The sequence below is a fragment of the Rothia aerolata genome (assembly GCF_014635585.1).
In the GTDB taxonomy this organism is placed as follows: Bacteria; Actinomycetota; Actinomycetes; order Actinomycetales; family Micrococcaceae; genus Rothia; species Rothia aerolata.
Genome location: NZ_BMDC01000002.1, coordinates 1 through 56,605 on the forward strand (window position 1 = coordinate 1; position 56,605 = coordinate 56,605).

The 56,605-nt window shown below is 59.5% G+C and carries 53 protein-coding genes, 1 tRNA gene, 1 rRNA gene and 1 riboswitch (1 of these 56 cut by a window edge); of the genes, 39 read left to right on the top strand and 16 right to left on the bottom strand.

Annotated elements, in window-relative coordinates:
- The 24 genes from rrf to IEV00_RS06315 form a co-directional block, all read left to right on the top strand.
- Window positions 1-82 (top strand): 5S ribosomal RNA (gene rrf / locus IEV00_RS06200); the annotation flags it as partial.
- Window positions 83-191: 109 nt separating this feature from the next.
- A complete protein-coding gene (locus IEV00_RS06205) occupies window positions 192-695 on the top strand; it encodes a mycothiol transferase (protein ID WP_188359495.1) in 504 nt (167 codons plus the stop codon).
- Window positions 696-857: 162 nt separating this feature from the next.
- Complete coding sequence (locus IEV00_RS06210) at window positions 858-1,736, top strand: DsbA family protein (protein WP_229723113.1); 879 nt, start codon at window positions 858-860, stop codon at window positions 1,734-1,736.
- 81 nt (window positions 1,737-1,817) lie between these two features.
- Entirely contained in the window at window positions 1,818-2,903 is a 1,086-nt protein-coding gene (locus IEV00_RS06215; protein ID WP_188359497.1) for a nucleoside hydrolase, read from the top strand.
- Between the two features lie 11 nt (window positions 2,904-2,914).
- Window positions 2,915-3,727, top strand: a complete 813-nt coding sequence (locus IEV00_RS06220; protein WP_188359498.1) for an ECF transporter S component — start codon at window positions 2,915-2,917, stop codon at window positions 3,725-3,727.
- Window positions 3,728-4,507: a CbiQ family ECF transporter T component gene (locus IEV00_RS06225; RefSeq protein WP_188359499.1), complete on the top strand. Its 780-nt coding sequence runs from the start codon at window positions 3,728-3,730 to the stop codon at window positions 4,505-4,507. It begins immediately after the preceding gene.
- Window positions 4,494-5,714, top strand: a complete 1,221-nt coding sequence (locus IEV00_RS06230) for an ATP-binding cassette domain-containing protein (protein WP_188359500.1) — start codon at window positions 4,494-4,496, stop codon at window positions 5,712-5,714. The genes IEV00_RS06225 and IEV00_RS06230 overlap by 14 nt, the downstream gene beginning before the upstream one ends.
- A gap of 72 nt (window positions 5,715-5,786) precedes the next feature.
- Window positions 5,787-5,860, top strand: a tRNA-Thr gene (locus tag IEV00_RS06235).
- 396 nt (window positions 5,861-6,256) lie between these two features.
- Window positions 6,257-7,303, top strand: a complete 1,047-nt coding sequence (locus IEV00_RS06240; RefSeq protein ID WP_188359501.1) for an ABC transporter substrate-binding protein — start codon at window positions 6,257-6,259, stop codon at window positions 7,301-7,303.
- A gap of 3 nt (window positions 7,304-7,306) precedes the next feature.
- Window positions 7,307-8,317, top strand: a complete 1,011-nt coding sequence (locus IEV00_RS06245; protein ID WP_188359502.1) for a FecCD family ABC transporter permease — start codon at window positions 7,307-7,309, stop codon at window positions 8,315-8,317.
- Entirely contained in the window at window positions 8,317-9,387 is a 1,071-nt protein-coding gene (locus tag IEV00_RS06250; RefSeq protein ID WP_188359503.1) for a FecCD family ABC transporter permease, read from the top strand. Before IEV00_RS06245 ends, IEV00_RS06250 begins: the two co-directional genes overlap by 1 nt.
- Entirely contained in the window at window positions 9,388-10,242 is an 855-nt protein-coding gene (locus IEV00_RS06255; RefSeq protein WP_188359504.1) for an ABC transporter ATP-binding protein, read from the top strand.
- Window positions 10,239-11,300 carry a siderophore-interacting protein gene (locus IEV00_RS06260; RefSeq protein WP_188359505.1) on the top strand — a complete coding sequence of 354 codons (1,062 nt, stop codon included), beginning with the start codon at window positions 10,239-10,241 and terminating at the stop codon, window positions 11,298-11,300. The genes IEV00_RS06255 and IEV00_RS06260 overlap by 4 nt, the downstream gene beginning before the upstream one ends.
- Before the next feature lie 232 nt (window positions 11,301-11,532).
- Window positions 11,533-12,348, top strand: a complete 816-nt coding sequence (locus IEV00_RS06265; protein WP_188359506.1) for an SGNH/GDSL hydrolase family protein — start codon at window positions 11,533-11,535, stop codon at window positions 12,346-12,348.
- Between the two features lie 523 nt (window positions 12,349-12,871).
- Window positions 12,872-13,108, top strand: coding sequence for a 50S ribosomal protein L28 (gene rpmB / locus IEV00_RS06270; RefSeq protein WP_188359507.1), 237 nt, complete (start codon window positions 12,872-12,874; stop codon window positions 13,106-13,108).
- Between the two features lie 2 nt (window positions 13,109-13,110).
- Entirely contained in the window at window positions 13,111-13,281 is a 171-nt protein-coding gene (gene rpmG / locus IEV00_RS06275; protein ID WP_188359508.1) for a 50S ribosomal protein L33, read from the top strand.
- Between the two features lie 4 nt (window positions 13,282-13,285).
- Window positions 13,286-13,591 (top strand): 30S ribosomal protein S14, encoded by a 306-nt coding sequence (gene rpsN, locus IEV00_RS06280; RefSeq protein WP_188359509.1) that lies wholly within the window; start codon window positions 13,286-13,288, stop codon window positions 13,589-13,591.
- 69 nt (window positions 13,592-13,660) lie between these two features.
- Window positions 13,661-13,945, top strand: coding sequence for an HU family DNA-binding protein (locus tag IEV00_RS06285; protein ID WP_188359510.1), 285 nt, complete (start codon window positions 13,661-13,663; stop codon window positions 13,943-13,945).
- Window positions 13,946-14,083: 138 nt separating this feature from the next.
- Window positions 14,084-14,752, top strand: a complete 669-nt coding sequence (locus IEV00_RS06290; protein ID WP_188359511.1) for a hypothetical protein — start codon at window positions 14,084-14,086, stop codon at window positions 14,750-14,752.
- Window positions 14,753-14,786: 34 nt separating this feature from the next.
- Window positions 14,787-15,362, top strand: a complete 576-nt coding sequence (locus IEV00_RS06295; RefSeq protein ID WP_229723114.1) for a copper resistance CopC family protein — start codon at window positions 14,787-14,789, stop codon at window positions 15,360-15,362.
- A 13-nt stretch (window positions 15,363-15,375) separates the two neighbouring features.
- Window positions 15,376-16,011 carry a copper chaperone PCu(A)C gene (locus tag IEV00_RS06300; protein ID WP_188359512.1) on the top strand — a complete coding sequence of 212 codons (636 nt, stop codon included), beginning with the start codon at window positions 15,376-15,378 and terminating at the stop codon, window positions 16,009-16,011.
- A gap of 9 nt (window positions 16,012-16,020) precedes the next feature.
- Window positions 16,021-17,304, top strand: a complete 1,284-nt coding sequence (locus IEV00_RS06305) for a Dyp-type peroxidase (RefSeq protein WP_188359513.1) — start codon at window positions 16,021-16,023, stop codon at window positions 17,302-17,304.
- A 48-nt stretch (window positions 17,305-17,352) separates the two neighbouring features.
- Window positions 17,353-19,545 carry a bifunctional copper resistance protein CopD/cytochrome c oxidase assembly protein gene (locus IEV00_RS06310; RefSeq protein ID WP_188359514.1) on the top strand — a complete coding sequence of 731 codons (2,193 nt, stop codon included), beginning with the start codon at window positions 17,353-17,355 and terminating at the stop codon, window positions 19,543-19,545.
- Between the two features lie 112 nt (window positions 19,546-19,657).
- A complete protein-coding gene (locus IEV00_RS06315; protein ID WP_188359515.1) occupies window positions 19,658-21,574 on the top strand; it encodes an NHL domain-containing thioredoxin family protein in 1,917 nt (638 codons plus the stop codon).
- A 149-nt stretch (window positions 21,575-21,723) separates the two neighbouring features.
- Here the strand turns inward: IEV00_RS06315 and IEV00_RS06320 are convergent, their stop codons facing one another.
- Window positions 21,724-22,695, bottom strand: coding sequence for a zinc ribbon domain-containing protein (locus tag IEV00_RS06320; RefSeq protein ID WP_188359516.1), 972 nt, complete (start codon window positions 22,693-22,695; stop codon window positions 21,724-21,726).
- A gap of 75 nt (window positions 22,696-22,770) precedes the next feature.
- On the opposite strand from IEV00_RS06320, the gene IEV00_RS06325 reads away from it, so the two are divergent.
- Window positions 22,771-23,469 (top strand): hypothetical protein, encoded by a 699-nt coding sequence (locus tag IEV00_RS06325; RefSeq protein ID WP_188359517.1) that lies wholly within the window; start codon window positions 22,771-22,773, stop codon window positions 23,467-23,469.
- Window positions 23,470-23,499: 30 nt separating this feature from the next.
- Here IEV00_RS06325 and IEV00_RS06330 read toward each other — a convergent pair whose 3' ends face one another.
- Complete coding sequence (locus tag IEV00_RS06330; protein ID WP_188359518.1) at window positions 23,500-24,120, bottom strand: class I SAM-dependent methyltransferase; 621 nt, start codon at window positions 24,118-24,120, stop codon at window positions 23,500-23,502.
- Window positions 24,121-24,195: 75 nt separating this feature from the next.
- The gene (locus tag IEV00_RS06335) at window positions 24,196-25,239 is read right to left on the bottom strand and encodes a MauE/DoxX family redox-associated membrane protein (RefSeq protein WP_188359519.1); all 1,044 of its coding nucleotides are present in this window, start codon (window positions 25,237-25,239) and stop codon (window positions 24,196-24,198) included.
- A gap of 160 nt (window positions 25,240-25,399) precedes the next feature.
- Here IEV00_RS06335 and dcd point away from each other — a divergent pair, with 160 nt between their 5' ends.
- Together dcd and IEV00_RS06345 are read left to right on the top strand one after the other, a co-directional pair.
- The gene (gene dcd, locus IEV00_RS06340) at window positions 25,400-25,984 is read left to right on the top strand and encodes a dCTP deaminase (protein WP_188359520.1); all 585 of its coding nucleotides are present in this window, start codon (window positions 25,400-25,402) and stop codon (window positions 25,982-25,984) included.
- Window positions 25,985-26,002: 18 nt separating this feature from the next.
- Entirely contained in the window at window positions 26,003-27,148 is a 1,146-nt protein-coding gene (locus IEV00_RS06345; RefSeq protein ID WP_188359521.1) for a hypothetical protein, read from the top strand.
- On the opposite strand, the gene IEV00_RS06350 is transcribed toward IEV00_RS06345, so the two are convergent.
- Window positions 27,145-28,482, bottom strand: a complete 1,338-nt coding sequence (locus IEV00_RS06350) for an MFS transporter (RefSeq protein ID WP_188359522.1) — start codon at window positions 28,480-28,482, stop codon at window positions 27,145-27,147. The two genes, IEV00_RS06345 and IEV00_RS06350, sit on opposite strands and share 4 nt — an antisense overlap.
- An 87-nt stretch (window positions 28,483-28,569) precedes the next feature.
- Window positions 28,570-28,836 carry a DUF4235 domain-containing protein gene (locus IEV00_RS06355; RefSeq protein WP_188359523.1) on the bottom strand — a complete coding sequence of 89 codons (267 nt, stop codon included), beginning with the start codon at window positions 28,834-28,836 and terminating at the stop codon, window positions 28,570-28,572.
- Between the two features lie 161 nt (window positions 28,837-28,997).
- Window positions 28,998-29,097: riboswitch (TPP riboswitch) on the top strand.
- A gap of 61 nt (window positions 29,098-29,158) precedes the next feature.
- Between IEV00_RS06355 and IEV00_RS06360 the strand changes: the two genes are divergently transcribed.
- From IEV00_RS06360 to IEV00_RS06370, 3 genes are read left to right on the top strand one after another with little or no spacing between them, the layout of a single operon-like run.
- Entirely contained in the window at window positions 29,159-29,752 is a 594-nt protein-coding gene (locus IEV00_RS06360) for an ECF transporter S component (RefSeq protein ID WP_188359524.1), read from the top strand.
- Complete coding sequence (locus IEV00_RS06365) at window positions 29,753-31,360, top strand: ABC transporter ATP-binding protein (RefSeq protein ID WP_188359525.1); 1,608 nt, start codon at window positions 29,753-29,755, stop codon at window positions 31,358-31,360.
- A complete protein-coding gene (locus tag IEV00_RS06370) occupies window positions 31,357-32,160 on the top strand; it encodes an energy-coupling factor transporter transmembrane component T family protein (protein WP_229723115.1) in 804 nt (267 codons plus the stop codon). Before IEV00_RS06365 ends, IEV00_RS06370 begins: the two co-directional genes overlap by 4 nt.
- Window positions 32,161-32,175: 15 nt before the next feature.
- On the opposite strand, the gene IEV00_RS06375 is transcribed toward IEV00_RS06370, so the two are convergent.
- From IEV00_RS06375 to IEV00_RS06390, 4 genes are all read right to left on the bottom strand, one after another.
- Window positions 32,176-33,054 carry an aminodeoxychorismate lyase gene (locus tag IEV00_RS06375; RefSeq protein ID WP_188359526.1) on the bottom strand — a complete coding sequence of 293 codons (879 nt, stop codon included), beginning with the start codon at window positions 33,052-33,054 and terminating at the stop codon, window positions 32,176-32,178.
- A gap of 41 nt (window positions 33,055-33,095) precedes the next feature.
- On the bottom strand, window positions 33,096-34,364 hold the full coding sequence (locus IEV00_RS06380; protein ID WP_188359527.1) for a multidrug effflux MFS transporter: 1,269 nt from the start codon (window positions 34,362-34,364) through the stop codon (window positions 33,096-33,098).
- Window positions 34,365-34,447: 83 nt separating this feature from the next.
- The gene (locus IEV00_RS06385; protein ID WP_188359528.1) at window positions 34,448-35,032 is read right to left on the bottom strand and encodes a nucleoside/nucleotide kinase family protein; all 585 of its coding nucleotides are present in this window, start codon (window positions 35,030-35,032) and stop codon (window positions 34,448-34,450) included.
- Window positions 35,032-35,514: a low molecular weight protein-tyrosine-phosphatase gene (locus IEV00_RS06390; protein ID WP_188359529.1), complete on the bottom strand. Its 483-nt coding sequence runs from the start codon at window positions 35,512-35,514 to the stop codon at window positions 35,032-35,034. Before IEV00_RS06390 ends, IEV00_RS06385 begins: the two co-directional genes overlap by 1 nt.
- 1,304 nt (window positions 35,515-36,818) lie before the next feature.
- On the opposite strand from IEV00_RS06390, the gene dnaK reads away from it, so the two are divergent.
- The 4 genes from dnaK to IEV00_RS06410 all read left to right on the top strand — a co-directional run bounded on the left by dnaK (window position 36,819) and on the right by IEV00_RS06410 (window position 40,973).
- Complete coding sequence (gene dnaK / locus IEV00_RS06395; RefSeq protein WP_188359530.1) at window positions 36,819-38,675, top strand: molecular chaperone DnaK; 1,857 nt, start codon at window positions 36,819-36,821, stop codon at window positions 38,673-38,675.
- Window positions 38,676-38,677: 2 nt separating this feature from the next.
- Window positions 38,678-39,265, top strand: a complete 588-nt coding sequence (locus IEV00_RS06400) for a nucleotide exchange factor GrpE (RefSeq protein WP_188359531.1) — start codon at window positions 38,678-38,680, stop codon at window positions 39,263-39,265.
- 250 nt (window positions 39,266-39,515) lie between these two features.
- Window positions 39,516-40,535 carry a DnaJ C-terminal domain-containing protein gene (locus IEV00_RS06405; protein ID WP_188359532.1) on the top strand — a complete coding sequence of 340 codons (1,020 nt, stop codon included), beginning with the start codon at window positions 39,516-39,518 and terminating at the stop codon, window positions 40,533-40,535.
- 3 nt (window positions 40,536-40,538) lie between these two features.
- The gene (locus IEV00_RS06410; protein WP_188359533.1) at window positions 40,539-40,973 is read left to right on the top strand and encodes a heat shock protein transcriptional repressor HspR; all 435 of its coding nucleotides are present in this window, start codon (window positions 40,539-40,541) and stop codon (window positions 40,971-40,973) included.
- 12 nt (window positions 40,974-40,985) lie between these two features.
- On the opposite strand, the gene IEV00_RS06415 is transcribed toward IEV00_RS06410, so the two are convergent.
- Window positions 40,986-42,254 (bottom strand): ATP-binding protein, encoded by a 1,269-nt coding sequence (locus tag IEV00_RS06415; RefSeq protein ID WP_188359534.1) that lies wholly within the window; start codon window positions 42,252-42,254, stop codon window positions 40,986-40,988.
- A gap of 229 nt (window positions 42,255-42,483) precedes the next feature.
- Here IEV00_RS06415 and IEV00_RS06420 point away from each other — a divergent pair, with 229 nt between their 5' ends.
- Together IEV00_RS06420 and IEV00_RS06425 are read left to right on the top strand one after the other, a co-directional pair.
- Window positions 42,484-43,932 carry an alanine/glycine:cation symporter family protein gene (locus IEV00_RS06420; RefSeq protein ID WP_188359535.1) on the top strand — a complete coding sequence of 483 codons (1,449 nt, stop codon included), beginning with the start codon at window positions 42,484-42,486 and terminating at the stop codon, window positions 43,930-43,932.
- Between the two features lie 148 nt (window positions 43,933-44,080).
- Window positions 44,081-45,139 (top strand): LLM class flavin-dependent oxidoreductase, encoded by a 1,059-nt coding sequence (locus tag IEV00_RS06425; RefSeq protein WP_188359536.1) that lies wholly within the window; start codon window positions 44,081-44,083, stop codon window positions 45,137-45,139.
- 63 nt (window positions 45,140-45,202) lie between these two features.
- On the opposite strand, the gene trmB is transcribed toward IEV00_RS06425, so the two are convergent.
- Window positions 45,203-46,024 carry a tRNA (guanosine(46)-N7)-methyltransferase TrmB gene (trmB, locus tag IEV00_RS06430; protein WP_188359537.1) on the bottom strand — a complete coding sequence of 274 codons (822 nt, stop codon included), beginning with the start codon at window positions 46,022-46,024 and terminating at the stop codon, window positions 45,203-45,205.
- Window positions 46,025-46,161: 137 nt separating this feature from the next.
- Between trmB and IEV00_RS06435 the strand changes: the two genes are divergently transcribed.
- Window positions 46,162-47,922 (top strand): alanine/glycine:cation symporter family protein, encoded by a 1,761-nt coding sequence (locus IEV00_RS06435; protein ID WP_229723116.1) that lies wholly within the window; start codon window positions 46,162-46,164, stop codon window positions 47,920-47,922.
- 79 nt (window positions 47,923-48,001) lie between these two features.
- On the opposite strand, the gene IEV00_RS06440 is transcribed toward IEV00_RS06435, so the two are convergent.
- Window positions 48,002-48,412, bottom strand: a complete 411-nt coding sequence (locus IEV00_RS06440; RefSeq protein WP_188359539.1) for a hypothetical protein — start codon at window positions 48,410-48,412, stop codon at window positions 48,002-48,004.
- Between the two features lie 247 nt (window positions 48,413-48,659).
- Between IEV00_RS06440 and IEV00_RS06445 the strand changes: the two genes are divergently transcribed.
- The gene (locus IEV00_RS06445) at window positions 48,660-50,105 is read left to right on the top strand and encodes an amino acid permease (RefSeq protein WP_229723117.1); all 1,446 of its coding nucleotides are present in this window, start codon (window positions 48,660-48,662) and stop codon (window positions 50,103-50,105) included.
- Window positions 50,106-50,144: 39 nt separating this feature from the next.
- Here IEV00_RS06445 and IEV00_RS06450 read toward each other — a convergent pair whose 3' ends face one another.
- Both IEV00_RS06450 and IEV00_RS06455 read right to left on the bottom strand, forming a co-directional pair.
- Window positions 50,145-50,921 (bottom strand): HNH endonuclease family protein, encoded by a 777-nt coding sequence (locus IEV00_RS06450; RefSeq protein WP_229723118.1) that lies wholly within the window; start codon window positions 50,919-50,921, stop codon window positions 50,145-50,147.
- A complete protein-coding gene (locus tag IEV00_RS06455; protein WP_188359540.1) occupies window positions 50,918-52,369 on the bottom strand; it encodes a hypothetical protein in 1,452 nt (483 codons plus the stop codon). Before IEV00_RS06455 ends, IEV00_RS06450 begins: the two co-directional genes overlap by 4 nt.
- A 316-nt stretch (window positions 52,370-52,685) precedes the next feature.
- Here IEV00_RS06455 and IEV00_RS06460 point away from each other — a divergent pair, with 316 nt between their 5' ends.
- A complete protein-coding gene (locus IEV00_RS06460) occupies window positions 52,686-55,022 on the top strand; it encodes a Tex family protein (protein WP_188359541.1) in 2,337 nt (778 codons plus the stop codon).
- A 14-nt stretch (window positions 55,023-55,036) separates the two neighbouring features.
- Here the strand turns inward: IEV00_RS06460 and IEV00_RS06465 are convergent, their stop codons facing one another.
- Window positions 55,037-55,576, bottom strand: a complete 540-nt coding sequence (locus IEV00_RS06465) for a GtrA family protein (protein WP_188359542.1) — start codon at window positions 55,574-55,576, stop codon at window positions 55,037-55,039.
- A gap of 241 nt (window positions 55,577-55,817) precedes the next feature.
- On the bottom strand, window positions 55,818-56,605 hold the 3' portion of the coding sequence (locus tag IEV00_RS06470) for an aldo/keto reductase (RefSeq protein WP_188359543.1). The gene runs 43 nt beyond the window's last position; 788 of the gene's 831 nt are visible here — the last part of the coding sequence; the start codon falls outside the window, past its right edge; it ends in the stop codon at window positions 55,818-55,820.

Consider the following 56,605-nt stretch of genomic DNA (forward strand, 5'->3'; position numbering starts at 1 on the left):
CATCCCGAACCCGGTAGCTAAGACCTGTTGAGCTGATGGTACTGCACTGGGGACGGTGTGGGAGAGTAGGTTGCCGCCGGTTTTTTGTTTGGGATGTTGGAAGGGGTCTGGGGTGTGGTGCTCCGGGCCCTTTTCTGTTTAAGGCTTTTCTGTTTTAACATGGAAATCCAGTGTGGGGTAGAGTGAGCTCTATGAACGCACTAGATATTTTGAATGATTCCATAACCCGCATTGGCGAATATGCAGACTCTCTCCGTGGGAAAATTACTGCTGACCAGCTGAACTGGCACCCTTGTGACCATGATAATTCTATTGCCTGGCTCCTCTGGCATACAGGCCGAGAGATCGACCTGCAGGTAGCTCATCTCTGGAACGCAACTCAGGTCTGGGAGTCAGGTAGCTATGGTGAAAAGACAGGGCTGGGCAAAGCAGGTGCGCATATCGGCTACGGACACACCCCTGAAGAAGCCCGAGCAATCGTTGCAGACGACGCCTCGGTTCTTCTGGACTACATCGTTGACTCGGTAGATTTTTTCAAAGCCTATCTGGTTACTCTCTCCGATGAGGACTTAGACGAAATCATCGACCGCAATTGGGACCCCGCCGTTAGCCGAGGAGCTCGTTTGGTTTCTATCGTCGACGATGCTGCCCAGCACATAGGCCAAGTACAGTATGTGCTCGGAATGAAGAAATAATTTGCGGGTCCTCAACTTCTCCCCGTAGAGAGATCGCCCTTCCTCAAGGTTTATACCCAAGATAGTATTAGTTTCCTGGGAAAGTGATGTTTGCGCTGGCTGTTGTTAACCTAGTTCGGCTAATCTTGAATGGTTAGAACACACAAGAAAGTGAGGCCATTCGTGGCAAACAACAAGGCCGTAGATGCCCGCGAACGCGCACGCCAAGTAGCGTCCCAACAGGCAAAAGCGTCTAAGAAATCAGGTGGCGGCTGGATCAAGGCAACCGTGCTGCTCGTAGCGGTTGCGATCGTCGTCATTATCGCGATGGTGATTGTACAGGCCAACCGCAACAAGATTGAAGATGCAGGCCCTGTTCCCGCCAGCTCCAACGGGTTCGGTGGTATCGTGTTGACTGCAAACGGCATTGAACGAAATACCTCAGATGAGCCCAGCCGAGATATTAACTCTCTGAACTCGGCTACCGCTTCTCATACCGTGACTGAGGGAGCAGAAGAAACCGAGTTCCCCGTTGGTCTTGAGACCGCAGATCAGGCCAAGGACAACGGTGAACCCGTTCACCTGACCATCTTCCAGGATTACAACTGCGTACACTGTGCAGAGTTTGAGTCTAACTACGGCGATACCATCCAGCAGCTGGTTGAGGACGGCAAGATTACCCTTGAGGTTCGCAACCTGACCTTCCTCGATGCATCGAGCGCCACCGAGTACTCGGCACGCGCTGCTAACGCTGCCTACTCGGTAGCTAACCAGGTATCTACCGACCAGTTCCTCGAATACCAGAAGGAAATCTTCTCCCACCAGGGTGAGGGCGGCCTGACCAACGATGAGCTGATCGACATTGCTTCTAAGTACGGGGCAGACATCAAGGAAGACATGGACACCAACAAGTGGCGTCCGCTGGTGAACGTGGTAACTCCCGAGTCCCAGAACGGCGGTATCATCGGCACCCCGACCGTCTTCGCAGATGGTCAGCAGTTCACCACCGCTGACTTTGAAGGCTGGATCAACAACCTGATTGATGAGAAGGCAAATGCATAAATAGTCAAAAATCGGTATGATTTTTAGACGGATGTAGGGACAGCTACATTCTCCCGAATGGGGGAGTAGCTGTCCCTCTTTTTGCAGTCCTCAGCTTTTGAGCTTTCCAGTGAAAGGCAGAATCCGGTGACCCAGGCCGAGTGCACGCTACTGATTGATTGTGATCCTGGAATCGATGACATGATGGCGCTTGCCTACGCCTTTGCCCACCCGCAGGTGCAGGTGGCGGCTCTGGTGGCCAGCGGCGGTAATGTGAGCACAGAGCAGGTGGGTCGCAACCTGCGGGGTGTGCTGGAGCTGATTCAAGAATCAGTACCAGTACCCGCTGCTGCCGAGGTGCCCTGGGCGTTGGGGGCAGAGAATCCGCTCAAGCAGACCCTGACCACCACCGAAGAGACCCACGGCGATTTTGGTACCGGCTACGCGGTACTGCCCGGTCAAAGCGTGCCCACCGAGAAGAATCATGACGACGGCGCCCGGCTCTGGGTGGAGACCGCCCGCCGGTATGAGGGGCAGCTGAGCGGCGTCGTCCTTGGACCCTGCACTAACCTCGCGCGGGCGCTTGAACTCGATCCCGAGCTACCCACCCGCCTGGCGAGCCTGCACATTATGGGCGGAGCGCTCAACCACCGCGGTAACACCATGCCCACTACCGAGTGGAATATCCACTCGGACCCCGAAGCTGCGCATCAGGTTTTTGAGGCTTTTGACCGGCCGGACGCCGCCTGCTATCCGGTGCTCTGCCCGCTGGACGCGACCGAATCTAACATACTGACGCCCGAGCTGCGGCAGCGACTAACGGCGGGGAAGGAAGATTCACCGGTGTTGGCGGCCCTTGACGATGCCCTGCAGTTTTATATGGAATTTCATGAGGGGGATGGGCTGGGCTTTATTGCCCACGTGCACGATCCCTTTGTGACCGCCTACGCGGTGAACCGGCTACTGCAAGAGCAGGGCGACGAAGGGGCACTGGTGCTGGGGAAAGAAGTCGAGACCGTTATCGACGTGGAGCTTGACGGTAAGCTCACCCGCGGGCAGACTATCGCTGACTGGCTGGGACGTTGGGGACGAACCCCCAACGCTTCTGCGCTCATGACGGCAGAGGCCGCGACATTTTTTGACCACTATATAGAAACCGTGCGTAGCTGCTACGCACACTCACACTAAAGGAAAATACTATGAGTACACAGGCTACACCCCCGTCTGGGCAGAGGTTCTCGGCACAAGCGGAGAACCTCGGTAAACATCGGGATAAGAACCACAGCAAAACCTTCACCATCGTGATGAACGTCTTGGGCGCCCTTCTCATTATCGGCACCTATATTTTCACCGTAATCTACGGTGCGGGCGCCAACGACATGACCCAGGCTTCTCTGCCCCTGATGAGCGGCTACCTGGTGGGCGCGCTTCTTTTGCTCGCGGGCAATGTCTCCCGCATTCCTCTCTCAGCTCTGGCTCTAATTCCCTTCGCGGCAGCCTTCAACATTGTGCTGGGTCAGATAATCGGCTTTTCGGGAATTCCCCTCTACCTTGACTCTATCGCCACCATTCTGGTGGGCTACCTGGCAGGCCCCGCAGCCGGTGTGCTGACCGGGGTTGTTACCAACCTCGCCTGGGGCCTGACCGTCAACCCCACCACCATTCCTTTTGCCGCCGGTGCCGCCGTCATCGGCCTGCTGGCGGGCTACGCGGGCCGGGCGGGACTCTTCAAGAAAATCTGGACCGCTGTGTTGGCAGGTTTTGGCACCGGCATTGTCGCTGGCTTTATCGGGGCCCCCATTGCCGCCTTTGTCTACGGCGGTGGCCAGGGCTTTGGAACCGGCTCCCTAGTGGCTGCTTTCCAGGCAACCGGGCAGTCCCTGCTGGCGGCGACCACCTTTCAGTCCCTGCTCTCTGATCCGCTGGATAAGGCCGTGGCCTTTCTGCTGGTCTGGCTCATTGCCGCAGCTATTCCCCAGCGGGTCAAGAACCAGTTTTTGACTCGGCGCTAGATGACTGAAACTCGCGCGCGGTGGAGGGACTCGTTGCACCCGAGAACCTGGGTTGTGCTGAGTCTCTGTGCCCTCGTCCTTGCCCTGATGCCGCTGAGTTTAGCGGCGCGCGTCGTCCTGCTCCTGGCCCAGCTCACCCTGCTGGTAGCGGCGGGGCGGCTGCGTGGCTTTCTGCTCTTTGTGGGGGTGGGGCTCGGCCCCGTTGCCCTGATGGCTTTTCTCGTGCAGGCGGTCAGTTTTTCCGGGCAAACGGTGCTGGCCAGCTGGCAGCCCTTTGCTTTCATGACGTTTGCGGTGACGGTTGAGGGTATGACCTACGGTGCCCATCTTGCCCTGCAAATTCTCAATTTCGGTACCGCCTGCTCCCTGCTGACCCTGCTGACGACGACGGCGGGGCTACGGTATGCCCTGAACAGCTGGAAGGTGCCGTCGCGGCTGGTTTTTCTGCTGGTGGCTTCGCTGAACGCTCCCGCCCAGCTGATTCGATATATTCGCATTGAGCAGGAGGCGGCGCGGGCGCGGGGTCTGGATGATTCCAGCTGGCTGGCCCGACTCAAGGGTAACCTCAAGATTGCCAGCACGCTCTTTACCCTGATTCTGCTAGACCACCAGGTGCGCGGGCGCGCCCTGGACTATCGAGGAATTGAGCTTGCGGGGCAGCGGGTTTTTGTGCGGGACTATCCCGACTCAGGGCTTCAGCGTGTGTTGCGCTGGGCCCTGCCTCTCTGCTGCCTGCTGGTGGTTCTTCTACATTTTGGAGTATTCCGTGGCTGGTTTTAAACTCTCTGACGACGCGCTCAAAGCTGGCACGCGAATTTTGCTGGTGGGCGGCAGGTCCAGCGGAAAAACCGCCGCTTTGAATGCGGTTGCCGAGCGCAGGGCTGATGCCGTGCTGGTCTCTGGCGAGGCCAGCGCCCAGCTGACCGCTCTGGCCCAGACCGTTGCCGAGGAAATTTCACTGGGTATTGAGACCGACGTACCCACCCGGGCAGACCTGCTCCACGCGGTAGAAACCACGGCTGAGACCTTTGGAATTTCCCACCTGTTAGATGCCAATCCGCTGACGCTCTCCAGTGGGCAGACCCAGCTGGTGGTACTCGCCGCCAACTTTATTATGAACGCTCCGGCTCTTCTGCTGGATGAGCCCCTGACCGGCCTGGACAGCTCGGCACGCCGGCGGGTTCTCGCCGCTATCGCTGCCTACCCGGGTGCGGTGGCGTGGACTTCCACCCGGCCTGCTGCTGAGGAGAAGGACGCCGCCACCCGGGTGCTCGAGGTCGAGCAGGTTTGGGGCGGGGAATTTGTCTCAGGTGAGCTCTTTGGAACCGTTGAGCCTCGCTCTTTAGAGCTGGACTCTCTGGCGATTTCGCCTGATTCAAGGCCTGCCCGGCCCTGGCGGCGAAAGGCTGTTGCTCAAGCTGTGCAGGAGAACCTGAACCTGCACTTAGAGCCGGGGCAGGTGCTACGGCTGGTGGGGCCCAACGGAGCGGGAAAGACCACCCTCCTTAAAACCATTGCCGGTCTGCTAGCACCCGTCTCTGGCAGGCTAACCGTGGGTGGGGTTAGCCCCTCTGCGGTTCCTACAGAGTCCCGGCTAGAGCTAGCCTGCCTTGCCCCGCAGAACCCCAGCCACCACTTTCTCGCTTCCACGGTAGAAGGGGAATTTAGCCTGGGGGCTGCCCGCCGCAGCACCGATGCTCAGCGTGATTTTCTTCTAGAATTTCTAGGACTCAATCTTTCCCTCGAAACCCACCCCCACGACCTCGTTCCTGTCGAGATGCACCTGCTCGCCCTAGCAACGGCAGCCGCCGCCCGCGCGTCCTGCCTCTTACTAGACGAACCCACCGGTCGAACCGACGCTCGGGGGCTTCAGCGGATCATCGAGCTGGTGCGGCTCTACACCCAAGCCGGGGGCAGCGTGGTGCTGGCAACCCACGACGGTCAGCTCTTTGACACGCTGGCCGGGCCCGTGCTGGAGCTCTCCTAACCCCGGCCCAGACACAATGTGCGCCTGGGAGAAAGATTCGCTAGTATAGAACAGTCGCCGCGCGCGGTGTACGCCTCCTTAGCTCAGCTGGCCAGAGCACCTGTCTTGTAAACAGGGGGTCACCGGTTCGAATCCGGTAGGGGGCTCTTTTTTCTGCCCGAAATTCTGTTGCTTGGAACCGGTGACCATTCCGCGCCGGATTATATTCCTCGCTCGCTCGGAATCCGGCGCTTCATCTGGTTCGAATCCGGTAGGGGGCTCTTTTTTCTGCCCAAAATCCTTCAAACGCCGAGAGGCCATTTTTAGACCGAAAATGCGTGAAAAACGGTATATATTTGACCTCTCGAGGGAGAACTGACTTGTGTCCAGACTCCCCGGCGGGCCTGGAATCCGGCTCCTTGCAGGGTGGTCTAATTACGCAAGAAAAGTTGCACCAAAAAGAGGCAATGACCTATTCTTGAGGGAGCCTTAGGTAAGCCTAAGAAAAGAATTAGCTAGGCGAAAGATGCCGGCGTCCTCTCACGAATCTGGAGACTCAATTCATGGTTACTCTCTCACGCGGAGCCTTTCTCAAAGTAGCGGCAGCAACCGCAGCGGCCGGTATTCTCTCGGCCTGCTCCACCGGCTCCAACCAAGAGTCCTCCAACTCCTCGGCCGCAGAGGGCGAGGCCTACACCGTCAAGCACAATTTCGGCGAAACCACCTTTGAAGCGGTACCGCAGAAGATCGCTGTAGTGCAGAACTGGATGAACCCCGATGCAATCTTGGCGCTGGGCGTGGTTCCCGCCGGTACCCCCATCGTTGCTTGGGGCGGTAACGAGAACCAGTCGTCGCCCTGGTTCGATCAGAAGCTCGAAGAACTCGGTGGCGAAGAACCCCTGCGCTACGACGAGACTGACGGCCCCAACTACGAGGAACTTGCCAAGCTGGGCCCCGACGCCATTTTCTCTCCCTACGGCGACATGAGCCAGGAAATCTATGACAAGCTCTCCGAAATCGCTCCGGTGGTCGCCGCCCCCGAGGGAGTGGGCGCCTGGGCGGCGTCCTGGCAGCAGACCGTAGAGATGGCCGGCAAGATGCTGAAGAAGGAGGACGAGGCGCAGAAGGTTATCGAAGAGACCGAACAGAAGATTAAGGACGCCGCTGCGGAGTACTCCAACCTTGAGGGAGCGACCTTCTTTGCCGGCGCCTTCGACAACGAGCAGAACACCTTTGGCGCCTACACTGCTGAAGACACCCGCCCGCGCTTCTTCTCCCTGCTGGGTATGCAGGAATCTGACTACATGAAGGAAAACGGCGGTGACAAGGGAACCTTCTTTATCAACATCTCGGCAGAGGTGCTCGACACCGTAGAGGCCGATGCGGTGTGGGCCTGGACCGAGACCGAAGACGATGTTGAGAAGGTTAAGCAGAACAACCTCTTCGCCAACATGCCTGCCCTGCAGAAGGACGCCGTGATTTTTGAGTCTGACAAGACCTTCGGTCTTGCGCTCTCGGCTGCCTCGCCCCTGTCTCTGGTGTGGGCCGTTGAGCAGACCCCCATTCTCGAGAACCTCTCAAAGGCTATTGATAACATCCGCAACGCCTAAGTAATGGGCAGCTCTTTACGTCGTCACCGAAAAGTTACCGTAGCGGTGCTACTGCTGGCACTGCTGCTGCTTGCTACCCTGCTCTCTTTTCTACTGGGTACCCGCCCCATCGCCCCGGCGACCTTCTGGAACTACCTCACCGGAACTGACGTTTCGGGCATGGACCGGGCAGTCATTGACCAGCGGGCGGTGCGCACCCTCTGGGCGGTGACCGTGGGCGCTAGCCTGGCGATTGCCGGGACCGGAATGCAGGGGGTCACCAGGAACCCCCTGGGCGACCCCGGAATCCTGGGACTCAACGCCGGGGCGGCCTTCGCCGTCGTCGTCGGTATTGTCTTTTTCGGCCTCTCCTCTCCGGCCGGCTTCGCCGCGCTCGCCTTTGTGGGCGCGACCGTCACGGCCGTAGTGGTCTACGCGGTAGCCGCTATTGGGCGGGACGGCGCTACCCCCGTGAAGCTCGCGCTGATGGGTGCTGCTGTATCCGCCGGGCTTCTGTCGCTGACCTCAGCTTTTCTGCTACGCTACAACGATGCCCTGGATTCGCTGCGCAAGTGGCGGCAGGGAACCATTGCCGGAGCAAATATGGAAGATTACTTTCCGGGGATCTTTCTGCTGGTGGCAGGTGCCCTGATTCTTCTGCTTGGAGCACAGAGCATTAACAACTTTGCCCTGGGCGATGACATGGCGGCCTCGCTGGGAGAAAACGTTGCCCTCAAACGCCTGGTCATGTTTGTGGGGATTGCCCTGCTGGCCGGAACCGCCACCTCAATGGCCGGGCCTATTGCCTTTCTGGGGCTGATGGTTCCCCATGCCCTGCGCGCCCTGGTAGGCCCTGACTACCGGCTACTTGTGCCCTTGTCTGGAATTTTGGGCGCTACCGTGCTGACCCTCTCCGATACCGTGGGCAGAATTGTGCTTCCACCCGAGGAAGTTCCTGTGGGAGTCACCATGGTTGTGCTGGGCGTTCCGGTGTTCATTTTTCTGATTCGCTCCCGGAAGACGGGGGATCTCTAATGGCGGCACGAGTGCTAGAGACCAGCGCCCCGGCTCTAAGCGCCCCTGCTCTAGAAGTGCAGCGCCTGCGCAAACGCCTGGTCAAGCGGCCCAGGACGGTAGTGCTGGGCCTGCTTGCCCTGCTAGTGGCTGCCCTGCTTATCCGGGTGCTTCTGGGCTCTTATACGGTGACCTTTCCCGATTTTCTGACCATTCTGCAGGGCGGAACGATTGAGGGCGCCCGCGGAGCGCGCTTTATCGTGATGGAAGATAAACTCCCCAGGGCGGTGTTGGGCGCCCTGGTCGGCCTTGCCTTTGGCTGCTCGGGCGCAATTTTTCAGCTGCTGTTGAGGAACCCGCTGGCTTCGCCAGATATTCTGGGCATTAGCTCGGGAGCCTCCCTCGGCGCCGTCATTGGAATCGTCTTCTTCGGTGCCACCGGCTTTGTACTTTCGGGCTTCGCCGTGGCCTTTGCCCTCTGCCTGGGGCTTATTATCATGGCGCTTGCCCGCGGTAGCGGCAGCGTGGGCAACCGCTTTGTACTCATGGGCATAGGAATTGCCGAGCTCTCGGGCGCCATCATTAACTACATGCTGGCCCGGATCGATATTAGCTCGGCCCGGTCTGCGGTGGTATGGATTACCGGCTCCCTGGCACCGGCCAACTGGAACCGCATTGAGATTGTGCTGGTAATTCTGTTGCTGGTCTTTCCTCTGGTGGCGCTCATCCACATCAACCTGCACGCAGTTTCGGTGGGGGAGGAGCTAGCCCACGGACTGGGGCTGAATGTGCCCGCTACTCGCTGGAGCAGTATTAGCCTGGCCGTGGTACTGGCAGCGGTGGGCACCGCCGCCGCTGGCCCCATCGCCTTCGTTGCTTTTGTCTCTGGCCCCATTGCCCGGCGACTGCTGGGCGGCAGGCATTCCCTACTTGCCTCGGCCCTGGTGGGGGCAATTATTGTGGTCTTGGCTGACTTTATAACGGCAAACTATATCCCCGGCGGAGATCTACCGGTGGGCGTGCTCACCGGTGCGCTGGGAGCACCCGTGCTGATTTGGCTTCTAATTCAATCCCAGAAAGAGGGACGATAAATGAAAAACGCTGAGCCTCGCTCTCTCACTATTGAAAATGTGCGCCTGGGCTACGGAGCGAAAACCATTGTGCCCGACCTCAGTCTGGAGATTCCAGCAGGTCAGGTGACCGCCATTATTGGTCCCAACGGCTGCGGCAAGTCCACCCTGCTACGCGGCATTTCACGACTGCTCAAGCCGGAGTCTGGAACCATCTCGCTGGACGGTCGCGATGTGCATTCCTACCCCGCCAAAGAGTTCGCCCGCCGGGTGGGCCTGCTGCCGCAGAGCCCCATTGCCCCCGACGGCATTACCGTGGCTGATCTGGTCTCGCGCGGCCGCTACCCCTATCAGGGCCTCTTTAAGAAGAACAGCAGGGAGGACGACGAGGCGGTGGCCTGGGCGCTAGAGGCCACTAATACCATGGCCCTGGCGGAGAACCAGGTTTCTGACCTCTCGGGAGGCCAGCGCCAGCGGGTCTGGATTGCTATGGCGCTGGCGCAGCAGACCGATATTCTGCTGCTGGATGAGCCCACCACCTATCTTGATCTCGCCCACCAGGTAGACCTGCTCGATCTGCTCTGTGAACTCAACGAGACCCGAGGCACCACCATGGTGATGGTGTTGCACGAGCTTAACCTTGCCGCTCGCGCCGCCCACCACCTGGTGGCCATGAAAGACGGTCAGATTGCGGTGGCCGGATCAGCAGAGGAGGTTATGACCGGGGAAAACCTGCTCAATATCTTCGGGCTCAAGGCCTCGGTCGCAGACCCGCTGGGCAACGGCTCCACCGTGGTGGTGCCGCACTCCCGGGTGGCCAAGGGCGGTTTCTCCGCCGAGACCGCCGACCAAGCGATGCTTGAGGACGTCTCGTGAGCCCCGCCCGCCCGCGCCGTACCCCCGACCACAAGCAGTTTGGGCTCTTTCCGGTGGCAGTCACCCGGGTGCAGGCGCTGTCTCCCCACTTTGTGCGCATCTCCCTGGCAGGGGAGTCCCTCCACCACGCCGCCGAAGAAATTTCTGACGGCACCGGTGACGTGCTCGATGCCTATATCAAACTGATGATTGCCCCCGAGCACAGCGCCAGCGGAATCATAGACCTGGAACTTACCGAGAACTGGCGCTCGCGGTATCTGAGCGCGCCACCCCAGGAACGCGGCTGGATGCGCACCTACACGCTACGCAATTCGCGCCTGGTGCCTGCCGATCGGGTGCCCCCGGTTGAAGCGGAACTAAGGGCAAACTCTGAGGCTGACCTGGCCGTGCTTGATCGGCCTCTACCGGCGGGGCAGGTACCCGAGGTCGATATAGATTTCGTGCTGCATCAGGACGACGCCGGTGAGCTGGGCCCCGGCGCCCGTTGGGCGGCCACCGCCCAGGTTGGCGACAAGATTGCGCTGCTTGCCCCTCTGCGCGGTAATGCCCTGTGGAGTGCCTGGAACCCCGACCACTCCTCTCAGGTGCTCATGCTGGTGGACGAAACCGCCGTGCCCGCCGCCCTCTCCATCGCCCGTTCCCTCCCCGCCGAGACCCGGGCAGACCTGCTTTTGGAGGTTCCCTGCAGCGACGACGTCCTCAGCAATGACGTCGCCGCGCTCGCCGGAGCGCTGGAGAACCTGCCCGGTGTTGACCTGCATTGGCTACCGCGAACAGGCAATACGGTGCGCGGGGAAAACCTCTTTCGGGGGCTGCGGCAGGTCTTGGATCTGCCGACGCCGCTGGGCGCGGTGGATACCGCCACCCGAGCCGATGAAGACGAAACCTGGACCCTGGCCGTTCCGCAGACTGGCGGAAAGGGGCAGCGCTACGTGTATATCGCCGGCGAATCATCGGTAATCAAGACCCTGCGCCGCATCTGTGTGAACGAGGCGGGAATCGACAAGCGGCAGATTTCCTTCATGGGCTACTGGAAGAAGGGCGTGGCGGAGTGCTGAGGTTCGTTCAACAGGCACAGGGCCAGCATGAGGGCGCCGGCCAACCTCCCTTAAACGCACGCTTCGCGATTCCGTTCGCTCCTGAGTGCTCGCAAGCTCGCACCCGTCTCACTTCATCCCGATGCCAGTTGGCTGGCCCCCTCATGCTGTCTGCCTGTGCTGTCACCTTTGAATAAATCTCGTCTGCCGCACTAAAGTAGCAGGTGAGGTTACAAATTTATAAGGGGAGAGCATGTCTTCAATTCTCAGTAACGACCACAGCATTCGTTATGTGGCAATCGGCGACTCTTTTACCGAGGGCGTAGGTGACCCCGACCCTGAGCGCCCCAACGGGGTACGCGGCTGGGCAGACCGCGTGGCGGAGCAGTTCATGCTGGCAGATTCCGAGGCTCTGTACGCCAACCTGGCAATCCGCGGCCGCCTGCTGGGGCAGATTATCGATGAGCAGCTTCAGGCCGCCATTGACCTCAAGCCCAACCTGGTGAGCTTCTACGGTGGCGGCAATGATATTTTGCGGCCCAATACCGATATTGACCAGCTGATGAGCCAGATGGAAGAAGGCTTCAAAGCGCTGCGTGCCGCAGACATTGAGGTTTTCACCTTTACCGGTATGGACGTGCGCGACTTCAATGCTTTCAAGGCCACCCGGCCCAAGACCGCCATTTATAACGAGCTTTTGCGTGAGATCGCCGATGAACACGGCGTGAAAATTGTTGATTTCTGGCGGATGCGAGACTTTGTTGATCAGCGCTACTTTGCCCCTGATCGCCTGCACCTGAACACCCGCGGCCACATTAAGATGGCGGGTCGGGTGCTGGATTTGCTCTCGGACGAGTCTATCAGCATGGCCGGGCCGCAGACCCTGCCCATCGCTTTGCCCAAGACCCGCATGCAGCGGTTGCGCGATGAGGCTCGCTGGACCCGCGAGTTCGTGGTGCCCTGGGTAGGACGACGCCTGCGCGGCACCAGCTCCGGCGATGGTCTCTCGCCCAAGTACCCCGAGCTTACCCGCTTTGAGGGGCAGCAGGAGAAGGCCTCTGAGCAGTAGGGGAGATTCCCCAGCTCACCCCATTAAGCCGTTAACGTCACACTATAAATTTCACCGGTGTAATTTAGCGGGGGTAGCGGATGGCTGTGGCAGAGTGAGACCTCTGACTCACTCCCCTTAAATCCTTGAAAATTCAAGGGAAGAGGCCTTTTTCTGCTAGACTAGAGAATGGTTTTGCGTGTGCATACTGTCTACCCGAACCGGGGTGCAAACCAGTCTGCGGGGAACTCTTTCAGGCCGGAAAGCCCTTAAATCTCGGGTCTTTAGGTTGCATATAAGCCTGTATTTACCTAGTATTTAAGGCTGTCGCATTGGTGGCAACACCTCTCGACACCTTGAAATATTCACCGTTATCCCGTGGCGCGGGATTTAGCTTGTCTTCTCACCCAAGCTGAGTCTCAAACACTCTAGCCCGGAGAATAACCCGGTGCTCTACCTTGGTGACGGGACGCAAGCCGCTTGTGAAAATCAAGTGTGCACCAACTGCGCACCGTCATTTCGTCAACAAATGGAGGAGAAAACTATGGCAGCAGTCTGCCAGGTGACCGGAGCTGTTCCCGGCTTTGGACACAGCATTTCCCACTCACACCGTCGCACCAAGCGTCGCTTCAACGTTAACCTGCAGAAGAAGAAGTACTACGTACCCTCACTGCGCCGCAACGTTACCCTGACTGTTTCCAGCAAGGGTATCAAGGTTATTGATGCACGCGGCATCGACGCTGTAGTAGCTGAAATCATCGCACGCGGGGAGAAGATCTAAGTATGGCTTCAAAGGCTAAGGACGTTCGTCCTATCATCAAGCTCAAGTCCACTGCGGGTACCGGTTACACCTACGTAACCCGCAAGAACCGCCGCAACAACCCCGATCGTATGACCCTGAAGAAGTACGATCCCGTTGTTCGCAAGCACGTAGAATTCCGAGAGGAGCGATAAGCGCATGGCTAAGAAGTCAAAGATCGCTCGTAACGAGCAGCGCAAGGAAATCGTTGCACGTTACGCAGAGAAGCGCGAGGCGCTCAAGAAGACCCTGATCGACGAAAACGCTACTCCCGAAGAGCGCGAAGCTGCTCGCGTGGGCCTGCAGAAGCTGCCCCGCAACGCTTCTCCTGTTCGCGTACGTAACCGTGACCAGATTGACGGTCGCCCCCGCGGTACCTTCCAGAAGTTTGGTATCTCCCGCGTACGCTTCCGTCAGATGGCACACCGCGGCGAGTTGCCCGGTATTACCAAGTCAAGCTGGTAAGGTTTGGCTAGAACGGTTAGGAAAATTGCCTGACCGACTAGAAAAACATAAGTCTCAGGAGGGGCATCTATGGCTAAGAACCGCAGCGAACTCGTTGCAGAGGTTGCAGAAAAGGCTGGCACCAGCCAGGCAGCAGTGAACGGCGTTCTTGACGCACTGTTCCAGGTTTTCGAATCTTCCGTTGCTAAGGGCGAGAAGATTACCATTCCCGGTTGGATGGCAATCGAGCGCACTGACCGTGCAGCACGTACCGGCCGCAACCCCCAGACCGGTGAAACCATTCAGATTCCTGCCGGCCACGGCGTGAAGCTGACCGCTGGTTCCAAGCTGAAGGCAGCAGTCTCCAACAAGTAAAACTTGTAAGACTTCTCAAAGAGACCGTCTCGTGTTGAGGCGGTCTCTTTCTGTTTAAGCTGTTGCCTCAGACGGGCCCCGTAACGAGTTTGCGCCGGTTATAGCTGGTGGTGCTTCTCCGCTAAAATAGAGGGTGGTTTGCCCGGTCAGCACGGTGTTGAGGAAAGGAGTGATGAGCTAGCTATGACGGCGTCTCACTCCACGCGCTCTGAACGCCTGCTGAAAGGCTGGATTGTAGCGGTATCCTCAACCTCTCTGGCTTCTGCCTCGCACGGGCTGGCGGGAGGTCACCTTCCGCACCCGATGGTGTGGGCGCTGTGTACCGCACTGTCGGCTTTGGTCTGCGTGATGTTAGCTGGACGGCGCTTGCCCAAGGTTGGTCTGGCGACCTCCGTTTTGCTCTCGCAGGGGCTGTTGCACTGGCTCTTCTCACTTCAGGGCCTGGCTGTGGCGCAGGTACCCCAGGCCAGCGGTCACCTTCACCATGGCTCCCACTTGCTGGGATCCTCTTTAGCGCACAGCCATGCTGTCTCAGGCAACCAGCCCGCTATGCTGGCTTACCACCTGCTCGCCGCGGTTCTGACCTTCCTGCTCTTGCGCCGGGGCCGGGCTCTGGCTCACCGGGCCAACAGCTGCTTGGGCCTGGCTTTGCAGGCTATTTTTACCCTGCCCGGCCGCCTACAGATTCCCGCGCCCGTACGCACGGTAGCCGTGCAGCGGCGTCCTCTCACAAACTTTCTGAACACCTGGCTCGACTCGGTGCGGCTGCTCAGGGGCCCACCGGCAGTGTTATTTTCTATTCGCTAAATTCAAATAACACTGACTGAAAAGAGCTTTAACCGTGACTATTTCACAGAACATTTCCCGTGCCCTGGGCGCTGTCGCCGCTACCGGTCTGCTGGCCCTGACCACCTTCACTCCGGCCCTGGCCCACGACTCCCTGGTTTCATCCAACCCCGAGGACGGCGCCCAGCTGGAGCAGGCTCCCGATGAGATTTCCATGACCTTCAGCGGAGAGATTACCCAGGTGGACGGCAGCAACCAGGTGCGGGTTACCGACTCGGCGGGTGAGGACGTCACCAATGGCGATCTCACAGTCGATGGCAAGCAGGTGACCCAGCCTATTGCCGGCCACGGCGCCGAGGACGACACCTACACGGTCACCTGGCGAGTTGTCTCCGAAGACGGCCACCCCATTGAGGGCCAGCAGACCCTCACCGTGGGCGAGGGAAAGTCAGCTGCAGAGGAGGAGAGCTCAGCGGCTGCTTCGGATGAGGCGGAGGAAGCCAGCCAGCCCGTAGAAGAAGCTACCCAGGGTATGTCGACCGGTGCAAAGATTGGCCTCTTTGTTCTGGGCGCTGCGGTGATTATCGGTGCCTTCGTGGTAATCCTGGCCAAGCGCCCCAAGAACAAGTAGGGGGGCTCCAGAGATGACACACCATTTTAAGTCCCTGGCAGCTGTGGCAGCCGTGGGTATTCTTGCCCTGACCGGCTGCTCTCAGAATGACTCCTCCACTGCCGCAGACCAGAGCGATACCGCTGAAGCGCTTACCGTGGAGAACTCCTGGGCCAAAGCGGCCGATAGCGGTATGACCGCTGTATTCGGAGAAATCACCAACAACTCGGATCAAGCGGTGACCATCACCGGGGCTAGCTCCAACGCCACCGATGCTGAGAATACCCAGCTGCACACCACCGCTCTTGACGCTTCCAGTGGCTCCAGCCAGATGAAGCAGGTGGACTCGATGACCATCGAGGCGGGCCAGACCCTGACCCTTGAGCCCGGTGGCGACCACATTATGCTCATGGATCTCACCTGCTCGCTGCCCGCCGGTATACCGGTTCACGTGACCCTGGAAACGGAGTCGGGCCAGGAGCTGACCTTTGACGCCGGTGCCCGCGACTACTCGGGTGCCCAGGAAGAATACGCACCGGGGGAGATGCCCTCTGGCGGGTCAGAATCTGAGGGCGGTATGGACGGCATGGAGGGTATGGAGCACTCCGATATGTCTGACATGCCCGGTATGGCCACCGAGTCGGCTGCTGCCCTGCCCCAGTGCTCCTAGGCTGACACCATGAAACACGATTCTCAGCACCCCGATTCACATACCTCAGACGGAATAAACCGGCGCACCCTGGTAGCGGGAGCCGCAGGCACTGGCCTGGGCGTTGCCGCAACGCTGGGTGCCCAGTTTGCCACCGAGGTACGGGCCCAGGAAAGGGCCGAAGAAGCCCTGCCTCCGCTTCAAACCGCGCGGGTGGGCTTCTTCGGCCGGCGTCAGGCCGGGGTAGATACCCCGCCGCCGGCTCACGCCAGCTTCATCGCCTGCGACCTCAACGAGGAGCTAAAGGCAGCTGATATTGAACGGCTGCTGAGAATCATCACCGCCGACGCCGCCCAGCTCACCGCTGGGCGGGCGCCGGTGGTTGACCAGGAGCCCGAGCTGGCCACTATTCCGGCCGAACTCACCGTGACAGTGGGGTTTGGGGAAAAGATTTTTGACCTGGTTAATCCGGCGAAAAAGCCGGGTTGGCTCAAGCCCCTAACCGCTTTTCCGCAAATAGACCAGCTACAGGAGCAGTGGAGCCACGGGGACCTGCTGCTTCAAATCTGCTCTCAGGATCCGCTGACCCTGGCCCATGCCCAAAGAATGCTACTGAAGGACGTGCGCTCCTTTGTGACGGTGCGCTGGGTGCAGAGCGGCTTCCGTAATGCCTATGGCTCAAGTCAGCAGGGAACGACCCAGCGAAACCTCTTTGGGCAGGTGGACGGAACCATTAACCCCACATCGCAAGACGAGACGATGGATCAGTTTGTCTGGGGAAGCCACGAGGATTTAGAGCCCTGGGAAGAAGGCGGAACCTCCCTGGTGATTCGGCGGATTCACATGAACCTGGATACCTGGGATCAAGCCGACCGGCCCGCCCGAGAAGACGCCGTGGGTCGCACCCTCGATACCGGGGCGCCGCTGACCGGTGAGTCTGAGGACGACGTCGCCGACCTCTCTGCCACCACCGAGCTTGGCTTCCCCGTGATTGCTCCCTACGCTCATATTCGACGAGCTACCGCCCAGAACCCGGTGGAACATATTCTGCGCAGGCCCTATAACTATGACCTGCCGGTTTCCAATGCCTCGGGCTTTTCAGACCACGGCCAGACTAGCGGGGGAGTCTCCAACTCGGGTCTGATTTTCTGCTCTTATCAGGCAGATCCGCTGAAGCAGTTTGTTCCCGTTCAGAAGCGGCTTGCGGAACTCGATATGCTTAATACCTGGACAGTCCCCATCGGTTCGGCGGTCTTTGCTCTACCGGCGGGTTGCAGCGAAAGCGGCTTTATCGGAGAGAGCCTGTTTAGCTGATTCACACTCTTTTGTTTATCTTCACCCCTTCAACACAGAATTGAGATTATGTCGCAGTCAACCTTGCCGAGCCGGGAGACTTCGCACCGGACAACGGGCCAGCGCCTCCAGTACCACAGCGGTGTAACCCGCCACTGGATTTGGCTTTTTCCTGCGGCAGCTCTGGTTTTTCTTCTAGTTTCTTTGGCGCTGACCGGCTCCAACAGCGCCACCGATTTAGCCGATGCCGGTGCCTTTGTGCGCTGGGCCCTACCGGTAGCGGAAACCGTCCATAACTTTGCAATGACCACCACCATGGGTGCGATTCTCTTTGCTATGGCGGTGGTGCCCCGCTACGCCGACTCGGCTCGGGGAAAGCTACGGCTCAACACCGCCCACAAGTTCTCCAAGCAGCAGGTAGCAGACCGCGAAGAATACCCCGCCTTCACCGCGGTACTCAACCTAGCGGCGTCCGCGGCGGTTACCTGGACCATCTTCGCTATGGCGGTGCTGGTACTGGCCTACGCCGATATTTCCGGTCGGCCGGTCAGCCTCTCTAACTCCTACACCTCTGAGCTCCTCAGCTACATCACCACCATTGAGTCGGGTATGCAGGAGGCCACCACCGTGGTGGTCGCCGCCGTGGTAGCAACCCTGGTCTTTGGCGTTCGTTCGCTCATGGGTCTCTTTTTGACCCTGGCAATTTCCTTGATTGGAATTATCGATATGGCTCTGGGCGGCCACTCATCGGGCGGCGCCGACCACATGGGGGCGGTCAATTCTTTGGGTCTGCACCTGCTGGGCGTGGTCATCTGGTGCGGTGGGCTGATTACCCTGGTCTTTCTCTCGCGGCTGATTAGCTCCGATGACGCCGGGGAAGCAACGATTGCCGGAAGCCGCCGGGCTTGCGGGGACGCCGCTGGCCGCCGGGTACCCATGGCGGTGGCGGTGTTGCGTCGCTACTCTGCGCTGGCGCTGGGTGGTTTTATTCTGGTGACCCTCTCAGGAATCTTAAATGCCGCGGTGCGCATGAATAACCTGGGGGAGCTCTTCAGCACAGCCTACGGTGGCCTGATTCTCTCAAAGTTTGCCCTGACCATGCTGTTGGGTGCTATCGGTGCCCTGCACCGCCTAACCCTGATACCCGCGATGGAAAAGGGCTCTGTCTCTAAAACCCGCGGGCTCTGGACCGCTATCCTGGTGGAGCTGGTGCTGATGGGCGGTACCAGTGGCCTGGCGGCGTCCCTGTCCCGAACAGCCCCGCCGGTGCCCGAAACCCTCGATGAGGGAGCCTCCCCGGCGCGAATTCTCACCTGGTACGACCTACCGCCCGAACCCCACGTTGCCGAGTGGTTTACCCAGTGGCGTTTCGACTGGTTCTGGGTGGCCTTCTGTCTCTTCGCCGCCTATATCTACATCTGGGCATATATTAGGGTGCGTCGGGCCGGTGGTACCTGGAATCTAGCCCGTTTACTCTCCTGGCTTTGGGGCCTCTTCCTGCTCAACTACGTAACCTCGGGCGGGCTGGCCATTTATGGCCGCGTGCTTTTCTCGGCCCACATGGTTGAGCATATGTCCCTGACCATGATTGTTCCGGTTTTCCTGGTGCTGGGCGCTCCGATTACCCTGCTCCTTCGCGCGCTAGAACCCCGGCAGGACGGCACCCGTGGTCCCCGCGAGTGGATTCTTCGCCTGGTACATTCGGGCTGGTCAAAGGTGATTACCAACCCCATCTTTGCCGCGGTGAACTTCGCCGGCTCCATTGTGGTGGTCTACTTTACTCCGGTGCTGAACTTTATTCTCAAGTACCACGTGGGCCACGAATTCATGATCGTGCACTTCTTGATTACCGGCTACATTTTCAGCCTGGTGCTCATTGGCATTGACCCGATTCCGCGCCGCCCCATGTACCCCATTCGCCTGATTCTGCTGATTGCCACCCTGGGCTACCACGCCTTTGTGGGCATTGCCATGATGAACATGGAGTCCCTGCTGGCGGCCTCCTGGTTCGGCAACATGGGCCGACCCTGGGGTCTGCCCGCCATTGACGACCAGAAGCTGGGTGGCTCCCTGATGTGGGGTATCGGCGAGCTACCGACCATGATTATTGCGGTGGCCGTTGCCGTGCAGTGGTCTATCAATGACAAAAAGGTGCAGAAGCGGGAAGACCGGCAGGCAGACCGCGACGGCGATGCCGAACTGAACGCCTACAACGAGATGTTTGAGAAGCTGGCTGAGCGGGATGAACAGTCCCGGCGCTAGATTTCTTTACCCGTGTAACAGTCCGCAAAATTTGCAACACTTCTCAGCGGGCTTTGCCCTTGGTTAGGCTGGTAGCAATAGAAGATTACCCCTGACGTTCAAGGACTAAACCATGGCAGAGAACCTTCGTAGCACCCGGGTGCGCGCTTCAGAACTGGTGGGCCGCAACTGGCTCAATACCGGTGAGAAGCAACTGAGCCTTGAGGATTTGCGCGGCAAAATCGTGATTCTCGATTTCTGGACCTTCTGCTGCATGAACTGCCTGCACGTGCTAGACGAACTGCGCCCGCTGGAAGAAGAGTTCTCTGACATTTTGGTGACGGTGGGCGTGCATTCTCCCAAGTTTGAGCACGAGGCCGACCCCGATGCCCTGGCAGCTGCCGTAGACCGCTACGACATTACCCACCCGGTGCTGGATGACCCCAACCTGACCACCTGGAGCGCCTACACCGCCCGTGCCTGGCCCACCCTGGTGGTGGTTGACCCCGAGGGCTACGTGGTGGCGCATCTCTCCGGCGAGGGCCACGTGCAGGGACTGATTTCCCTGGTGCGGGAGCTGGCCGAGGAGCACGAGGCCAAGGGCACCCTGCACCGCGGTAACGGCCCCTATGTGCCCCGCCCCAAGCCCCAGGGTGTTTTTGCCTTTCCCGGTAAGGCGGCCCGCCTGCCCGAGAGCCTGGGCGGCGGCTACCTGGTAACCGATACGGCGCGGCACCGCCTGGTGCAGGTTGAAGAAGACCTGCAAACCGAGATTTCTCGTATCGGCGGCGTCCAGAAGGGCTGGGCAGACGGTGACCGCGAGGCAGCCCGCTTCAACGAGCCCCAGGGCTTTGCCCTGGTACCCGAGCACCTGCGCGAACAGCTGGGCTACGATGTGCTGGTTGCCGACTCGGTCAACCATCGCCTGCGCGCGGTTTCCCTGGCCAGCGGTGAGGTAAAAACCGTAGCTGGCAACGGCGAGCAACGCCTGACTAGTTCAGATAATGCCCGCTCCGCCGACCCCAACTTCATTGCTACCGGTGCTGACCCGCTGACCGTTGCGCTTTCCTCCCCCTGGGATATCGTGTGGTCTTCTTCCGCCTCTCTCTTTTTGGTCGCTATGGCGGGCACCCACCAGATTTTCAGCTTTGACCCGCTGACCGGCCAGCTGGCGGTCTTCGCAGGCACCGGCGCTGAGGGGCTCAAGGACGGCGCTGCCGATGAGGCTTGGTTCGCGCAGACCTCCGGCCTGGCGGAGGCCGCCGACGGCTCGGTCTGGGCCGCCGATTCTGAGACCTCCGCCCTGCGCCGTATCGTTTTTGAGGACGGCGCGGTGCGGGTTGAAACCGCAATCGGCATCGGCCTCTTCGACTTCGGCTTTGTAGACGGCACCATCGAAGAAGCCCGGATGCAGCACTGCCTGGGCGTCACCGCCCTGCCCGATGGATCTGTTGCCGTTGCCGATACCTACAACGGAGCAATCCGCCGCTTTGACCCCGCCAGCGGGGAACTGACCACCCTGGCCCGGGGCCTGGCTGAACCCTCAGACGTGCTGGTAGAAACCACCGACGAGGGCGCTCGCCTGATCGTGGTTGAATCCAACGCTCACGAGCTCACCCGTGTAGCGATTCCCGAGCACGTGCAAAAGGTCAACGAGGGAGCCTCACAGACAGCCCGGCCCGCCACCCGGCTCACCGGCGGCACCCTCAACTTTGAATCCCGCTTCACCGCCCCTGCCGGCCAAAAGCTCGATACCCGCTGGGGCGACCCCACCCAGCTGAAGATTTCTTCCACCCCCGAAGACTTCATTCTCGAAGGCGCCGGAACCTCCCAGGGCCTGACCCGCTCCCTGGTGCTCAACCCCGAAATTGAAGAGGCGGTTCTGCACATCACCGCCCGAGCGGCGTCCTGCGACGGCGAACCCGGCGGTGAAATCCCCGATCACGCCGCCTGCCACCTCTACCAGCAGGACTGGGGCATTCCGGTGGTGGTCACCGGCTCTGAGGACGACGAAAGCGACCTGGTGCTGGACCTACGAGGAGTCAACTAGTAGCCCCTGCAGAAAAGGGGCGATGGACGCCCCTGCAAGCTGACCCTCTCGCAGGCTCGCTGGCGCTCGCATGCGATTCACGCCAGCCCCAGCCAGCTTGCAGGGAAGGCGTCCATCGCCCTTTCCTCACGGTTGGGCTCCTGCCCCCTCTACTCGACCGTCACCTCGGTATCGGTCACCTGCAGGTTGGCCGAGTAGGTGAAGGGTACCTCATGCTTGACCTGCGAGGTCTTGCCGGTGTACAGATCCAGCTCGGTAAAGGAGACCTCAGCGGTACCGCGGGAATCATCCAGCACCCAGCGGCCGGTCTGGTCAACGGTGGGGGAGGGCTCGGGATAGTCCGTAATCTTCCAGGAGACATCACCCTGCACGCGTCCGTCAAAGGGGTACTCAAAGGGGCAGCCCGCCGGATAGAGGGTGTTCTGAGTGGCACATTTATCCAGCTGCGACTGCACCTGGTAGCGCACGGAATTAATGGCTGATTCGCTAGGTTCCAGCTTCACCATAAGATCTTCGGGAGTGCTGGTGGGCGAGGTGACCGCCACCGTCTGTTCCTGGGACGAAAACAGGGAGGACTCGTAGGCGACCGTAAACTCACCGGGGTAGAAGACCGCAAAGTTGCGGTTGCCGTTATCAACCGCTACCTTCTCGTTGTTCAGTGTGGCGGCATCGACCGAGGAAGATGAAACGTGAACGGTGGGCAGTTCGGTGGAGTCAATATGCCATTGGTCGAATACACCCCAGTGGGAGCCCACTTTCGTCAGGTGAAAATCGGTGGTCTGCGGCGTTTCACCCAGGGTATAGGCAACGGTGACGGTGGCGTGGTCTCCCTGAATCTCGGTGTTTTTAACCGTGAGATTCTTGAGGTTTTTCAGGGAATTGCTGACCGCCTCACCGCTGAGCATGGCGGCGTTAGAATCGGGAACTTCCGCTCCGAGGATTCCCAGAGCCCGCTCGCCGTCCCCGGCTCGAAGCGCCTGAAAATACTGGCGGACCTGCCCGGAGGGTTCATAGACCGTGCGGTTAATCAGCGCCAAAGCACCCAGCGCCACCAGCACAGCGGTGAGAACTCCCACGAACCAACCGACAAATACTCGATCAACACCCGATGAAAAACGCATGCCTCTAATCTAGCTCACAAAGAACACTGGCGTGTAACCAAGCCTATTCTCAGACCAGCCGCCTAGGATATTCCTATGGCTGAATACGCGCACCAGGTACCTGAAAAATATGGCGAGGCTCTAGCATCCTACTATCCGAGAATCGTCTCCTACCATCGCAGAATTCTTACTGCCCTGCCCCCGGCGCTGGTGATTGTGGGCATTCTTTTTCTGCTGACCCGCCGCCGTTTTGCTCTGCCCTACACTTTGATGATGGTGGTTGTCGTGGTGATTGTGGCTATCGCTGTCTATTCGGTGCTCAAGCCCACCATTGTGGTGCGAACCAAGACCCACCTGCTGAGCGGGCGAATTGTGGGCTGGAAGGTCATTGAGCTTGCTGAGATTGACCGCACGGTCTTTACCGAGCGGCTGGCCCCGAAGAAGGCGACTAACCTTCCCGACGGCGGCGCCAAGTCGCTGACCGCCAGGGGAGTCCCTGCCATGTGGGCGGTCAACGCCAAGGGCAAGAGCGTCTTTCGGCTGGACGGTAGAATCTGGGACCACAAGACCATGCGGAAAATTGCCGCCGATATTTCAGCCCAAACCGTGGTCTACCCGCGCATTAACGTGGTGCAGATGAACAAGCAGCACCCCGGCCTGGTGACCTTCAATGAGTTGCACCCCGGCTGGAAGTCAGCCACCGTGGCCGTGGTCTCTGTGATAGTGCTTGCCCTGGTTGCCGCAGGCGCCATGCTGCCCGAGGAAACCTTGCAACAGTTCAATGTGCTGCGCTAGTCCCGGGCACCTTCGGTCACTAGAAAGAAGCTAGCGGGTCAGCACCGCTACTAAGAAGTTTGAGTCTTCTGTAAAGGGGCGCAAGTCCCAGGTGGAGAACTTCTGCTCCACGCGCAGGCCCACCGCGGCGGCGTCCTCAAAGAACTGGGCGAAATCATAGCCGCGGCCGGCACCGAAGCCAATTACCGCGCGTCCTGACTCCTTGAGCACCGCACGGAAGTTCTCAAGCACGGGCAGGCGGGTTGAGGCCGCCAAAAAGGTCATCACATTACCGGCGCAGAGAATCGCGTCGAAGCCCTCGACGCCCAACTCGGCGTCGGCAGCCAGCCCCAGGACCTCGCGCAAATCGGTGAGATCCGCGGTTTTCCAGGTGGCATCGGGGCAGACCCGCTGAGCTTCCTCAATGAGCTTGGGGTCAATATCGACGCCGGTCACCCGGTGCCCGCGCTCGTACAGGTAGGTGCCGAGACGGCCGGGGCCGGAACCGGCGTCCAGAACCTTAGCGCCCCGGGGGAGCATGGCATCGAGGGTGCGAGCTTCGCCCCAAATATCCTGGCCCTGCTCGGCCATGGTCTTGAAGCGCTGAATGTACCATTCAGAGTGCTGGGGGTTGCGTTCGGTTTGAATCTGCCAGAGCGACTTCTCGCGCATGAAAACTCCTTCTAGACTAAAAGCCTCTTATACCTAACGTTACCGCTTTGCTTGGGTGCAATCGCGATGGAGAAACTAGGTCTGGTTCACACCGAACTCGGTCATGATGTCTTCCATGAACTGCTCAACATCGCCGCTTCCTATCACGGGGCCACCCGCTACCAGGCCGTCTGCCCCCAGGGCCACCGCCAGGGGAGTGCCGAGCCCAAACAGGCGCTCGGTGGAGGACTGCTCATCGACGAAAACCTCTATCTCGGCGGGCAATCCCAGCTGGGAAACCTGCGATTCGGTAGAGACCACCGGGTTGATTTTGAGCAGGGGTAGCTTCTGCTGCCAGGTTTCTACCCGCTCAAGCACCTTTCGGCAGGGCGTGCAGCCGGGGGAGACCCAGATCAGAACGCGCGCCTGCTGTGCTGCCAGTTCTCGTAGCGAGACGGTTTCCCCGCGGTAGGGGCGGGTCAGCGCCGCAAACGGAATGGGCAGGCGGATGTAATCTTCTTCGGCCTGCTCTGACTGGGTGATCTCGCCCTGCTCTTCACCGGTTTGTGCCGGGGCAGTCTGCTGGGACCCAGCCACCTGCTGCGCTGCCGGCTCGGCCAGCAGCTCCGAGCGGTACATGGCCCATAAGGCAAGTGCCGCTAGAGCCGCCCCGAGCAGCCAAAGCCATCCGGCGGCGTCCAGTGCTAAGAGCTGTCCCAGCGCGGAGCGGTCGGTGGCCATCCCACCGATGAGGGCGCCAACCGCCGCGCCCAGCAGGGCAAGGTTGCGCAGCAGGGTATAGCCGGAGATAGGGGCGGTGGAAGCCCCGCCAAAACAGTTGCAGCTGGCGGTGTTGCCCGCGAGTAGGGCCCGAAGAATCACGCCGAAGTAGGCGGCGAAGAGGAGAACCGCCGCGATACCGCCGAGAACCCCCAGCCAGCCCGGTGCCAGAAGCAACCACAGGGCTAGCACGATTTCACCGGCGGGCAGAACCCGGGAGACCGCCTTGAACGGTAGCCAGCGGTCGAGGTCGAGGTTGACAATGGCGGCGGCGGTGCTGGCACGATCTTTCGCTTTGGCCACGCCACTGGCGAGCAGCGTGATGATAATGATGAGGGAACAGAGAACCAGGGGGGTCACAGACGCTCCTCTTTCGGTGGGGCAAGTTTATGTTCAGCTTAGCCCGCAGGACGCCGCGGGGGTGAGTTTGTGTCAGCGAGAGGGGCTTGGTGTTGAGCACAGGGCTTCTTCTTGGGCGCGTAGCGGGCGGTGAGGTGGGGTTTTGCGCTATTTTTAGAGTGTGCTTTATTCAGATCGGGATATACGTAGGGAAATTGACGGCGGCCGCATTGTGCTGGAGCCCTTTGATGAGGCGATGATTCAGCCCGCTTCGGTGGATGTGCGCCTGGATAGGTTTTTCCGCCTCTTTGATAACCACAAGTACGCTCACATTGACCCCTCTCAGGACCAGTCGGAGCTCACCCACCTGGTAGAGGTTGACCCGAATGAGCCCTTTATTCTGCACCCCGGTGAGTTTGTGCTGGGCTCCACCTATGAAAAGGTCACCCTGCCCGATAATATCGCTGCCCGTCTTGAAGGTAAGTCATCTCTGGGGCGTCTGGGGCTGCTGACCCACTCGACCGCCGGTTTTATTGACCCCGGTTTTTCGGGGCATGTGACCCTGGAACTGTCGAATATGGCAACCCTGCCGATTATGCTCTGGCCCGGCTCTAAGGTGGGCCAGCTCTGCTTCTTCCAGCTGACCAGCCCTACCGAGCACCCCTACGGTGACGGTGCCTATGGCAACCGCTACCAGGACCAGCGCGGCCCCACAGCCTCGCGGTCTTATCTGAACTTTCACCGTACCGAGATTCAGGCAGATTAGGCTTCAGATGGGGTGGTCATGTTCCGCGGGTTAGCGCTGAGCCCCGCCGGGGTTGAGGTAAACATCGCCTTTGATACGGGGATTTCGGCTGACCTGGTGGAGGCGGTGCGCCTCTCCTGGGCCAGCATGAAGCCGCGGGAGATTGAACTGGATTCCCCCGCGGGGCAGCCCCGAACTATTCTGCTGACCGACCGGAATCTGAGCGAGGTTCTGGCGGAGTTTGGCCGGCAAGGCTCCTATACTCCCCACCTGGTTCATGTGCGCTCTGCCGCGCGGGCGCAGGAGCGGCTGACCGTTGAGGTTACCCTACGTCTATTGGAGGCGCTGGCTGGAAAGCTCAGTCTCTTTCACGCCGCGGCACTGGGGGATTCTGCAAGCCGCGCCGCCATGATTCTGATTGGGCCTTCGGGCCGGGGCAAGACCACCGCCGCCCGCTTTCTGGGTCGGCATTTTGCCTACCTCTCCGACGAAACTGCGGTGGTTCAGCCCAACCACACGGTACGCCCCTACCCTAAGCCGCTGTCTGTCATCGACAACCCCCACCAGCCCAAGGTCCAGTACGATCCCGCCGCCGCGGGGCTGAGCCCCGCTGCCCCCGACGACTTCTCCTATACCCTGCGCCGAATTATTCTGCTGGACCGCCGAGAGGAGCCGGTTGAGGCCCACCTGGAGCCTGTTGCGCTCGCCGATGCTCTACTGGAAATCGTTGAGCAGACCTCGGGGCTGGTGAAGACCGAGGACGGCGTGGGGAAGCTGATTGCGCTTATTGAGGCCTGCGGTGGTGTGCAGAGGCTGACCTACCACGAGATTCACCAAGCCCTTGACCTACTGCGAGAGAACCTGCAAAAGCCCACGCTGGCACAGGCTTTTCCGGTGAAATACTTTGCCCCGACTGAGGCAGGTTCTCTTCAGCGGGGGCAGCTGCACAGGGCCCCTGCCGCGAGCGGTTTTTTGATGGACGAGCGGCTTTTGATTCTGCAGGACTCGCAGTTTTTTGAGCTGTCTCCTTTTGCCGCAGACTGCTGGTTAGCTGCCGGGCAAGCGGTGAGTCTTGGAGAGCTCAAAGTCCAGCTAGAGAAAATATACGGCCCGATTCCCGGGGAAGACTTTTCCCGCGTGATAGAGCAGATGGTAGAGGCTCGGGTGCTTCAGCAGGCGGCCTAGCTCTGCGGGGTATCGCTGAGTCGAACCTGCCGCGGTGCGGGAGCCAGCGGAAGCACCAGCAGCAGGCCTACTCCAATCACCACCATGATGCCCAGGATTCCCCAGATCTGTGCGCCGAGCACCGTGACGAAGAGGGTGAAAAGGCCGGGCGCCAGGAAAGAGGTGGCGCGGCCGGTGGTGGAGTAGAGCCCGAAGATTTCTCCCTCCTGCCCGGCCGGGGTTAGGCGGGAGAGGTAGGTGCGCGAGGCTGACTGGGCGGGGCCCACGAAAAGGCAGAGGAAGAGACCGCAGATCCAGAACAGCCAGGTTGCCTGGGAGAAGAGCAGGGGAGCGGCCGCCACCAAAATACCGGCGAGGCTGCCGATAATCACGCGCTTGGGCCCCACGGCGTCGTCCAGCTTACCGCCTACCAGCGCGCCCACGCCCGCCGCGATATTGCCGACGATGGCAAAAATAATAACCTGCGTGGTGGTGAAGCCGAAGGTGCCTGCGGCGAGGATTCCGCCGAAGGTAAAGACGCCGGTCAGGCCGTCGCGGAAGACCGCCGAGGCCAGCAGGAAGTAGAGGGTCTGCGGTGCCTGCCGGTAGAGGCGCTTGAGCGTGAGGAAAAGATTCTTGTAGGACTGCACAAAGCTCACCCGTTCACCGGCGGTCAGCGCAGGGCGGGCCCGGTCGCGGCGGGCGAGCGCAATGAGAATGGGCAGGCTAAAGACCGTGCACCACAGGGCAGAGAAAATCGCTACAGCACGGATATTCTCGGAATTTCCGGTGGGTATGCCCAGCAGACCACCGCTATCACCCAGCCCGATGAAGAATACCAGCACCAGGGCCAGGGCAACAATGCCGCCGAAGTACCCCGAGGCCCAGCCGATACCGCTGATGCGACCCACGTTCTCCCGAGTGGAGATTTCCGGTAGCACGGCGTTGTAGTTGACAAAGGCGAACTCGTTGAGCACGTTGGCTATGCAGATCAGAGTGACCCCCAAAAGCAGAAAGTCGGGAGAGGGGGCGGCAAACCAACACAGGCCCATGAGCACCGCAGCTGCTAAAGTGTTGAAGCCCAGCCAGAAGGCGCGGCGGCCTGAAGCATCAGATCGCTGGCCGGTAACCGGCGCTAGCAGGGCAATCAGCAGGCCCGCCAGGGTGAGGCCGGTAGACATGACCGAGGAGGCGTGGGCGGGGTCGCCAAAAGCAGAGGAGGTCAGATAAACAGCAAACACAAAGGTGGTCATGATTGCGTTGAAGGCGGCATCGCCAATATCCCACATTGCCCAGGCCGCAATAGTGCGGCGGGTAACCGGGGGAGTTTGGGGCTGTAGTGTCTGCTGTGTCATGTTGCTTAGGTTACTTCAGCTCAGCGGGCAAAGAAAAACTGCCCCACCGTGTGAGCGGAGCAGTTTAACTCAAAGTTCAGGAATCAATTAGATTTCTTCCTGGCCACCGTGCTTTTCTTTGCGCTTGGAATCGTAGACCACTGCGGAGCGAGTGATGCCCACCTTGATGATGGTTGCTACGGCGCCGGAAAGCATGGCCCAGACGATGATGTCGCGCCAGCGCTCGTCGGGATCAGGGTTGGAGGCCGGAGGCTCGTTACCGGTGATCTTCTTCCAGGATGCTGCTAGTACCTTGTTGGCCAGGGCAGCGCCACCGATGGAAGCAGCGGTGCCTGCAAGCTGAATCGGGTTCATTATTCACTCCATATTTCTTGTGAGTTGTACGTAACCAGCCTAGCGGTTAAAAAGCATACTGTCTTGTTTGCCTTCGGGTTTCTGCGCAAAAAACGAAAGATTTTGGTTGGTCTGAACCCGGTGCCTATACTGGAGACATTCGCCCTTTGCTCGGGCGATGTATGAAACGACAGGGGAGCACCTAGGTGCTGAGAGTGCGCAAGCAGACCCTCGAACCTGATCCGGCTAATACCGGCGTGAGGAAGTCGAGTTCTCGTGAACTGTGCTGTGCCGCCAGTCAATGGCGCAGGCTCCCCTTCCACATTCTTTGGAAGGTTTTGTTATGGCAAGAAGATCTGCGCTGAAGTGGCGCGTGAATGACATTGTGGTGGCTTCGGTTCTCGCCGTTGCCTGCGGTCTGCTCTTTTGGCTCTGGTCGAATATCATTTTCCCGGTTTCAACCGCAGCCCTGGCGCTAGCGCCCGAGTACGCCCCGCTGATGGGCGGTGCCTGGTTGCTCGGCGGCGTGCTGGGTGGTTATGTGATTCGTAAGCCCGGCGCCGCGCTCTATGTGGAGCTGCTGGCGGCTATTGTCTCTGGTCTGTTGGGTACCGAGTATTCCTGGACCGTGGTGCTTTCGGGCCTGATTCAGGGCCTGGGAGCCGAGATTATTTTCGCTATTTTTGTCTACCGGGTCTGGAACCTGGGCACCGCGATGCTCGCCGGGGCCCTAGCCGGTGCTATCGGTGGCTTCTCCGAGGTCATCATCTACTACGCCTCTGAGATGGTGGGCATCAAAGCCGTGATCTACACCGTCTGCTTTGCTGTGTCGGGGGCGATTATCTCCGGTATCGTCAGCTGGGCCCTGACCGCTGCCCTGGCCAAGACCGGGGTGCTCTCGTCGCTGGCTTCTGGCCGCACCGCGCGCAGGGCTTAGATGCAACCGGCGGGTATCGAGGCCACAGACTTCGGCTGGCACCACCCCGGCAGGGCACAGCCGGCTTTTTCCGGTCTTAACTTTGTGATTGAGCCGGGCCAGAAGGTGTTGCTGCTGGGAGCTTCCGGCGCGGGAAAGTCCACCCTGCTCCACGCTATGGCCGGGGTAATTCACGATGACGACGGCGAAACCCAGCTGGGTAGCCTCACGGTGGGCGGTCTCGCCCCGGCTGAAGCCCGCGGAGTCGTGGGTCTCATGCAGCAGGATCCCGAGTCGTCGGTGGTGCTGGCCCGCGTGGGAGACGACGTCGCCTTTGGCCCCGAAAACCTGGGGGTTGCCCGTGAGGAAATTTGGCGGCGGGTAGAAGAGTGCCTGCGGGTGGTGGGCCTAGAAGACCTGGACCTCAACCGATCGACCTCCGCCCTCTCCGGCGGGCAAAAACAGCGCCTGGGCCTGGCCGGTATTCTGGTCATGCACCCGGGCGCCCTCCTACTGGACGAACCGACCGCCAACCTCGACCCGGCGGGCGTGGAACAGGTGCGCCGCGCCGTCCTCGACGCCCAGGCCGCCACGGGGGCAACCCTGGTGGTGATTGAGCACCGGGTCGGTATCTGGGCTGAGCACATGGATCGGGTGATTGTGCTCGGTTCCAACGGCGGCATTACCCACGACGGCGCCCCCGAGACGGTACTTCGCGAGGCGAGGGCCGAGCTGATTGAGGCGGGGGTGTGGGTACCCGATTACCTACCGCAGACTCCTCAGCCCGTGACCGGCAAGCAGACCCCGCTGGTCAGCGCGCAAGACCTTAGCATTACCCGTGCCTACCCCAGCCGCAAACAGCGTAAGCAGCGCGCCCGCGACCTGGCGGCGGGGCAGAGCCCCGTGCTGGAGCTTGAGCCGGTGGCGCAGGGAATCTCGCTCCAGGTGCTCTCGGGTGAGCACCTGAGCATTTTGGGGCCCAACGGCGCCGGAAAATCGACCCTGGCGCTGACCCTGGCGGGCCTGCTCTACCCGGTTTCTGGCCGGCTAGAGGCAGAGGAGCCACTGCGGGCGTCGTCCTCCCTCATGGGTGATGCCGCCTCGGGTAGCCGTAGCGCTCAGACTGTCAGCAGCGACATAGCCAGCTGGCAGCCAGCGGAACTTGCCTCTCGCATTGGCCTGGTTTTTCAGGAGCCCGAACAGCAGTTTATTCGCCCCACCGTGCGGGAGGAACTGGAGTTCGGCCCGCGCCAGATTGCCCGAATCCGCAAGAGCCCCCTCAATGAGGAGGAGCTGGCCGAGCGCACCGACTTTCTGCTTCAGCGGCTGCGGCTGGACACCCTACAGGATGCCAACCCCTTTACCCTCTCGGGCGGGGAGAAGCGGCGCCTGTCGGTAGCCAGCGCCCTGACCACGGCCCCGGCCATTGTGGTACTGGACGAGCCCACCTTTGGTCAGGACGCCAAGACCTGGGCCGAGCTCGTGGTGCTCATTCGCGAGCTGGTAGAAGGCGGAACCGCGGTCATCTCTATTACCCACGACATGGATTTTGTGCGCGCTCTGGGCGGGAGAGCCTTCTCGGTCGGCGGCGAGCGTGCGGGGCAGATGAGGCGGGTGGGCCAGCTGTGAACATCGATCTCTTTGCCGATTCGGTAGAAAAACAGGGGGCTATCGGCAGGCTCAACGCCGGAGTGAAACTGCTGGCAACCCTACTGATGACCCTGGCCCTGATTCTGGTCAAAGACTGGGTCTCAGCCGGGTCAATTCTGCTCCTAGAACTCATCGCCCTGCGGGCTGTGGGAGTGCACCCGCTACGGCTCCTGGGCCGCTTCTGGCCAGTGCTCTTCGGTGCCCTGCTCTCGGGTTGGTCAACCGCCCTGCTGGTCGAGAAAACCGGCAGGGTAGTGCTGGAAATCGGCTTCTTGCTCGTCACCACCGATTCGCTGGCAACCGGCTTCGCTCTAATGCTGCGTGGCCTTGCCATGGTTCTGCCCGGCCTTTTGCTGATTGCTACCAGCGACCCCACCGACATCGCCGATTCCCTGGCCCAGACCGCCAAGCTACCGGCGCGGTTCGTGCTGGCAGCCCTGGCAGCCCTGCGCCTGGTGGGCCTAATGTTTACCGAGTGGAACGCACTGGGCCAGGCCCGCCGCGCTCGCGGTTTGGGGGGCAGGGATAATCCCTGGCAGACCCTGAAAACCGTGGGTGGGCAGACCTTCGCCCTGCTGGTGCAGGCAATCCGCCGGGGCACCCGGCTTTCCACCACCATGGAAGCCCGGGGCTTTGGCGGGCCTGAGCCCCGTACCTGGGCACGGCAGGTCACCTACTCGCGTGGCGACCTCTTCTTCTTTCTCGGCTGTCTGCTCTTGATTGCCGCAGGTTACAGTATTTCGGCTGCTGCGGGGGAGCTCACCTTCCTCTGGCAGTAGTGCCGTTCTACTGGGCTAGCCCTGTGCCAGATAGCTCAGTAGCTCTTCGGTGAGTCCTTTATCTACGGGTAAGGGGTTGCCGTTGAGACGGATGACGGGCGCAAGCAGTCGCACTGAGGACGCCAACCACACGCCGTCCGACTCATACAGATCCTGGGGATAGAGCGGCCCGAAGCCCAGCTCCCAGCCATGCTCGCGGGCCGCGGTGAAAATCGCGCCCTGGGTGGTACCGGGCAGAATACCGTGGTTGGGCTCGGGGGTGAGCAGGGTCTTGACCCCGTTTTCCACCCGGGCGACCAGCACAGACGAGGTGGCCCCCTCTAAGATGCGTCGGTCCTCGGTCACGAAAATAGCCTCGTCGGCACCCTGCTTTTTCACGTAGCGCAGCACCGCCATGTTCAGTGCGTAGGAGAGGGTCTTGGCGCCGGTCAACAACCAGGGGTAGGCGCCGTCCTCAGCGGGGTCGTGGCCGCGCGGCAGGGTCATCGCCGCCACCCCGTGCTCGCGCTGGTCTAAGGTGGAGGACGGCGCGGGAGCGGCGGTCACCCAGCAGTGAGGGCCTGCCTCGGGGGTACCGCGGGAAATAATAATCTTGACGACGTGCTCTTCGCCCACCACGGTCTGGGGCCCCGTCTCTACCTCGTCCAGGGCAAGGGCGATGGCGGAGGTGAGAGCCTGGTTATCGGGGGCGGGCAAATCTAGCATCCGGGCAGAATTGGCCAGCCGGGCCAGGTGGGAGTCGAGCTTCCTCACGCTCCGGTTGGAGGAGAGCATGGTTTCAAAAACGCCGTCGCCCCGGGTGAGGCCCTGGTCTTCGATGCTAATGAGGGGCTGGGAGGAATCGACCAGCTCGCCGCTGGGGTTCTCGGCTGTGAGCATTACAACAGTAGTCATGCTCTTAATACTAAGCAGAAAGTTTCTGCGAGGTGCATCCTTTACTGCTCAACCACCGGCATCTCACCGGTCTTGGGGCCGCCATGGCTGTGGTATTCGGCGCCTTCCTTGGTCCAGTCACCGTACTCAACGGGGGTGGTAAAGAAAGCAAGAGCTGCCAGCAGGGCAAAGCCCAGCATAGTCAGCGCCATGGGCATCACCGCCTGGTCGCCGCCCAGGGCCACCAGGGGAGAGGCCAGGCCGCCCACCACAAACTGAATGGCTCCCATGGTTGCCGAGGCTGAACCCGCCAGGTGGCGAGCCTGAACCAGGGCCAGGGTGGGGGCGTTACCCATCACGAGACCCACCGAGCAGGTGGTCAGGAAGAGCAGAATAAGGGTGGGCCAGAGGCTCACGATACCCAGGGCAAAGAGCACGGTGAGAGTGCCGGATACCAGCACCAGAGCGATAATGCCAACGGTCAGCATGAGCCGCTGGGCTATCTTGCCCACCAGGTAGGTCACCAGCGAGCTCGTAGCGACAATGCCCAGGGAATTGATGCCGTAAACAAGGGTGAATTGCTGTTGCGAAAGACCCAAGACGTTCTGTAGCACGTAGGTGGAGCCAGAAATGTAGCCGAAGAAGGCGCCGAAGGTGAGCACCATGGTGAACATAAAACCGCGGTAGCGGCGAATCTTGATTACTTCAAAAAGGCCCCGGTAGGCAGAAAAAACGCTGCCGGTGCGGCGTTTTTCAACGGGCAGGGATTCTTTGATCACGAGAAAGACCGCGATAGCTGAGAGCGCCATGAAGATGGCAAGCAAGCCGAAGATAGCGCGCCAGGTGGCAACGGAGAGCACCACGCCACCAATGAGCGGGGCAAGAATCGGGGCAAAACCGTTAATCATCATCATGATGCCCATCAGGCGGGCGGTCTGTAGCCCCTTGGTGGAGTCGGAAATGATAGCGCGTGCCAGAACCAGGCCGAAGGAGCCGAAGAGGCCCATGATAAAACGAGCGGCAATAAAGAGCTCAACGCTGGGCACAAAAACACAGGCTAGGGTGGCTAGGAAACAGATCACCACGCCCACATAGAGGGGGCGCAGGCGGCCGATCTTGTCTGAGAGCGGCCCAATGATAATCTGCCCTAGCCCCAGACCCACCATAAAGGCCGTTAGGGTGAGCTGGCCCCGCGATGCCGTGGTGCCCAGATCTTGGGAAATCTCCGGCAGTGCTGCCAGGTAGGTGTCAATCGACAGCGGTGCCACAGCGGTGAGTAAGGCCAGCACCACTATGGAAATCGGTGTTAATTTTTTTAGTGTTTTTGTCATGTCTACCCCGTTTCTCGCTAGGTCTTTTGCATTAGTGCACAGTACAGTGTACAGCCAGCGAGCCTCGGGGATAAAGCCTTATTTTATTTTGACTGTAAAGTAACTTCACCCTCGTTGAAGAAGACCAGGTCTACTTTTTGGTCTAGGCGGCGCTGGGCTAGCAGTTCTTCCTCCTGCTCGGCCCAGGTGTTCCACCAGGGGCGGTAGGTCTCCCCGTCGCGGGTCAGTGCCCGGTGCTTGCGGGTGAGTGTCGGCGCCTCAACCCAGCAGGAGAAGTCTACGCTTCCGGCGGAGGCCCCGACCCCTTCAATAATGAGGACGCTTCGCGGCAGGACGGCGCGGATGTGGGGCCCGGTGGGGCGGCTGGTCTCCCAGTCCCAGCCGGTGAAGGTCAGCTGCCCACCGGCTTTTAGCTCGGCTGAGTTTTTCTCCCAGGCACTCACCGCCTGAGACAGGCCCCACCAGCCCTGGTAGGTATCTTCCAGATGAAAGGTGGCAGTCTGAAATCCCGCAGCTTTGAGAAAGTCTGCCAGCTGCCCTGCCAGCGTGGTCTTTCCCGCGCCAGATCGCCCGTCCAGAGCAAGCAGAAAGGGGCGGGCGGGGTAGAGAGTAACCTGATTTTCCAGTCGCTGCATCAGGGTGCTGCGGCTATCTACGCTCTGGGGCATTAGCCCTGCTTCCGGGCAAAATCAATAACCCCGTCTACCGCATCGCGGATCATAGTGAAAGTATCGTAGAAGTCCTGCTGGTCGCCGTACCAGGGGTCATAGATTCCCAGCGAGTCCTGCGGCTGGTCGGCTACCGCCGGGTCAAACTCGCGCATCAGGTGAACCTTGGCGCGGTCGTCGTCATTCTTCGCCATGCGCATCAGGGCGCGGTAGTGGTTGAGGTCCATAGCCAGCAGCAGGTCGTGGGAGTCAAAATCTGACCGCTTGAACTGCCGAGCTCGGTGGGAGTCCGTATTAATGTTGAGCTCTCTGAGCACCTTGGCGGCGCGGCGGTCAATGGGGTTGCCCTCTTCTTCATTGGAGATGCCAGAGGAATCAACCTCAACCTCCACGCCCGCTTTATGGGCGGCGTCCTTAATCAAAAACTCTCCCATGGGGGAGCGGCAGATATTGCCGGTGCAGACGGTCATAATCTTCAGCACGGCTGGTTCCTTTCACATAGTGTAGGGATACAATATCGAGGGAGCATTCAGCTTACTCTCAAGGTGCCTCGTAACTTAAGTTTTAACTGAGAATAAGTATGCGAAAGCACTGCAAACCTGTGTATAGTCTTAGCGGTACACACATTTACTCAAAGCGTTGGGACTGTCCCTCGATAGTCACGGTATCAGCAAACCGTTAAACGCTTCAGATTGCTTCGACGCTAGCTCTCGAAGAACGACTTGAAAACCCCGCAACCGGAGCAGGTTGCGGGGTTTCTTGCGTTGAGTGTCAATTTTCTGCCTGGTCCCTCGCCCCTGAGCCTCGGTTTGTACAGGGTTATCTCCGATATACAGCGGTATCTCTGGACAGAGGAGACAAGCCTGTACAAAATTGCTGATTCGTGTACTGAGACCGAACCTAGGCCACTCGGGGGCTGCTGACTAACTGTTCTGATTGGTCTTGTCGAAGGAAAACACCAGAACAAATGAAAGGCCCAAAGTTAGAAGGGCTCTGGGAAAATCGAAAAATACATGAAAATAAGGCTCAGACCTGCCAAAAGACACGAAGGCAATGAGAATTGCAAAGCATAAGAAGACCTCTATAAATTTCTTGACTAGAGACAAGTTCCTACCGTTCATGCTTCCCCTAGGCTTTCTCAAGTACTTCACCTCTTAGTTGTAGCAGTTCTTCATTGGCAGGCACAGAAGAAACCTCCTCTTGGCTGGTAGAAGCTAGCGCCGAGTGGTGGATTTTAGGCTTAAAATCGCAAGATTTAAGCCTAAAATCCACCACTCGGCGGTTAAAGGTTGCCCAAGCGATGATGGAACGGGGTCTCCTTGTAGCCATAGTCTCGGTTTTGTACAGGGTTGTCTCGTCTGTACAGAGATACCGGTGTATAGCGGAGACAACCCTGTACAAAATTGGCGGGGGACTCTCGGAAGATCCTCGCAGGAAAGAGCCGGGGATCGTTGAGCATGTGCAGGCACTAACCTGAGCCTTCAAGACTCAAGTTTTGCAGTTTTCTCTGAGGGTGAAATTCGAGGAGCGAAGCCCTGCAAAACCCCGAGATTCCGCGGAAAACTACCCGCTTCGCCGTCCTCAAAACCAAAATTAAGCGCTCAAAATTCATAAAAGTTGAGTTTATCTGACTCAAGTCTGTTGACAGATTCCAAAAAAGTGAGAGACTTGTATCGAAGCGAAACGCAAAAGCTGACACAGGCAGGCTCAAGTTTGAGCTTGCCGGTCAGACAAGAAACCGGTTTCGCAATGGTTCTAAAAGAAGAAACTCTAAGGAGAAAAACACATGGCACGTGCAGTAGGTATTGACCTCGGTACTACCAACTCAGTTGTATCAGTTCTTGAAGGCGGCGAGCCCACCGTTATCGCTAACGCTGAAGGCGCCCGCACCACCCCCTCAGTCGTAGCTTTCTCAAAGGACGGCGAGGTGCTGGTGGGTGACGTTGCAAAGCGTCAGGCTGTCACCAACGTTGACCGCACCATCGCTTCCGTCAAGCGTCACATGGGCACCAACTGGACCACCGACATCGATGGTAAGAAGTACACCCCCCAGGAAATCTCAGCCCGCACCCTGATGAAGCTCAAGGGCGACGCTGAGGCATTCCTGAACGACACCGTGACCGACGCCGTCATCACCGTTCCCGCCTACTTCAATGACGCCGAGCGCCAGGCAACCAAGGAGGCCGGCGAGATCGCAGGTCTGAACGTTCTGCGTATCGTCAACGAGCCCACCGCGGCAGCTCTGGCCTACGGCCTGGAAAAGGGCAACGAAGACGAATTGATTCTGGTATTCGACCTCGGTGGCGGTACTTTCGACGTCTCCCTGCTTGAGGTAGCAAAGGATGAAGACGGCTTCTCCACCATTCAGGTTCGCGCAACCGCTGGTGACAACCGCCTGGGTGGCGACGACTGGGACCAGCGCATTGTTGACTGGTTGCTGGAGCAGGTCAAGTCCAAGACCGGTGCAGACCTGTCTAAGGACAAGATTGCTCTGCAGCGTCTGCGTGAGGCAGCTGAGCAGGCTAAGAAGGAACTCTCTTCTGCAACCTCCACCAACATCTCGCTGCAGTACCTCTCGGTAACCCCCGAGGGCCCCATCCACCTGGATGAGAAGCTCTCCCGCGCTAAGTTCCAGGACATGACTTCTGACCTGCTCGAGCGCACCAAGAAGCCCTTCAACGATGTCATCAAGGAAGCCGGTATCTCCGTCTCCGACATCGCTCACGTGATCCTGGTGGGTGGCTCCACCCGTATGCCCGCAGTGGCAGACGTGGTCAAAGATCTGACCAACGGTCGCGAAGCAAACAAGGGTGTTAACCCCGATGAGGTTGTGGCTATGGGTGCAGCTGTTCAGGCTGGCGTGCTCAAGGGCGACCGCAAGGACGTTCTGCTGATCGACGTCACCCCCCTCTCCCTCGGTATCGAGACCAAGGGCGGCGTGATGACCAAGCTGATCGAGCGCAACACCGCAATCCCCACCAAGCGCTCGGAGACCTTCACCACCGCTGAGGACAACCAGCCCTCCGTGTCTATCCAGGTCTTCCAGGGCGAGCGCGAGTTCACCCGCGACAACAAGTCCCTGGGCAACTTCGAGCTGACCGGTATCGCACCCGCCCCCCGCGGTGTGCCCCAGATTGAAGTTACCTTCGACATCGACGCCAACGGTATCGTGCACGTCTCCGCAAAGGACAAGGGCACCGGCACCGAGCAGTCCATGACCATCACCGGCGGTACCTCCCTCTCCAAGGAAGACATCGACCGCATGGTCAAGGACGCCGAGGCTCACGCTGAGCAGGATAAGGCTCGCCGCGAGGCAGCTGAGACCCGCAACCAGGCTGAAACCTCCGCCTACTCCATCGAGAAGCTGATCAAGGACAACGAAGACAAGCTGCCCGAGGACGTCAAGTCCGAGGTTCAGGCAGATGTTGACGCCGTCAAGGCAGCGCTCGAGGGCGATGACGACGACGCCGTGAAGTCAGCTTTCGAGAAGCTGCAGGCTTCCCAGACCAAGCTGGGCGAGGCAATCTACGCTTCTGCCCAGGCTGAGGCAGCCAACGGCGCAGGTGAGTCCGGCGAGAACAACGACGATGACTTCGTAGACGCAGAGGTTATCGACGACGAAGACAACAACGAAAAGAAGTAATCATGGCTGAAAACACCAACGAGCAGCAGGGTAAAGACCCTCTGGAAGACGCCTTCAACGCGCCGTCCGCGGAAGGTCACCCCGAAGCCGAGGGTGTATCCGAAGAAGCTGCTGCGGAAGAAACCGCAGCAGCCTCTGAGGAGGCCGAGGCTTCAGAGCCCGCAAACGAATTCGAACAGCTGGCCGAGGCCCGCTTGAACGACCTGCGCTCCCTGCAGGCAGAGTTCACCAACTTCAAGAACCGCTCCAACAAAGAGAAGGAGCAGCTACGCGAGTTTGTTGCCGCGGAACTGGTCACCTCTTTGCTGCCGGTTATCGACGACATCGATGCCGCCCGCACCCACGGCGACCTTGAAGACGGTCCCTTCGCAGCAATTGCAAAGAAGCTGGAAGAAACTCTGGCAAAACAGGGCCTGGTTCGCTACGGCGAAGTTGGGGAGCCCTTCAACCCCCAGATTCACGAGGCTGTTCTTCAGCAGCCCACCTCTGAGGTAGAAGAAGACCACGTGGCCCTGGTTCTGCGCAACGGCTACAAGGTCAAAGACCGCGTGGTGCGTACCGCGCAGGTAGCGGTGGCAGTAGCTGAATAAGCCAGGCTAGATGGGTAGGCCATCGGGCCGGCAAAGGCCGACCCGGTAGCCTCCCTTAAACGCCAGCCCCGGTGCCAGCTACCGGGTCGGCCTTTGCCAGCCCCGAGCCAGCCAGCTCGGGTGCATTCGCAGCGGCCGGGATCGCGTGGCAATAACGATTCGGGCGGGTTCGAGTAATCGGGCCCGCCCTTTTACACAGCAAATACTTTTCTAAAAGAACTGAAGCTCTAGACCCTAAGGAGGCGTAGACATGGCAAGTGAAAACTGGCTCCATCAAGATTTTTATAAGGTACTGGGCGTCTCTGAATCCGCTTCAGAGGCCGACATCAAAAAGGCCTACCGCAAGCTGGCCCGCCAGTACCACCCTGACCAGCACCCCGGCGATGAAGCCGCCGAGAAGAAATTCAAAGAAATCGCAGAGGCCTACGACGTTCTCTCCGATAAGAAGCAGCGCGAAGAATACGACCAAATCCGCAAGTACGGCGCTTCCGCCTTTGCCGGTGGAGCAGGCGGTGGCTTCGGCGGAGCAGGCGGCTTTAGCGGCGGCTTCCCCGGTGGCGCCGGAGGTTTCAGTGCCGGTGGCCAAAACATCAACATCGAAGACCTGCTGGGCGGCATGTTCGGTGGGGGAGGTTTCGGCGGCGGCCGTGGCTTTAGCGCCGGTGGCTTTGGCGGGGGAGGTTTCCCCGGTGGAGCCGGCGGTTTCGGTACCCAGCCCCAGCCTAAGGGATCCGACATCAACGCCAACGTTCGTATCTCCTTCACCCAGTCCTTTACCGGGGCTGCGGTATCGGTCACCAAGCCCGACGGCTCTCAGACCAAGATTAAGGTTCCCGCCGGCGTCAAAGACGGCCAGAAAATCAAGCTGCGCGGCAAGGGCCAGTCCGGCCCCGGTGGTGCGGGCGATTTGATCGTTCATGTTTTCGTGGACAAGCACTCGGTCTATGAACGTGACGGCGACGATTTGATTGTTCACTACCCCGTCTCCCTGGCCGAGGCCGTGGAAGGCACTATCCTCGAAGTACCCACCCCCGGCGCAGAGAAGCCGGTCAAGCTCCGCCTGGCCGCCGGAGCGGCGTCCGGCCAAAAACTGCGCGCCAAGGGCAAGGGCTTCAAAACCAAGAAGCACACCGGTAACCTAATTGTTATCCCCGAGGTGCAGGTTCCCACCAACCTCAGCGACGACGCCGCGGCGGCGCTGGCTGAGTTCGTCAAACGTGCACCGCAGGACGACGTTCGGGCAGATTTCGCACGGAAGGCGGCGCAGTAAACCATGGCACTCGGATCAGATCGGCCGGTCTTTGTGATTTCGGTAGCGGCTGAGCTGGCAGGTATGCACCCGCAGACCCTGCGACAGTACGATCGCATGGGTCTGGTTCAGCCCTCCCGCGCCCCCGGGCGGGCGCGCCGCTACTCCCAGCGCGACGTCGAGAAACTGCAGGAAATTCAAGACCTCTCGCAGTCCGGCGTCTCGCTGGAGGGCATCAAACGCATCATGAGCCTGCAAAACCAGCTGGACGACATGACCGCCCGGGTTGCGGATCTCATGGACCAGCTGGACGCCGCCCACGCCAAGTTGGCGGAGTCATCGCGGGTTTTCGCGGCGGGCACCAGCGGCGACGTCGTGGGCCTGACCCGCGGCAAACGCCCCGAACCCCGGCAGCGCTCGCAGGCGGTAGTGCTCTACCGCGGCAACCGCAACCGCTAGGCGAACCTATACCTATATTGTGAGGCTGGAAAGCGGGAAGGTATGTACCCCGCTTTTCGGCTCGGTGTAGGTCATGCCGGTTCCCGAAATGACGGCCATTACAGCAGGGGGAGTCGAAGCATCAATTTGGGCAACCGCCTTTTGTAGACTTTCGATTCCTTTTTCAACATGGCCCACGCCGAGCTTAATCTCAAAAGCACCCCAGCGACCGTCGGGGAGCTCAATGACAGCATCGATTTCATACCCGTTCGAATCCCGGTAATGGTAAATCTTTCCGCCCAGTGCTTCAGCCATCACCGCTAAATCGTGAACCGCCGCTGACTCAAAGACAAAGCCAAGGGTCTCGGGGTCTTCCCTCAGTGTCTTTTCCCCGGCGTTAAGGGCAGCAACTGCTAATGACGGGTCTGCAAAATGAATCTTTTTATTGGTTCTCAACCGCGCTCTGGAACGTAATTTTGGCGCCCAAGCCGAAACAGTCTCAATCGCAAAAACCCTCTCCAATAACGTGATGTAGTGAGATACCGTGTCTGTAGAAATCGAGGGAGTGACCTGAAGCAGGTCTTTCCGAATAGTGCTGATGTTGACTTCTTGGGCCACGCACCGTGCCAGTGCCCTCAGTAGATTCTGTAAAACTGCTGGGCTCTGCCGGATGTTTTCCAAGCGGTGTAAATCAGTTCTCGTGATTTCTTCAAGGTAGGCTTGCGCAAGTATCTGTGACTGGGCTGGAGCTAGACCCTGTTGCGCGGGGAACCCGGATTGCATTAACCGGGAAATAATAGTTCCGATTTCTTCTCTTTTTGTATTCGGACTCAAACGGGTTCCGTTAAAAAGCTCTGCCAGGGAAATCGGATTTTCAGGAGTCTCTCTTTCTGACCAGGTAAGTGTCCGTTGCCGGACACGCATAAAACGGCCCGCGCCGGTGTGCCGAGTTTCGTCATCCTTAGGAACGGCAGATCCCGTGAGAATAAACTCGCCGAATCCTCCTCGAAAGTCAACTTCGCGTCTGACCTGATTCCAAATCTCGGGGTGTAGTTGCCATTCGTCAATCAGATGGGGTGCTTGTCCATCTAGCGCGAATGCTGGATCAATAGCAAGGAGCGCTTGGGCTTCGGCAGAGTCTAGAAATATTGAAGAATTGCTGTGGTGCAACCCCGTCATGGTTTTGCCACAGGCCCTCACACCTTCGATAACTACCGCCCCGGAAATATTGAGCGCTTGCTGAATTTGCGCATCGATGAGGCGGGGCTGGTAGTCGCGGCCGAGGTGCTTTTTTGTGTCCATAGAAACCAAGTTACTCCATCTAGGCGGTGATTTGCAGACTTTCTAGAGGGTGATTTGCAGACTTTCTAGACGGTGTTTTGCAGAATCTGGTCCGTAACATTCCTTGTAAGTGTGGCTTGGGAAACACTGCTGAAATATTTTTGGGTAAAAATGTTTTTCAACCACTCACACAGACAGCTCGGCTCATCCGCGCTCGCGCGGTGCGCTGGGCATTTTGCAAGGAAACACCATGACTCTCAACGATATTCTGGGCAATATTTCCAGTTTCATTTGGGGCCCCTGGCTTCTCATTCCCCTTCTTCTGGGTACCGGTATCTACATGACCGTGCGACTAGGGCTCATCCAGCTCTTCAAGCTCATTCCGGCGCTTCGTCTTTCTTTCTTTGACCGCAAGGACGAAGGCGCTGAAGGCGGCGACATTTCGCAGTTCCAGGCCCTCACCACCGCCCTGGCGGCCACGGTGGGTACGGGTAACATCGTGGGTGTTGCCACCGCTATCTCCATCGGTGGCCCCGGTGCCCTCTTCTGGATGTGGGTAACCGCAATTTTCGGTATGGCCTCGAAATACTCCGAAGCGTTTTTGGGTGTTCGCTTCCGTACCAAGGACTCTAAGGGTGAGGTATCAGGTGGTCCGCAGTACTACCTGCAACGCGGTATCAAGGGTGGCTTTGGTAAGTTCCTGGCGCTCTTCTTCGCAATTGCGGCGGTGCTGGCCTCTTTTGGTATCGGCAACATGACCCAGGGCAACTCCATCGCCACCAACTTAGAAACCACTTTTGACGTTCCGCTGGCCTTTACCGGTAGCATCCTGGCCCTGCTGACCCTCTTTGTGCTCCTGGGTGGTATTAAGTCGATTGCTAAGGTGACCTCTGGGTTTGTTCCCGTCATGATTATCTTCTACATCGGCGGTGCTCTTTACATTATTGGCGCCAATGCCTCGATGATTCCCACCGCCCTGGGTGAGATCTTCACCGATGCCTTCACCGGAACCTCGGCGGTGGGCGGCTTCGCCGGTTCTGCCATGATTTACGCAATCCAGTACGGTGTTGCCCGCGGTATTTTCTCCAACGAATCTGGCATGGGCTCCGCTGCTATCGCTGCCTCCGCCGCTAACACCACCCACCCGGTGCGCCAGGGCGTGGTCTCCATGACCCAGACCTTTATCGACACCATCATCGTGGTGACCTGCACCGGCCTAGTGCTCATCGTAACCGGCGCCTGGCACCAGAGCGAGGGCGGGGAGCTCATCTCTGCCTCGACCATGACCAACTGGGCTTTCTCCGAAACCATCGGCCCCATCGGTGGCTGGATTGTGACCATCGGCCTGGTGCTCTTTGCCTACTCCACCATTCTGGGCTGGGCCTACTACGGCGAGCGCTGCATGGAACGCCTCTTCGGCCGCCGCGGCGTCGTCCCCTACCGCATCTTCTTCTCCGCCATCGTCTTTATCGGCTGCACCCAGGAGCTGGAGACCGTCTGGACTTTCTCAGACATCGCTAACGGCCTCATGGCGATTCCCAACCTGATTGGCATTCTGGTGCTCTCGGGTCTCATCGCCCGCGAAACCAAGCACTACTTCAGGCATGACCCCTCGTTGAAGGCGTCTAAGGAAGAAGTGGATGCCTTTATGGAGGGCCACCCCGGAGCTATTGACTCCTATGAGAGAACGGGGCGCTAGACAAAAGCGAAAGACTGAACGGTAGCAGAAGAAAGGGCGCCCTTTCTTCTGCTACTTTCCTTATTAGGTTTATATCGCTTGTCGGTTAAAAACTTTCGGAGTAAAATAAAAACCGTAGTTTTTCGCCGACGAGAAAGTTTATAAGATCATGCAGAAAGATCCTCAGCAGATTGAATTTGGTCTCGATACCTTTGGAGACACCACCGAAGACCTGCAGGGGGAGACCCTCCACCAGGCCCAGGTTATTCGTAACGTTATTGAGCAGGGCCAGCTCGCAGACCGCGTGGGAGTTGACTTCTTTGGCGTGGGCGAGCACCACCGCCCCGACTTTGCGGTGAGCTCACCCGATACGATTCTGGCCGGTCTTGCCACCTCTACCGAGCGAATTAAGCTCGGTTCCGCGGTGACCGTTCTTTCATCAGACGATCCGATTCGCGTCTACCAGCGCTTTGCCACTATCAACGCTATGAGCAAGGGCAGGGCAGAGGTGGTACTGGGTCGCGGCTCTTTCACTGAGTCTTTCCCCCTCTTTGGCTTTGACCTTTCAGACTATGACCGTCTCTTCTCTGAGAAGCTGGATCTCTTCAGCAAGATTGTGACCGAAGAGCCTGTTAACTGGAACCCCGGCAACCGTAACCCGCTGGTGAACCAGGAAATTTATCCTAAGACCGAGGGCGGCCTCTCCCGCTGGATTGCCGTAGGTGGTAGCCCCGAGTCGGTGGTGCGCGCAGCCGAGTACAAGATTCCGCTGATGCTGGCAATTATCGGTGGCCCTGCCAGCCGCTTTGCCCCCTTCGTAGACCTCTACCACCGCGCAAACCAGCAGCTGGGCAACGAAAATCTGCCCGTCGCCGTCCACTCACCCGGTCATATCGCCGAGACCGACGAAGAGGCGATGGAGCAGCTCAAGCCCTACTGGATTCTCAACCGCAACAAGATTGGTGCTGAGCGTGGCTGGGGTAGCGCCGGTGAGAAGGAGTTCTACCACGAGGCTAAGTACGGTTCGCTCTACGTGGGCTCGCCCGAGACGGTTGCGCAGAAAATTGCCAAGACCGTGAAGGGTCTAAATCTTGACCGTTTCGATTTGAAGTACTCCAACGGCCCCCTGCCGCACGAGTACTCGATGAAGAACATCGAGCTCTACGGCACCCAGGTGATTCCGCGGGTTCGCGAGCTGCTGAGCGAGAAGTCAGCAGACGACGAGTAAGAAGCGAGAGGACGGCGCCGGGTAGAGTGGGCGCCGTCCTCTCCTTGCTATAGGTGGGGCAGCCTACTTGCGCCGGTAGGTCAGGTCGTGGGCGCGTCGTCCTGCCTCGCCCGCCTTGCGCTCAAAGGAGGTCAGGATTCGACCCTCCCAGCGCGGGGCCCAGCCGCCGGCGGGATCTTCCTCAGTAGCACCCTCACCGGCGTGTAGGTTCTCAAAGTCGGGGTGGGCATCGAGCACATCGCGCATGACCAGGGCGTATTCTTCCCAGTCGGTGGCCAGTCGCCAGATTCCGCCGGGCTTCATCACGCGGGCCACCTTGCTGGCAAACTCGGGGGAGATCAGACGGCGCTTGTGGTGGCGGGTCTTGTGCCAGGGATCGGGGAAGAAGACCCAGAGCTCGTCCACCGAGTTCTCTTCGAGCATGTTATCGAGCAGTTCGGGGGCGTTGGCCTGCGCCACGCGCACGTTCTCGACGCCGGCGCTGTGGGCCTTGCGCAGAAGGTCGGCGATGCCGGGGGTGTAGACCTCCACCGCCAAGAAGTTGGTTTCGGGCTGGTTCTCGGCGCGGGCAACGATTGCCTCGCCCAGACCCGACCCGATTTCAACGGTCAGCGGAGCGGTGCGACCATAGATTTCCTGCTGGTCGAAGCTGGCTTCGGGCGCTACCGAGGTGTCGGTCAGCTCACGGGGGATATCGAGCACATAGTTCTCTGAGTGCTCCTCCCAGGCCTTCAGACGGCGGCCGGTTAGGCGGTCACCGCGGCGCACAAAAGAGAGCGGCTGACGGTGAAACTTCTGGGGAGTCTCCTGAGTTGCCGGGTCAATACCCTGGGCGCGGAGCTTTTCTTTGGCTTCTTTATTGGCCTTCTGCTTGTTAGTTTCCATGATTCTCCTTGAGAAATCGAGACAGCCAGCGCCTGAGGAAACTCTAATCAGGCGCGGGAAAGACTGTTCTACTGTACCCGATAGCACGGTCGGGGTGCCGTGACCCACCGGCGGGCTAAATGTTAGAGTCGGTTCACGTGCTTTACTTAAACTCTTCTGCTGGATCAGTTCAGGCAGCCTCCTTTGACCAGTGGCTGACTGATACGCTCGATACACCGGTCACCTGGATAGAGAATATTGTTTTCTACGCCGTGCCCATCGGCGGGGCAGAGATTCCCCTGCTTATTGTGTGGCTGATGGCGGCCTCGCTTTTCTTTACCGTCTACCTGCGCTTTCAGCCGGTGACGGGCCTGAAGCACTCCATTGATTTGATTCGCGGAAAGTTCTCCCGCCGCTCCGACCCCGGAGAGGTCACCAGTTTCCAGGCGCTCGCCACTGAACTCTCGGGTACGGTGGGCCTGGGCAACATCGCCGGTGTTGCCGTAGCGATTACCATGGGTGGGCCCGGTGCAGCTTTCTGGATTATTGTTGCCGGTCTGCTGGGTATGAGCCTGAAAATGGCAGAGGCCGTGATGGGCGTGAGATACCGCGAGATTAAGGACGACGGCTCGGTGGCGGGCGGGCCCATGTACTACCTGCGCAACGGCTTGAAGGAAATTGGCCGACCCAAAACAGGCAGGGCCCTGGCGCTTATGTACGCCATCTTTGCTCTGATTGGTACCATCGGCGCAGGCAACCTCTTTCAGGCAAACCAGGTCACCGCAATTCTTACCGCAGACCTGAACGAGGGAAACTTCTTCGCGCAGAATAACTGGGCGATCGGCGTCATTATCGCGGTTCTAGCAGCCCTGGTGATTCTGGGCGGTATCTCGGCTATTGCCAAGATGACCGCCATTCTCACCCCCGCTATGTCGGTGCTCTACATCGGCATGACCCTGGCCGTTCTGGCGGTGAACTTTACCGCTATTCCCGAGGCCTTCCGCCTGATTGTGGCCCACGCCTTCACCGGCGAGGGCGTGGCCGGCGGCGTCGTCGGCGTGGCGGTGGTGGGCATCCAGCGCGCCCTCTTCTCAAACGCGGCGGGCGTGGGTACCGCGGGCTTCGCCCACGCGGCGGTCAAAACCCACCGACCCGCAACCGAGGGTTTTGTTGCTCTCTGGGAGCCCTTTATTGCCTCGGTGGTTATCTGTACCATGACTGCCCTGGCGATTATCACCACCGGCCAGTACACCTCTGAGGGTGCAGACGGTATTGCGCTCACCTCTGCCTCTTTCGCCACCGTGGCGGGCTGGTTCCCCCTGCTGCTGACTCTGGCTGTGGTGCTTTTTGGGTTCTCCACCATCCTCTCCTATGCCTACTACGGCCAGCGCGCAGCCGCCTACCTCTTTGGTGAAAAGAAGTCGGTGGAGAAGGTCTACAACATCTTCTACATTCTGGTGATTGTGGTGGGCGCGACCATCTCACTGGATACTGTGGTGCGCTTCTCTGACGCCATGTTCTTCTTGATGACCTTCCCCAACGTGCTGGGCCTCTTCTTCCTGGCCAAGGTGCTTCGTCTTGAGATTCTGGGCCACCAGATTCGGGTGGGGGCTGGCTCGGTGGCGCCCGAGCACCCCGACGAGCAGACCGGTCTGGGCGCCACTGATGAGGACGACGCCGCCCAGCAGGCGCGCCAAGTGCGAGAGATTAAGGAGACCCAGGTGGCCACCGGCGCCATTGACCTCTCAGAGCTGCGCCGCTGGCAGGCCGAGGGAGAAACGGTGTCTGATCGGGAGTACTCTGAAGCTCGGGACTTTGCTCGTTCTTCAGAGCATTTTGAGGTTGATGACTCGGGCGAGATTATTGCCCGGGACGACGCTCCCACCACTACCGGCAGTCAGGGAGGGCACACGATTTAGGTAGCTCTCACTCGGTGAAGAGACAAAAATCCCCGGTCTCATAAGACCGGGGATTTTTCTGTCTACAGGGCGCTAGGATTTAGCGGCGCTTCAGGGGTGCAAACACCAGGGCCAGGCCAGCTGCTACCAGCCAGGAGTCCTTAGCCAGTGCGGTGCCGTCCTGAGTGGGGCGAATGCCGTCCTTCTCAGTCATGCCGGGGGTCTTCAGGTACATGGTGGTCAGACCAGCGCCGAAGGCGGTCAGGCCCAGGCCAGCCAGGCGGGAAGGAACGAGGGGGCACAGCAGGGCGGTGCCCAGGGCAATCTCAGCAGCGGAGAGGGACTTGCCGAAGGTCTTAGCAGAAACCTGCTCAACCTGGGGCAGGGCAACCTTTGCCATACCCTGCATGTGGCCGGCGGTGCCCTCATCGAGCTTGGTCTTGTTCAGGCCGGAGTTCAGAATGAAAGCGCCGGTAACGGTGCGCAGGATTGCGTTTGAGAGACGGGGCATGAGGTTTCCTTTCTCTATAAAATGTATCCTCAAGATTCACTTTACTGGAAAACTAACCATGCTTGTGGTTTTAACACCTCAGAGCTGAAAAATTCCCTCGGGCGGTCAAGTTAGTTAGTTTTACTAAATGTCGTGATTATTGAAGTGGACCGTGCAGGTCTAAACTTGGTTGTCGGAACGAAAGTATTGACCTATGACTCTGCCCGATTCATGTCCTCCGGGCACAGCCACATATATGGAGGGCTTCATGCCTCACGACACTCAATCAGCCGGCGGTCAGGCTCTACAGCGCGGCCTCAGCAACCGACATATTCAGCTTATTGCCATTGGTGGTGCGATTGGCACCGGCTTGTTTATGGGCTCTGGCAAGACCATTAGCCTCACCGGCCCCTCGATTCTTTTTGTTTACATTATTATCGGTGCGGCGATTTTCTTTGTCTTGCGCGCTATGGGCGAGTTGCTGCTTTCTAACCTGCACTACAAGTCTTTCTCAGATTTTGCCTCAGATATTCTGGGCCCCGGTGCGGGCTTTTTTGTCGGCTGGTCTTACTGGTTTACCTGGGTGGTCACCGCCGTGGCAGACGTGATTGCTATTACCGGCTACACCCAGTTTTGGTGGCCTGAGATTCCCCTGTGGATTCCCGCCATTGTGCTGATTGTGCTGTTGCTGGCGCTGAACCTGCCCTCGGTCAAGAACTTCGGCGAGATTGAGTTCTGGTTTGCCCTTATTAAGATTGTTGCCATTCTTGCCCTGATCGTGGTGGGTGGCTTTATGGTGGCCATTGGCTTTACTGCCCCCAGCGGCCACCAGGCCCAGATTTCTAACCTCTGGATTCACGATGGCATGTTCCCCCACGGTCTCGTGGGCTTCCTTGGCGCTTTCCAGATTGCCCTCTTTGCTTTCCTGGGTTCTGAGCTGGTGGGTACCGCCGCGGCAGAGACCCGTGACCCCTATAAGACCCTGCCCAAGGCTATTAACGCGGTTCCGGTTCGTATCATCATCTTCTACGTGCTGACCCTCGCCGTCATTCTGATGGTGACTCCCTGGAACGACATCGACCCCGAAACCAGCCCCTTTGTGAGCATGTTTAGCCTGGCGGGCCTGGGCTTTGCTGCCGGTTTGGTTAACCTGGTGGTGCTGACCTCGGCAACCTCTTCGGCGAATTCCGGTATCTTCTCGACCTCCCGCATGGTCTACGGCCTGGCGGAAGAGGGTTCGGCTCCCCGCGCCTTTAGCAAGCTCAGCAAAAACGGCGTGCCCCGCAACGCGCTCTTCCTCACCGCAGTGCTGATGCTCTCGGCCCTGGTGCTGCTCTACTCCGGCGACTCGGTGATTCAGGCATTCACCTTGGTGACCACCGTTGCCTCGGTGCTCTCGGTCTTCAACTGGGCCATGATTCTGGTCTCTTACATTGTCTACCGTAAGAAGCACCCGCAGCGTCACGCCGAATCCACCTATAAGATGCCCGGCGGCGTGGTGATGTGCTACGTGGTACTGGCCTTCTTCGCCTTTATGATTGCGGTGCTGGCCTTCTACGAAGACACCCGCGCGGCCCTGTTTGCTATGCCCCTGTGGTTTATTCTGCTGGCTATCGGCTGGGCCTTCGTGCGCAGGAACCCGGCCCATCACGAGAAGCAGCGCGAGATTCAGCAGGCTCGCACTTCTCAGATTGACCTCAACGATTTGAAGTAAGGACGGCGCGCGGGCGAGTGATTCTCGCCCGCGCGAGTTTTATTCCGCCCCGAAATCAGACCGGTAGGCGGGCTGGTCGGGGCAGGTGGCTAAGACCGTTTCCATCGCGGATTTTTCTGCCGGGGTGACCCAGAGGCGGTAGGCTGCCTTAACCGAGATTTGCCGTGCCACGTATTCGCATCGGTAGCCCCGCTGGGGCAGCCATTCAGAGGCATCTGCATCTGATTTCTGGGTGTTGGGCAGGCGGCCGGTTGCCTGTAAGTTGAGGGGATCGTTGGCGAGCTCGGCGCGGTCTGCCTCGGGCAGCAGGGTAGCACCGGTCTGCCAGGCGTTAGAGAGCGCAACCACGTGGTCAATCGGAACGTCCTGGCTGGTTTTCTCTCCCCGCTCAAAGTCAATGACCTCGCCGGTGTAGGGGTCGGTCAGGGTGCCCGAGAGAACCCTGCAGTTTTCTGCCCGCTGGAGGTTGCCCAAATCCCGGGCCAGAATATCGTTGCGCTGGTCGCAACCGTTGTGGTCTATATCAGCCCAGGCGTTGCCGTAGAGCTGGCGTGAATAGCCGGTAGATTCACCGGCTTCCCGCACCGGCAGGTCGTCTAACACCGCCGAGGCGCTGGAATATTCTTTAACCCCGCTACCGGCAAAACCGGTACTGACCGGGGTTCCGCCCGCCAGAGAATCCAGGGCGGCATCGAGGCTCCAGTCGTGCCGGGCCAGCCAGATGAGAGAGGACAGCGCAAGAAGGGCAAGCAGAATCAGGGCCAGCCACAGCCGAACCTTCAGCGGCAGCTGGCGTAGCAGGGAAGAAAGACTCACTGCTCGTCCCAGTCGATATGTACCTGGGAGGTCTGCTCCACCGGAACCATAGGAATCGAACCGGTATTGGGGTGGGCGGCGCTGGTCTCAGCGGCACCGGGATCGTCTGACTGGAAGTAGTCGGGGCGCTCGCAACCCATGCCAAAGCGCATAGCAGAGAGTAGCTCCTCTGCCGCCGACGAGACGCTAAAGAAGTTCTGGCTCCACACCGGGTAACCGTTGTTCTGGGGCTGAACCCAGCCAGCCTGGGCCAGGTAGTCGGTGTCAAAATCGGGGCTGATATGCTCAAAAGCCTCGGCGGCAGAGAGCTCACAGAAGTAACCTGCCGGGGTGCGCAGAATAGTGGCATAGGGGGTGTAATCCTGGGTTGCCACCACCTCGGGGGAGATGTAGTAAACGCTCATGGACTGGCTCCAGGGCAGCTCCTGAAGGCGGCTGAAGAGCACCGAATCCAGGTTCTTCCAGGCTTTCTCGGCAGCTTCTTCGGGGCTGAGTTTGGGGGTCTCCACCACGCCAATGCCCTGGGCCTTAAGATCTTCAATGCGCAGGGACTCGGTTCTCGGACTAGTTACCTCACCGCTGGCTGAAGCAGGCACCGCCGAAGCGGCACTCATCTTCAGCGCATCGTTGACCATGCGGCGTCCTAACTTCAATGCCCGCGACCAGGAACCGTACTTGGCTCGTACCGCGCCCAGGAGTGGCACGCGCCCCAGCTGGGCGGTAGAGGTAGACCAGGCGCCGTAGAGCATCACGGTCGGCTTACGGTCGTAGCGAATGCAGTAGCTCAAAAACTCGCCTAGCGCGTTGCGGAAGGCGCGGTCAGAGATGGACGACGCCGCCAGGTTCAGCCCTAGCTCCTCCACGTTGGGCGGGCAGACCCCGGCGCGGAGCAGAGCCTTAGACCACTCACCCTCACCGAGACGGTCCTCAATCATAAAGCGCGAGGGCGGCCAGCTCATCACCTCATCGCTAATCCCCTGAGCCTCCTCGGGCAGGTGGGCCAGAAGATCGTCGTAGCTGGCTTCATCGAGGCTGGTGTAGGGAACCTCCGCCAGGTACTTCAGACCCGCGCCAATACGGGCAAGAATCAGAGCGCTGGTCTCGGGGCTGACCTCTGCCGCCTGAAAGAGGCGGGGAATATCCTGCATAATCACCGGGTCAAGAGAAACAGCGGTGTAGGCGGGGTCGGGCTCCAAATCGTAGGTAATTCCCACCGCGTACCACAGGGCAGCCGACATCATGGTGTTGTTGACCAGGTGCTCCTTGCGGCCCACGAAAGTCCACTTACCGGAGTTCAGAGCCCGGGCAATGTGTTCGCGAGAGACGGTTGGGTAGAGCGTGGTGATACGGGCGTAAGCCTCTGCCGGGGTCCACCCCACCGAGGCCAGTGATTCGATGAGGGAAGAATACTGATCGATAAATTCGTCGTACGATCCGGTTTCTATCACTGCTGGAGCTATCTTTCTTGCGCGCGGTTAGAGGACTGGGGGATTAGTTCTAGGAAGAACTCTATTGTGCCAGATTGGGCGGTACAAACATATTCAGCTCTATTACCGCCTATATCGGCCTATGTGTCAGACCGAGAGGGGAGATAGATGGAATAAGGGTTATTCAAAGGTGAGGTATCCAGCTCGAGAGCGCTGGCCAACCTCCCTTAAACGCCAGCCCCGATGCCAGTTGGCCAGCCGCTCTCGAGCGGTCTTGTGGGACCTTTGAATAAGCCTCATTTATCGCCGGAAAAGGCGGTGTTCTACACTAGTGTTTATGACATCGCACAGTAGTATTTCCGCTGAGATCGAGAACGTTCTAGCGCAGGAGCTGGGGGTCGCTCTCTCTAGTGTGCGTGCGGCCGTTCAGCTCTTGGATGACGGCGCTACTGTGCCCTTTATTGCCCGCTACCGCAAGGAGAAAACGGGTGGGCTCAGCGACAGCGTGCTGCGTCAGCTGCGGGAGCGGCTGACCTACCTGCGGGAGCTCGAAGACCGCCGGGCAACCATTCTGAACCTGCTCAAAGAGCGCGGCGTTCTTGAAGACTCGTTGCGCATAGCCGTGGAATCTGCCATTACGAAAAACGAGCTGGAAGCCCTCTACACCCCCTATAAGGTGGCTCGGCGCTCCAAGGCGCAGATTGCTCTAGAAGCGGGTCTAGAACCTTTGGTTGATGACCTGCTTGAGGTGCCCCTGGCCGGTCTCTACGATATTGCAGAGGCATACGTTCACCCCGCTGAGGCAGGGGCTAACCCCGACACTGCGGTGCCCGACTCAGCCGCAGCCCTGGCGGGTGCCCGTGCCATTTTGCTGGAATACGCCCTCTACGACCACCACCTCATGGAGTCGCTACGCGAGCGGCTGTGGGAGACCGGCGTCATTACCTCCCGAGCAACCGCCGCCTACCGCACCCCCGGGCCGGGCCAGCCCAACAAATTTTCTGACTACTTTGATTTCTCCGAGCGGATTCGCAGAATTCCCTCCCACCGCCTTCTGGCGCTCTTCCGCGCCGAAAAAGAGGGGGTCGTCAAGGTCTCCATCGACGTCGCCGAGGTTCCGCCGGCCCTCTCCCGGATCAGCGGCGAAGAACGGGCGCGGGCGGAGAAGCTGGCAGAGGAATACGAGCACACCCGCCACACCTATGAGGCAGAGGTGGCTAACTCCCTGGGCATACCCGTGCAGGTGCTCAACACCGTCTCCGACGAAGAGAGGGTGCTGGGCTGGCTGGCCTCCACCGTCAAAAGCTCCTGGCGCTCGCGGATTCTGCCCCGGCTCGCCAACGAAATTCGCACCCGGCTCTTTGAACGTGCCGAAGCAGCCGCCATTGAGGTCTTTGCCTCCAACCTGCGCGACGTTCTCTTAGCAGCGCCCGCTGGCCAGCGAACCATCCTGGGCCTGGATCCCGGTCTGCGCACCGGCGTCAAGGTCGCGGTGGTCGGCCCTACCGGCGCCGTCCTCGATACCGCGGTGATCTACCCCCACGCTCCGCGCAACCTCTGGACGGAATCGCTGGCCACCCTGGAACGGCTAGTGCTTGAGCACGGCGTTGACCTGATTTCCATCGGTAACGGCACAGCCTCCCGAGATACAGACCGGCTGGCGGCAGAGCTCCTCAAAAACCTGGCGGCCCAGGGCGTCACCGAGGTGCAGAAGGTCACCGTCTCAGAAGCCGGCGCCTCGGTTTACTCCGCCTCAGCCCTGGCAAGCGCGGAGCTACCCGACCTCGATGTTTCGTTGCGCGGAGCGGTCTCCATCGCCCGACGTCTGCAAGACCCCCTGGCAGAACTGGTCAAAATTGACCCCCAGTCCATCGGCGTGGGCCAGTACCAGCACGACCTCAGCCAGACCCTACTGGCGCGCTCGCTCGATGCGACCGTGGAGGACTGCGTGAACTCGGTGGGTGTGTTGGTCAACCAGGCCTCGGCCGCTCTGCTGAGCCACGTGGCCGGCTTCAACAAGACCATTAGTCAAAATATTGTGGCCTACCGCGAGGAACACGGGCCCTTCACCCGCCGTGAGGAGCTTCTTCGGGTGCCCCGGCTCGGCCCCAAGGCCTATGAGCAGGCGGCGGGCTTTGTGCGGATTCCCGACGGCGCTGAGCCGCTGGACGCCTCCGCAGTGCATCCCGAGGCCTACCCCCTGGCGCGGGTTATTGTTGAGGACGCCGGCGGTCTGGTGGGCGGGGCCGTTCCGGCTCAGGCGCTGGCCCGGCTAAGGCCCGAAGACTACATCAATTCAGAATTTGGTCTACCCACGGTGCGTGATATCTTCGCCGAGCTGGAACGGCCCGGCCGCGACCCCCGCCCCGAATTCCGCACCGCTGAGTTTGCCCCCGGCATCGAATCTATTGAGGACGTGCAACCGGGCATGATTTTAGAGGGCACGGTTTCAAACGTGGCGGCCTTCGGTGCTTTTGTGGATATTGGGGTGCACCAAGACGGCCTGGTGCATATCTCCCAGATGAGCACCGGCTATGTCGCTGACCCCCACGCGCTGGTCAAATCAGGAGAGGTGGTCACGGTGCGAGTGACCGAGGTTGACCCGGCCCGCAAACGCATCTCCCTCTCCTTGCTGCTGGAGGCACCCGAGCCGAAGAAGCGCCGTCGTCGATAAAACCTAGGGCCCGCCTAGCCGAGGGAAGAGACCGAACCGGTATCGGTTGATACCTTCTGCTGGGGCCTGGTGATAGGAATAATCTCGCTCATCTGCGCCTTCTGGCGGGCCTCTTTACCGTGGAAAACAAAGCGGTCGAGTGCCCAGTAGCGAAAGACCATAGCGAGCAGGGTACCCAGAATTGGCCCGGCAATAAAGTCTGCGGTTTCCTGAACCAGCAGAGACACCGCGGGTTGCTCAATGCCAAAGACATAGCGGGAGATCCACTGCGGGGCTGCGTTGATGATGATTCCGCCGATTGTCACCAAAACAAAGCCCACCATTTCTTTGGGCTTAGGGTCGCCGCCGGCGTTCTTCCAGGTCCACTGGGAGGAGAGAACGTAGGAGACGACCGAGGCAATGGCGGTAGCAATCAGCAGTGCGGTGGTGGGCTTGTGGGTGAGAACCGTGTACTTGAGCCCGTAGTTAATCGCCATGGTCAGCACAAAACAGAAACCACCGACCACCAGAAAACGAACCTTTTCGTTGCCCAGTAGTTTCTTGATTGTGTTCATTGTGCCTACTCTTTTCTGGCTTTCGGTGTGAATCTCGGGACGCCAAATATTGCGGTGTGTAGCGAGAAGTAAAAACCTTTGCAGTTACTGCATATAATTAAGCAGGATAACACTTTTGAATGAGAGCCGGCTGGGAAAAGAGAGTAGGTTCACCCTGCATTCGGTCACAAAAAAGTAAAGAACCGCCCGCTACCGTGTTGGGCACGGGGCAGGCGGTTCTTTTTATGGGAGCGCAGATATTTTAGAAATCTGCGGTGGCGGGATCGGCGCCAATACGGCCGTCCTCACGGGTAAGACCGTTGATCTTTTCAATTTCTTCAGGGCTCAGCTTGAGCTCGAGTGCCTTAAAGTTTGAGGCAATGCGCTCCTCGGTCACCGACTTGGGGAAGACGATGATTCCGTTAGCCAGGTGCCAGGCAATAATCACCTGGGCGCTGGTGGCGCTGTGGGTCTCGGCAATTTCGGTGATAACCGGGTCTTTGAGAACCTCGCCGCCCTGGCCCAGCGGTGACCAGGCTTCGGTCTTGATACCCAGCTCGTCGTTGACCTTGCGCAGTTCTGCCTGGTTGAAGTAGGGGTGCAACTCAATCTGGTTGACGGCGGGGGTCACACCGGTGGCGTCAATAATCTCGCGCAGGTGCTCCTCGGGGAAATTGGAGACACCAATGGACTTGGCCTTGCCCTGCTTCTGGAGCTCAATCAGAGCCTTCCAGGTCTCCAGGTAGAGGCCACGGTGGGCGGAAACCCAGTGGATGAGCAGCAGGTCTACAGACTCCACGCCCAGACGGGCCAGGGACTCGTTAAAAGCCTCGATGGCTCGGTCGTAGCCCTGGTCATCATTCCAGACCTTGGTGGTCAGCCAGATTTCGTCGCGGTCAACAGAAGAAGCCGCAATAGCCTTACCTACACCCTCTTCGTTGCCGTAAATCTTTGCGGTATCAATGTGGCGGTAGCCGTCGTCAAGGGCGATGCCCACCACCTTCTCTGCTATGTCGTTTTCAACCTGCCAGACGCCAAAGCCCAGCTGGG

What these genes read in the sequence shown, in the direction of transcription:
- IEV00_RS06205 (WP_188359495.1), top strand. Translation starts at nt 192, where the DNA reads ATGAACGCACTAGATATTTTGAATGATTCCATAACCCGCATTGGCGAA.
- IEV00_RS06220 (WP_188359498.1), top strand. Translation starts at nt 2,915, where the DNA reads ATGAGTACACAGGCTACACCCCCGTCTGGGCAGAGGTTCTCGGCACAA.
- IEV00_RS06225 (WP_188359499.1), top strand. Translation starts at nt 3,728, where the DNA reads ATGACTGAAACTCGCGCGCGGTGGAGGGACTCGTTGCACCCGAGAACC.
- IEV00_RS06240 (WP_188359501.1), top strand. Translation starts at nt 6,257, where the DNA reads ATGGTTACTCTCTCACGCGGAGCCTTTCTCAAAGTAGCGGCAGCAACC.
- IEV00_RS06245 (WP_188359502.1), top strand. Translation starts at nt 7,307, where the DNA reads ATGGGCAGCTCTTTACGTCGTCACCGAAAAGTTACCGTAGCGGTGCTA.
- IEV00_RS06250 (WP_188359503.1), top strand. Translation starts at nt 8,317, where the DNA reads ATGGCGGCACGAGTGCTAGAGACCAGCGCCCCGGCTCTAAGCGCCCCT.
- IEV00_RS06255 (WP_188359504.1), top strand. Translation starts at nt 9,388, where the DNA reads ATGAAAAACGCTGAGCCTCGCTCTCTCACTATTGAAAATGTGCGCCTG.
- IEV00_RS06265 (WP_188359506.1), top strand. Translation starts at nt 11,533, where the DNA reads ATGTCTTCAATTCTCAGTAACGACCACAGCATTCGTTATGTGGCAATC.
- rpmB (WP_188359507.1), top strand. Translation starts at nt 12,872, where the DNA reads ATGGCAGCAGTCTGCCAGGTGACCGGAGCTGTTCCCGGCTTTGGACAC.
- rpmG (WP_188359508.1), top strand. Translation starts at nt 13,111, where the DNA reads ATGGCTTCAAAGGCTAAGGACGTTCGTCCTATCATCAAGCTCAAGTCC.
- rpsN (WP_188359509.1), top strand. Translation starts at nt 13,286, where the DNA reads ATGGCTAAGAAGTCAAAGATCGCTCGTAACGAGCAGCGCAAGGAAATC.
- IEV00_RS06285 (WP_188359510.1), top strand. Translation starts at nt 13,661, where the DNA reads ATGGCTAAGAACCGCAGCGAACTCGTTGCAGAGGTTGCAGAAAAGGCT.
- IEV00_RS06300 (WP_188359512.1), top strand. Translation starts at nt 15,376, where the DNA reads ATGACACACCATTTTAAGTCCCTGGCAGCTGTGGCAGCCGTGGGTATT.
- IEV00_RS06305 (WP_188359513.1), top strand. Translation starts at nt 16,021, where the DNA reads ATGAAACACGATTCTCAGCACCCCGATTCACATACCTCAGACGGAATA.
- IEV00_RS06310 (WP_188359514.1), top strand. Translation starts at nt 17,353, where the DNA reads ATGTCGCAGTCAACCTTGCCGAGCCGGGAGACTTCGCACCGGACAACG.
- IEV00_RS06315 (WP_188359515.1), top strand. Translation starts at nt 19,658, where the DNA reads ATGGCAGAGAACCTTCGTAGCACCCGGGTGCGCGCTTCAGAACTGGTG.
- IEV00_RS06320 (WP_188359516.1), bottom strand. Translation starts at nt 22,695, where the DNA reads ATGCGTTTTTCATCGGGTGTTGATCGAGTATTTGTCGGTTGGTTCGTG.
- IEV00_RS06325 (WP_188359517.1), top strand. Translation starts at nt 22,771, where the DNA reads ATGGCTGAATACGCGCACCAGGTACCTGAAAAATATGGCGAGGCTCTA.
- IEV00_RS06330 (WP_188359518.1), bottom strand. Translation starts at nt 24,120, where the DNA reads ATGCGCGAGAAGTCGCTCTGGCAGATTCAAACCGAACGCAACCCCCAG.
- IEV00_RS06345 (WP_188359521.1), top strand. Translation starts at nt 26,003, where the DNA reads ATGTTCCGCGGGTTAGCGCTGAGCCCCGCCGGGGTTGAGGTAAACATC.
- IEV00_RS06350 (WP_188359522.1), bottom strand. Translation starts at nt 28,482, where the DNA reads ATGACACAGCAGACACTACAGCCCCAAACTCCCCCGGTTACCCGCCGC.
- IEV00_RS06355 (WP_188359523.1), bottom strand. Translation starts at nt 28,836, where the DNA reads ATGAACCCGATTCAGCTTGCAGGCACCGCTGCTTCCATCGGTGGCGCT.
- IEV00_RS06360 (WP_188359524.1), top strand. Translation starts at nt 29,159, where the DNA reads ATGGCAAGAAGATCTGCGCTGAAGTGGCGCGTGAATGACATTGTGGTG.
- IEV00_RS06365 (WP_188359525.1), top strand. Translation starts at nt 29,753, where the DNA reads ATGCAACCGGCGGGTATCGAGGCCACAGACTTCGGCTGGCACCACCCC.
- IEV00_RS06375 (WP_188359526.1), bottom strand. Translation starts at nt 33,054, where the DNA reads ATGACTACTGTTGTAATGCTCACAGCCGAGAACCCCAGCGGCGAGCTG.
- IEV00_RS06380 (WP_188359527.1), bottom strand. Translation starts at nt 34,364, where the DNA reads ATGACAAAAACACTAAAAAAATTAACACCGATTTCCATAGTGGTGCTG.
- IEV00_RS06385 (WP_188359528.1), bottom strand. Translation starts at nt 35,032, where the DNA reads ATGCCCCAGAGCGTAGATAGCCGCAGCACCCTGATGCAGCGACTGGAA.
- dnaK (WP_188359530.1), top strand. Translation starts at nt 36,819, where the DNA reads ATGGCACGTGCAGTAGGTATTGACCTCGGTACTACCAACTCAGTTGTA.
- IEV00_RS06400 (WP_188359531.1), top strand. Translation starts at nt 38,678, where the DNA reads ATGGCTGAAAACACCAACGAGCAGCAGGGTAAAGACCCTCTGGAAGAC.
- IEV00_RS06405 (WP_188359532.1), top strand. Translation starts at nt 39,516, where the DNA reads ATGGCAAGTGAAAACTGGCTCCATCAAGATTTTTATAAGGTACTGGGC.
- IEV00_RS06410 (WP_188359533.1), top strand. Translation starts at nt 40,539, where the DNA reads ATGGCACTCGGATCAGATCGGCCGGTCTTTGTGATTTCGGTAGCGGCT.
- IEV00_RS06415 (WP_188359534.1), bottom strand. Translation starts at nt 42,254, where the DNA reads ATGGACACAAAAAAGCACCTCGGCCGCGACTACCAGCCCCGCCTCATC.
- IEV00_RS06420 (WP_188359535.1), top strand. Translation starts at nt 42,484, where the DNA reads ATGACTCTCAACGATATTCTGGGCAATATTTCCAGTTTCATTTGGGGC.
- IEV00_RS06425 (WP_188359536.1), top strand. Translation starts at nt 44,081, where the DNA reads ATGCAGAAAGATCCTCAGCAGATTGAATTTGGTCTCGATACCTTTGGA.
- trmB (WP_188359537.1), bottom strand. Translation starts at nt 46,024, where the DNA reads ATGGAAACTAACAAGCAGAAGGCCAATAAAGAAGCCAAAGAAAAGCTC.
- IEV00_RS06440 (WP_188359539.1), bottom strand. Translation starts at nt 48,412, where the DNA reads ATGCCCCGTCTCTCAAACGCAATCCTGCGCACCGTTACCGGCGCTTTC.
- IEV00_RS06445 (WP_229723117.1), top strand. Translation starts at nt 48,660, where the DNA reads ATGCCTCACGACACTCAATCAGCCGGCGGTCAGGCTCTACAGCGCGGC.
- IEV00_RS06460 (WP_188359541.1), top strand. Translation starts at nt 52,686, where the DNA reads ATGACATCGCACAGTAGTATTTCCGCTGAGATCGAGAACGTTCTAGCG.
- IEV00_RS06465 (WP_188359542.1), bottom strand. Translation starts at nt 55,576, where the DNA reads ATGAACACAATCAAGAAACTACTGGGCAACGAAAAGGTTCGTTTTCTG.